The sequence below is a fragment of the Streptomyces sp. NPDC048290 genome (assembly GCF_040652095.1).
Lineage (GTDB): Bacteria > Actinomycetota > Actinomycetes > Streptomycetales > Streptomycetaceae > Streptomyces.
Map to the genome: position 1 here is coordinate 1 of NZ_JBEZLM010000030.1, position 57,671 is coordinate 57,671.

Annotated in this window: 43 protein-coding genes and 1 pseudogene (1 of these 44 running past the window's edge); 14 read left to right on the plus strand and 30 right to left on the minus strand. The window is 73.6% G+C overall.

Annotation, left to right across the window (positions count from 1 at the left end):
* Positions 1–91 precede the first annotated feature (91 nt).
* The 3 genes from AB0D49_RS35780 to AB0D49_RS35790 all read right to left on the minus strand — a co-directional run bounded on the left by AB0D49_RS35780 (position 92) and on the right by AB0D49_RS35790 (position 2,802).
* Complete coding sequence (locus tag AB0D49_RS35780; protein WP_362766295.1) at positions 92–1,669, minus strand: RICIN domain-containing protein; 1,578 nt, start codon at positions 1,667–1,669, stop codon at positions 92–94.
* A 500-nt stretch (positions 1,670–2,169) separates the two neighbouring features.
* Positions 2,170–2,553 carry a toxin Doc gene (locus AB0D49_RS35785; protein WP_362766298.1) on the minus strand — a complete coding sequence of 128 codons (384 nt, stop codon included), beginning with the start codon at positions 2,551–2,553 and terminating at the stop codon, positions 2,170–2,172.
* Positions 2,554–2,556: 3 nt separating this feature from the next.
* Complete coding sequence (locus AB0D49_RS35790; RefSeq protein WP_362766301.1) at positions 2,557–2,802, minus strand: hypothetical protein; 246 nt, start codon at positions 2,800–2,802, stop codon at positions 2,557–2,559.
* A gap of 488 nt (positions 2,803–3,290) precedes the next feature.
* Here AB0D49_RS35790 and AB0D49_RS35795 point away from each other — a divergent pair, with 488 nt between their 5' ends.
* Positions 3,291–5,660 carry a SpoIIE family protein phosphatase gene (locus AB0D49_RS35795; RefSeq protein WP_362766304.1) on the plus strand — a complete coding sequence of 790 codons (2,370 nt, stop codon included), beginning with the start codon at positions 3,291–3,293 and terminating at the stop codon, positions 5,658–5,660.
* A gap of 245 nt (positions 5,661–5,905) precedes the next feature.
* Here the strand turns inward: AB0D49_RS35795 and AB0D49_RS35800 are convergent, their stop codons facing one another.
* Both AB0D49_RS35800 and AB0D49_RS35805 read right to left on the minus strand, forming a co-directional pair.
* Positions 5,906–7,789: an RICIN domain-containing protein gene (locus tag AB0D49_RS35800; protein ID WP_362766307.1), complete on the minus strand. Its 1,884-nt coding sequence runs from the start codon at positions 7,787–7,789 to the stop codon at positions 5,906–5,908.
* 299 nt (positions 7,790–8,088) lie between these two features.
* A complete protein-coding gene (locus AB0D49_RS35805) occupies positions 8,089–9,009 on the minus strand; it encodes a helix-turn-helix domain-containing protein (RefSeq protein ID WP_362766309.1) in 921 nt (306 codons plus the stop codon).
* Positions 9,010–9,079: 70 nt separating this feature from the next.
* On the opposite strand from AB0D49_RS35805, the gene AB0D49_RS35810 reads away from it, so the two are divergent.
* Entirely contained in the window at positions 9,080–9,901 is an 822-nt protein-coding gene (locus AB0D49_RS35810; RefSeq protein ID WP_362766311.1) for a phytanoyl-CoA dioxygenase family protein, read from the plus strand.
* 20 nt (positions 9,902–9,921) lie between these two features.
* On the opposite strand, the gene AB0D49_RS35815 is transcribed toward AB0D49_RS35810, so the two are convergent.
* From AB0D49_RS35815 to AB0D49_RS35830, 4 genes and pseudogenes are all read right to left on the minus strand, one after another.
* On the minus strand, positions 9,922–10,890 hold the full coding sequence (locus tag AB0D49_RS35815; RefSeq protein WP_362766313.1) for an aldo/keto reductase: 969 nt from the start codon (positions 10,888–10,890) through the stop codon (positions 9,922–9,924).
* Positions 10,891–10,967: 77 nt separating this feature from the next.
* Positions 10,968–11,192 (minus strand): annotated as a pseudogene (locus AB0D49_RS35820) (flavoprotein); the annotation flags it as partial.
* A 170-nt stretch (positions 11,193–11,362) separates the two neighbouring features.
* Entirely contained in the window at positions 11,363–12,670 is a 1,308-nt protein-coding gene (locus AB0D49_RS35825; RefSeq protein ID WP_362766315.1) for a hypothetical protein, read from the minus strand.
* A complete protein-coding gene (locus tag AB0D49_RS35830; RefSeq protein ID WP_362766318.1) occupies positions 12,667–14,163 on the minus strand; it encodes an acyl-CoA synthetase in 1,497 nt (498 codons plus the stop codon). The genes AB0D49_RS35825 and AB0D49_RS35830 overlap by 4 nt, the downstream gene beginning before the upstream one ends.
* Before the next feature lie 110 nt (positions 14,164–14,273).
* On the opposite strand from AB0D49_RS35830, the gene AB0D49_RS35835 reads away from it, so the two are divergent.
* Positions 14,274–16,697, plus strand: coding sequence for a penicillin acylase family protein (locus tag AB0D49_RS35835; RefSeq protein WP_362766321.1), 2,424 nt, complete (start codon positions 14,274–14,276; stop codon positions 16,695–16,697).
* A 196-nt stretch (positions 16,698–16,893) separates the two neighbouring features.
* Here the strand turns inward: AB0D49_RS35835 and AB0D49_RS35840 are convergent, their stop codons facing one another.
* Both AB0D49_RS35840 and AB0D49_RS35845 read right to left on the minus strand, forming a co-directional pair.
* Positions 16,894–18,453 (minus strand): acyl-CoA synthetase, encoded by a 1,560-nt coding sequence (locus tag AB0D49_RS35840; protein WP_362766324.1) that lies wholly within the window; start codon positions 18,451–18,453, stop codon positions 16,894–16,896.
* Positions 18,450–19,562 carry a nitronate monooxygenase family protein gene (locus AB0D49_RS35845; protein ID WP_362766326.1) on the minus strand — a complete coding sequence of 371 codons (1,113 nt, stop codon included), beginning with the start codon at positions 19,560–19,562 and terminating at the stop codon, positions 18,450–18,452. Before AB0D49_RS35845 ends, AB0D49_RS35840 begins: the two co-directional genes overlap by 4 nt.
* A gap of 201 nt (positions 19,563–19,763) precedes the next feature.
* Between AB0D49_RS35845 and AB0D49_RS35850 the strand changes: the two genes are divergently transcribed.
* Positions 19,764–21,524, plus strand: coding sequence for a serine hydrolase (locus AB0D49_RS35850; protein WP_362766327.1), 1,761 nt, complete (start codon positions 19,764–19,766; stop codon positions 21,522–21,524).
* A gap of 230 nt (positions 21,525–21,754) precedes the next feature.
* Positions 21,755–23,143 carry a DUF1214 domain-containing protein gene (locus tag AB0D49_RS35855; protein ID WP_362766331.1) on the plus strand — a complete coding sequence of 463 codons (1,389 nt, stop codon included), beginning with the start codon at positions 21,755–21,757 and terminating at the stop codon, positions 23,141–23,143.
* Between the two features lie 16 nt (positions 23,144–23,159).
* Here AB0D49_RS35855 and AB0D49_RS35860 read toward each other — a convergent pair whose 3' ends face one another.
* The 4 genes from AB0D49_RS35860 to AB0D49_RS35875 all read right to left on the minus strand — a co-directional run bounded on the left by AB0D49_RS35860 (position 23,160) and on the right by AB0D49_RS35875 (position 30,197).
* On the minus strand, positions 23,160–24,737 hold the full coding sequence (locus tag AB0D49_RS35860) for an NAD(P)/FAD-dependent oxidoreductase (RefSeq protein ID WP_362766334.1): 1,578 nt from the start codon (positions 24,735–24,737) through the stop codon (positions 23,160–23,162).
* A gap of 71 nt (positions 24,738–24,808) precedes the next feature.
* On the minus strand, positions 24,809–27,166 hold the full coding sequence (locus AB0D49_RS35865; RefSeq protein WP_362766336.1) for a serine/threonine-protein kinase: 2,358 nt from the start codon (positions 27,164–27,166) through the stop codon (positions 24,809–24,811).
* A 381-nt stretch (positions 27,167–27,547) separates the two neighbouring features.
* Positions 27,548–28,510: a hypothetical protein gene (locus AB0D49_RS35870; RefSeq protein ID WP_362766339.1), complete on the minus strand. Its 963-nt coding sequence runs from the start codon at positions 28,508–28,510 to the stop codon at positions 27,548–27,550.
* Positions 28,511–28,718: 208 nt separating this feature from the next.
* Positions 28,719–30,197 carry an alpha/beta hydrolase gene (locus AB0D49_RS35875; RefSeq protein ID WP_362766342.1) on the minus strand — a complete coding sequence of 493 codons (1,479 nt, stop codon included), beginning with the start codon at positions 30,195–30,197 and terminating at the stop codon, positions 28,719–28,721.
* A gap of 208 nt (positions 30,198–30,405) precedes the next feature.
* Between AB0D49_RS35875 and AB0D49_RS35880 the strand changes: the two genes are divergently transcribed.
* The 3 genes from AB0D49_RS35880 (at position 30,406) to AB0D49_RS35890 (ending at position 32,532) form a co-directional block, all read left to right on the plus strand.
* A complete protein-coding gene (locus AB0D49_RS35880; RefSeq protein WP_362766344.1) occupies positions 30,406–31,590 on the plus strand; it encodes a histidine kinase in 1,185 nt (394 codons plus the stop codon).
* Entirely contained in the window at positions 31,591–32,268 is a 678-nt protein-coding gene (locus AB0D49_RS35885; protein ID WP_362766347.1) for a response regulator transcription factor, read from the plus strand.
* Positions 32,269–32,331: 63 nt separating this feature from the next.
* Positions 32,332–32,532: a hypothetical protein gene (locus AB0D49_RS35890; protein WP_362766350.1), complete on the plus strand. Its 201-nt coding sequence runs from the start codon at positions 32,332–32,334 to the stop codon at positions 32,530–32,532.
* 72 nt (positions 32,533–32,604) lie between these two features.
* Here AB0D49_RS35890 and AB0D49_RS35895 read toward each other — a convergent pair whose 3' ends face one another.
* The gene (locus AB0D49_RS35895; protein WP_362766353.1) at positions 32,605–32,991 is read right to left on the minus strand and encodes a DUF3592 domain-containing protein; all 387 of its coding nucleotides are present in this window, start codon (positions 32,989–32,991) and stop codon (positions 32,605–32,607) included.
* A 187-nt stretch (positions 32,992–33,178) separates the two neighbouring features.
* Between AB0D49_RS35895 and AB0D49_RS35900 the strand changes: the two genes are divergently transcribed.
* Positions 33,179–34,006, plus strand: coding sequence for an alpha/beta hydrolase (locus tag AB0D49_RS35900; RefSeq protein WP_362766356.1), 828 nt, complete (start codon positions 33,179–33,181; stop codon positions 34,004–34,006).
* Between the two features lie 16 nt (positions 34,007–34,022).
* Here the strand turns inward: AB0D49_RS35900 and AB0D49_RS35905 are convergent, their stop codons facing one another.
* Complete coding sequence (locus AB0D49_RS35905) at positions 34,023–35,201, minus strand: acyl-CoA dehydrogenase family protein (RefSeq protein WP_362766358.1); 1,179 nt, start codon at positions 35,199–35,201, stop codon at positions 34,023–34,025.
* A 136-nt stretch (positions 35,202–35,337) separates the two neighbouring features.
* On the opposite strand from AB0D49_RS35905, the gene AB0D49_RS35910 reads away from it, so the two are divergent.
* Both AB0D49_RS35910 and AB0D49_RS35915 read left to right on the plus strand, forming a co-directional pair.
* Positions 35,338–35,718 (plus strand): DUF6479 family protein, encoded by a 381-nt coding sequence (locus AB0D49_RS35910; protein WP_362766360.1) that lies wholly within the window; start codon positions 35,338–35,340, stop codon positions 35,716–35,718.
* 165 nt (positions 35,719–35,883) lie between these two features.
* On the plus strand, positions 35,884–36,249 hold the full coding sequence (locus AB0D49_RS35915) for a DUF6479 family protein (protein ID WP_362766364.1): 366 nt from the start codon (positions 35,884–35,886) through the stop codon (positions 36,247–36,249).
* Between the two features lie 22 nt (positions 36,250–36,271).
* On the opposite strand, the gene AB0D49_RS35920 is transcribed toward AB0D49_RS35915, so the two are convergent.
* The 3 genes from AB0D49_RS35920 to AB0D49_RS35930 all read right to left on the minus strand — a co-directional run bounded on the left by AB0D49_RS35920 (position 36,272) and on the right by AB0D49_RS35930 (position 40,401).
* Positions 36,272–38,806, minus strand: coding sequence for a glycosyl hydrolase family 65 protein (locus AB0D49_RS35920; protein ID WP_362766367.1), 2,535 nt, complete (start codon positions 38,804–38,806; stop codon positions 36,272–36,274).
* Entirely contained in the window at positions 38,803–39,267 is a 465-nt protein-coding gene (locus tag AB0D49_RS35925) for an RpiB/LacA/LacB family sugar-phosphate isomerase (protein ID WP_362766369.1), read from the minus strand. The genes AB0D49_RS35920 and AB0D49_RS35925 overlap by 4 nt, the downstream gene beginning before the upstream one ends.
* Before the next feature lie 186 nt (positions 39,268–39,453).
* Positions 39,454–40,401 carry an alpha-L-glutamate ligase gene (locus AB0D49_RS35930; RefSeq protein WP_362766372.1) on the minus strand — a complete coding sequence of 316 codons (948 nt, stop codon included), beginning with the start codon at positions 40,399–40,401 and terminating at the stop codon, positions 39,454–39,456.
* Positions 40,402–40,926: 525 nt separating this feature from the next.
* Between AB0D49_RS35930 and AB0D49_RS35935 the strand changes: the two genes are divergently transcribed.
* Both AB0D49_RS35935 and AB0D49_RS35940 read left to right on the plus strand, forming a co-directional pair.
* On the plus strand, positions 40,927–44,295 hold the full coding sequence (locus AB0D49_RS35935) for a CARDB domain-containing protein (RefSeq protein WP_362766375.1): 3,369 nt from the start codon (positions 40,927–40,929) through the stop codon (positions 44,293–44,295).
* A gap of 120 nt (positions 44,296–44,415) precedes the next feature.
* Positions 44,416–45,630, plus strand: coding sequence for a cation:proton antiporter (locus AB0D49_RS35940; RefSeq protein ID WP_362766378.1), 1,215 nt, complete (start codon positions 44,416–44,418; stop codon positions 45,628–45,630).
* 50 nt (positions 45,631–45,680) lie between these two features.
* Here AB0D49_RS35940 and AB0D49_RS35945 read toward each other — a convergent pair whose 3' ends face one another.
* The 5 genes from AB0D49_RS35945 to AB0D49_RS35965 form a co-directional block, all read right to left on the minus strand.
* Entirely contained in the window at positions 45,681–48,308 is a 2,628-nt protein-coding gene (locus AB0D49_RS35945; RefSeq protein WP_362766381.1) for an immunoglobulin I-set domain protein, read from the minus strand.
* Positions 48,309–48,393: 85 nt separating this feature from the next.
* The gene (locus AB0D49_RS35950; protein WP_362766384.1) at positions 48,394–48,930 is read right to left on the minus strand and encodes a hypothetical protein; all 537 of its coding nucleotides are present in this window, start codon (positions 48,928–48,930) and stop codon (positions 48,394–48,396) included.
* A gap of 109 nt (positions 48,931–49,039) precedes the next feature.
* The gene (locus AB0D49_RS35955) at positions 49,040–49,576 is read right to left on the minus strand and encodes a hypothetical protein (protein WP_362766387.1); all 537 of its coding nucleotides are present in this window, start codon (positions 49,574–49,576) and stop codon (positions 49,040–49,042) included.
* A 203-nt stretch (positions 49,577–49,779) separates the two neighbouring features.
* Complete coding sequence (locus AB0D49_RS35960; protein ID WP_362766390.1) at positions 49,780–50,712, minus strand: hypothetical protein; 933 nt, start codon at positions 50,710–50,712, stop codon at positions 49,780–49,782.
* 179 nt (positions 50,713–50,891) lie between these two features.
* Positions 50,892–51,713: a hypothetical protein gene (locus tag AB0D49_RS35965; RefSeq protein ID WP_362766393.1), complete on the minus strand. Its 822-nt coding sequence runs from the start codon at positions 51,711–51,713 to the stop codon at positions 50,892–50,894.
* 84 nt (positions 51,714–51,797) lie between these two features.
* Here AB0D49_RS35965 and AB0D49_RS35970 point away from each other — a divergent pair, with 84 nt between their 5' ends.
* Positions 51,798–52,955 carry an ABC transporter substrate-binding protein gene (locus tag AB0D49_RS35970; RefSeq protein ID WP_362766396.1) on the plus strand — a complete coding sequence of 386 codons (1,158 nt, stop codon included), beginning with the start codon at positions 51,798–51,800 and terminating at the stop codon, positions 52,953–52,955.
* Between the two features lie 64 nt (positions 52,956–53,019).
* Here AB0D49_RS35970 and AB0D49_RS35975 read toward each other — a convergent pair whose 3' ends face one another.
* The 5 genes from AB0D49_RS35975 to AB0D49_RS35995 all read right to left on the minus strand — a co-directional run.
* Positions 53,020–53,691 (minus strand): endonuclease, encoded by a 672-nt coding sequence (locus AB0D49_RS35975; protein ID WP_362766399.1) that lies wholly within the window; start codon positions 53,689–53,691, stop codon positions 53,020–53,022.
* Between the two features lie 235 nt (positions 53,692–53,926).
* Positions 53,927–55,438 carry an MFS transporter gene (locus AB0D49_RS35980; RefSeq protein WP_362766402.1) on the minus strand — a complete coding sequence of 504 codons (1,512 nt, stop codon included), beginning with the start codon at positions 55,436–55,438 and terminating at the stop codon, positions 53,927–53,929.
* A gap of 239 nt (positions 55,439–55,677) precedes the next feature.
* Positions 55,678–56,505 carry an SDR family oxidoreductase gene (locus tag AB0D49_RS35985; protein WP_362766405.1) on the minus strand — a complete coding sequence of 276 codons (828 nt, stop codon included), beginning with the start codon at positions 56,503–56,505 and terminating at the stop codon, positions 55,678–55,680.
* A gap of 93 nt (positions 56,506–56,598) precedes the next feature.
* The gene (locus AB0D49_RS35990; protein WP_362766408.1) at positions 56,599–57,441 is read right to left on the minus strand and encodes an amidohydrolase family protein; all 843 of its coding nucleotides are present in this window, start codon (positions 57,439–57,441) and stop codon (positions 56,599–56,601) included.
* A protein-coding gene (locus AB0D49_RS35995) for a mandelate racemase/muconate lactonizing enzyme family protein (RefSeq protein WP_362766411.1) crosses the window boundary here: on the minus strand, positions 57,438–57,671 show its 3' portion. It continues 954 nt past the right edge of the window; the window shows 234 of its 1,188 coding nt (coding positions 955–1,188); the start codon falls outside the window, past its right edge — the gene reads right to left on this strand; its stop codon occupies positions 57,438–57,440. Before AB0D49_RS35995 ends, AB0D49_RS35990 begins: the two co-directional genes overlap by 4 nt.

The following is a 57,671-nucleotide window of genomic DNA, read 5'->3' on the forward strand; positions in this document are numbered from 1 at the left end:
GCCCTCGTAGCGGAGCTACTAGGGCTTTTGTCCGGTGCGGCGAGAGTGCGTGCCGGGCGTCGCGACGCCACGGAGATCCGTCAGACACCCCCTACCGGGTCCGGCGGTCCGCCGCCCCGACGGCGCCCGGTGACGGGCGGGTGCTCTCGATGGACAGGGAGCCGGACGCCGGGCCGTCGGTGCGCCAGCGCTGGAGTCCGGAGCCGTCGCGGACCTTGACGACGAGGTCGGCGGCCGGTTCCCCGGCGGTCGGGGCGAGGGCGAGGCGTTCGTCCCAGCGGGGCAGCAGTTCGCCCTGGACGGTGAGGTCGTAGCGGACGTCGGCGGCCCGTTCGGAGCGGGCGTCCACACAGCTGCCGAGGATGACCACCCCGGCGTCGGCGTGCGAGTCCAGGCACAGATCGGGGGCGACGACACTGCGCAGCAGCCCGTCCGTCTCGTACGACCAGCGCTGGGCGGGGGCGTCGGAGCACTCGGCGAGCTGGGTGGCGGCGCCGGGCCGGGCGGCGCCGCGCACGGCGAGACAGGCGTCGGCGGCGACATTGCGCAGCCGGGTGCTGCGCGCCGCGTCGGGCAGTCCCGCGGTGCCGGGCGGGGCGGAGGCGCCCTGGTTGCCGCCGGGGGCGTCGTCGGAGGCGACCGGGTCGGCGCCGCCGCCGTTGCCGAGGGTGGCGGTGAGGATCACGGCCAGCAGTCCCGCGGAGACCACCGCGGCGCCGGTGGCCAGCGCTCGGGTGGAGCCGGGGGAGCCGGGGCGGCGCAGCGGCAGCGGGAAGCGGGAGACGATCCGGTGGCGGCCCCCGGCGGCGCGGCGGCCCGCGCGCTGGCCTGACTGGGCGCGGCCGGGGCGGGAGTCGCGGTAGCGGCGGGCGCCCCAGCCGAGGACGGCCTCGGTGAGGAGCAGATCGAGGCCGCCGTCGAAATGGCTCAGCTGTTCGGCCGCGTCCCGGCAGTAGCGGCACGCGGCGAGATGCTGCTGCACATCGGGGAGCAGGGTGCCGCCGCGCCGGATGGGCACGTCGAGAAGCCGGTTGTAGTAGCCGCAGTCCTTGGTGGGGGCGAGTTCCCGATGGGCGCGGACGACTCCCTCACGGAATGTGTCGCGGGCCTGTTCGAGTCCGGCCAGCGCGCTCTCGGTGTCCAGGCCGAGCAGGGCGGCGGGCGCGGATATGGGTTCCGCCTCGGCCTCGGTGTGCCAGAGCAGACACTGGGCGGGTCCGGTAAGTCCCTGGAATGCGCGCTCGGCGAGTATCCGGTTTTCCGGTGTCATCGACTTGGCCGTGCGCATACCCCGGCCACCGGCCGGTCTTCGGATGTCCGGATGGACCGCGGCGATCCGGTCGTCCGCCGACCAGAGCCGGACCGTGTCCCGTACCGCGATCAGCAGCCGGGGCCGCAGCGCGACGGCCGGCGCGCCCAGGGTCAGCCGGTCGAAGACCTGGTGGAAGGCGGCGCCGGTGACGATGTCGGCCAGTTCGGACGACGCCGCGAGACAGATCACCGCGTAGTCGTGGACCGGTCGCCAGTGCCGGCCGATCAATACGGCCGTGGAATGGGCGACTTCCTGGTCCGTACTCCCGGATAGCCGGGCGGCGAGGGACTCGTCCGATTCCCCCGGCTCCCCGCCGGGCGGGGGGTAGGACGGTCGAGGGGGGTGGGGGGTGGGCACTGAGCGGATTCCTTCCCACGCGCGCGTGACACTCAGGATTTCAGGTCGCCGAAAAAGAGGTCCGAGATGGTGTGGACCTTTTTGACGAGGTCGCGGGGAGGGCGAATTCGTCCGCGGTCCGCCGGACTTCGTTCACCGGCGGCGCCGATCGGCGCCGCCCATTCCCCCCTGGGATGTAAACCCTCGCACAGTCACTCAGGGCCAACAAGGCACTTGGGCAACATCCATAACGCTGAAGGAAAGTCAGACAACGGAACGGCAGACCGCACGGTACGGTTTTCGCCATTCCCCGCGCCCCGTGTGAATCCTCCGCACGCGCCGCCCCGCCGCGCACGCTGCCCGCTCCCCGCCGGGCGCGGTGCACTGGACGCGGCCCCTTCCCGCGAGGCCCCGCGCAGGACGGCGGCTGTCCCGCGCGGCACGGGCCGCCGGTCCCGGTCGCCCGCGCCCCGGCCGGCGGCCCGAAACCGCCCCCGCGACGGGCCGGTGGGTGCGGCGGCTCAGATCTGCCAGGACCGCAGCCGGTCCGCCGCCCCGTACACATCGGTCTTGCCGTCGATCAGATCGCGGACCAGGTCGACCAGCGCCCCGTAGGGCGGGTCGATCCCGACGCCGCTGACGAACATGTAGGCCACGGCGGTCGCGCAGGCGAACCGGGCGTTGGCCGCGGGCAGCGGCTTGAGCTGGGCGAGGGTGTGCAGCAGGGCGGCGGCCCGCCACGCCGGGTCGGAGTCCACCCCGAGCCGGGGCGGGTCGACCCGGTGCCGGGCGACGGCGGCGACCAGGGCGGAGAAGTCGTTGACCGTGGGCTGGTCCGGCAGCACCTCCTCGTGCCGCTGGAGCAGCCAGGGGACGTCGATATGGATGACGGGAGCGGCGGTCATCGATCAGCCGACCCGTCCGGCGCCCTTGACGGTCGGCTCGTCCTCCGGAAAGGCCGCCGCGAACTCGTCGGCGTGCGCCGCGAAGAACTGACGGAACGCCTCCGCCCCTTCCTGCAACGCCCGGTGGCGCGCGATGTCGGCGGCGGCGGCCTCCCGCACGAGCGCCTTCATCGACGTACCGCGCTCCTTGGCGATCTGCCGGAGATCCTCCAGTTCGCGGTCACTGAACTCGACATTGAGAGCTGGCATGGGCCAACGGTACCCCCGGGGTACTTACCCGTAAATATCGCCTGGTCACGACGAGTGCGGGACGGTACCGGGCGGCGAGGGAGCGCGGCCGGGAGGTCCGTGCCCCGCCGGTGGAGCCGGTGGGGAGTTCCCGGGTGCCGGGGACTCAGGGGGACGGTCCTGTCCGGTGTCACCCCCGCCCGTCACCCCGGCGGGGCACGGGCGGACCCCGGCGCGGTCGGCGGGCGGGTCGGGACATCATCCGGCGGCGACGCCGTCCACAACCGGTCGTGATGCGGCCCGATATGAGGGCACGTCAGTCATGTTCCGGCCGACCGGGGCCGTACGGTCCCGGCCACGGCGGCGGACCGGCCGGTTCCCCTCCTTGACCTGCTCGCCGGAGCCGGGCGGCGAGCTTGGGGCTTGTCGCTCGGGAAGCGTCGGAACGCACTACGCTGGACTCAAGTGACTCACCCTTCACGGTGAGTGTGCGCGTAGGAGTGGCGACGATGAGCCCGGACCATCCGTTCGACGATGCTTCGACGGCCAGGGCGGTCATCGGCGCCCACGGCGATGTGGTGCAGTGGAGCGAGGGCGCGCGCAGACTCCTGGGGTGGACCGCGTCCGAGGTCGTCGGCCGTCCGATCGCCGCTCTGCTGGTCGGCCCGCCCCCGGCCGTGCGCTCCGCCCGCTGGGACGGAACGGTCGCGCTGCGCCACCGGGACGGCCGGACGCTCTCCGTGTGGCTGCTCGCCCACCGCCGCCGCCCCCCGGGCGGCGGCCCCGCCGAGTGGCTGGTGGTCACCCCGCTGGACGACGGCTCCGGGGACGGGACCGACCGGCTGGACACCGCGATGCTCACCCAGTCGCCCTGTGCCGTCGCCATCTGCGACGAGCGGGTGCGGCTGCGCGGTCTCAACCAGGCGATGGCCGAGATCATCGGGCTGCCCGGCGACCGTATCCAGGGCCTGCGGCCCTCCGAGATCGGCGGCAACCCGGAGAGCGAGGAACTGGAGCGCCGGCTGCGGGAGAGCCTCACCACCGGGCGCGCCCTGGCCGTGGAGATGTGGATGCCGACCGGCCCCACCGACCGGGCGCGGGTCTGGCTCACCCGGATGGCCCCGGTGACCGACGCGGCGGGCCGGGTGCGGGGGGTGTGCATGGCCGCCCACGACGTCACCGAGAACCGCTACGCCCGCGAGCGGCTGCACCTGCTCAACGAGGCCAGTATGCGGATCGGCAGCACCCTGGACCTGACCCGTACCGCGCAGGAACTCGCCGATGTGAGTGTCCCCGCGCTGGCCGACTTCGTCAGCGTCGATCTGCTGGACCCCGACGAGCACGGCGGTGAGCCCCCGCTGCGGCTGACCGCCCCGATCGATCTGCGCCGCGCCGCCCACCGGTCCCTCAGCCCCGGCACCCCGGAGGCCACCGTCAAACCCGGGGACGTCGACCGCTATCCGGCCGCCTCCCCGCACGCCGCCTCGCTCACGGCCGGGCGCACGATCGTCGCCTCGGTAGCCGCCGGTGACCTCGACCCCTGGCTGGCCACCGCCGAGGTACGCAGTGAGCGGGCCCGGCAGATGGGGGTGCACACCACGATGTCGGTGCCGATACAAGCCCGGGGCATCACCCTCGGCGTCGTCGTCTACGCCCGGTTTCGACGCCCGGACCCGTTCACCGAGGACGATGTGCTGCTCGCCGAGGAACTGACCGCGCGGGCCGCGGTCTGTCTGGACAACGCGCGCCGCTACTCGCGCGAGCGGCAGACCGCGCTCGCCCTCCAGCGCAGCCTGCTGCCGCGCACCCTGCCGCGCACGGCCGCCGTCGACGCCGCCTCCCGCTATCTCCCGGCCGCCCGCGCCGGGGTGGGCGGCGACTGGTTCGACGTGATCCCGCTGTCCGGGCTGCGGGTCGCCATGGTGGTCGGCGACGTGGTCGGCCAGGGCGTGCAGGCGTCGGCCACGATGGGGCGGCTGCGCACCGCCGTACGCACCCTCGCCGATATCGATCTGGCGCCGGACGAACTCCTCACCCACCTCGACGATCTGGTGCTGCGGCTGTCGGAGGAGTCCGGCGGCGAGGGCAGCCCGGGAGAGGTCGGCGCGACCTGTCTGTACGCGGTGTACGACCCGGTGTCCCGGCGGTGCACGCTGGCCAGCGCCGGCCATCCGGCGCCGCTGCTGCTGCCGCCGGGCGGGGAGCCGAGGGAGGTGGCGGTGCCGGAGGGCCCGGCGCTCGGCATCGACGGGCTGCCGTTCGAGACGGCCGAGCTGTATCTCGCCGAGGGCAGCGTGCTGGCGTTCTACACCGACGGTCTGCTGGAGTCCCAGGGCCGTCCGCACGAGGAGGGGCTGCGGCTGCTCGGCGGGGCGCTCGCCGAGCTGGACGGCTCGCTGGACGAGTCCTGCGACCACATCCTGCACAGTCTGCTGCCGCCGGGCGGTGCCTGTGACGACGTGGCGCTGCTGCTGGCCCGCACCCGGGGGCTGCCCCCGGCCCGGATCGCCACCTGGGACGTCCCCGCCGATCCGGCGCTGGTCGCCCCGATCCGCAAACAGGTGGTGGAGCAGCTGTCCGTCTGGAAGCTGGAGGAGGCGGCGTTCACCACGGAACTGGTGGTGAGCGAGCTGGTCACCAACGCCATCCGCTACGGCGCCCATCCGATCCGGCTCCGGCTGATCCATGACACCGACACTCTGATCTGCGAGGTGTCCGACACCAGCCACACCGCGCCGCATCTGCGCCGCGCCCGCACCTGGGACGAGGGCGGCCGGGGGCTGCTGCTGGTCGCCCAGCTCACCCAGCGCTGGGGCAACCGCCACACCCCGGAGGGCAAGACGATCTGGGCCGAGCTGGGTCTGGTCGAGGACTCCTGAGCCCCCGGCGTCCGGCGCGGACCCGGGGCGTGTCCGCCCCCCGCCCTGCGAGCGCCGACGGGAACGGTCGGACAGGGCCAAGGCCCTCGTACTGGTGGTACGTGGGATTGTGCCCGGTGCGGCGAGTGGGGGCACCGGGGTCGCGCCCGGCACTCCCCCAGCCTGCGACCGGGGGGACCCCCAGAGCACGCGTCTGACGCCGCGCCGCCGCCCGGCGAGCGACGACGGAAGTCTGACGGCAGGGCCTAGCGTCCGCCCCGGCCGCCGCCGTGGCCCCGGCCGTCGCCCCAGCCGCCGTGGCCGCGCCCGTCGCCCCGGTCGTCGTCGCGGTCCCGGTCGCCGTCGTCCCAGCGGTCGTCGCCGTCGCAGGAGTACGGGCGGCAGGGCTGTTCGGTGGACGGGCGTGGGGCCGGGGCGGTGGAGGCCGCCGGGGGCGGGGTGGGTGCCGGGGCGGGCCGACTGGTGGTGGCGGCCGGGGTGGGGGCCGTGGGCGTGGCGCGGGCCGGGGCGTCGATCTCGTCCCGGTCGTGCGCGGCCATCCGCAGATCGGGCTGGGAGGTGTCGAACACCCAGCGCTGGGCCGGGCTGCCGTCGCGCATCTTCACCGTCAGCGCGCCCGTGCCGTCGGTCGCGGCGGGCGTGAGCGCGAGGTCCTGGTCCCAGCGCGGCACCAGGGCGCCCTTCAGGGAGAGGTCGTAGCGGACGTCGGCGGTGTCCTCGCAGGCGGCGAGCCGTACCGAGTGCCCGATGCGGGAGTCGACGCAGAGCCCGGGGTCGGCGGCGCTGCGCAGCAGTCCGTCGGTCTCGTACGACCAGCGCTGGCCGGGGTCGTCGCCGCAGGGGGCGAGTTCCGTCACGGCGTCCTTGGCGACCTCGTCGCCGGCGACGGTGAGGCAGAGCCCGGAGGCGGCGTTGTGGAGCCGGCCGTGGACATCGCGCCCGGGGGCGGACGCGGTGTCGAAGTCGGAGGGGGCGGTGGGGTCGGAGGCGGTACCGGCCGGTTCGCTGTCCGGGGTCCCGGCGGTGACGGGGGCGCCTTCGCCGGAGCCGCCCGCGGCCCACAGCCCGAACGGCAGGGCGACGAGCGCGCTCACGGTGAAGATGGCGGCGGCCCGGTTGCGGCGGCGGGCGGCGGCGCGGCGGGCGGCGACCCGAGGCGCCGGGGGACGCGGGGCGAGGGCGGCGGACGGCACGGCGGCCAGGGACTCGGGCGCGGGTGCCCGCCGGGGCGACGGTACGGCGGACAGGGGGGCGTCCACCGGGCGGGGCGGGATGTCGCGGGCGAGGGCCTCGGGGGTGACGCGGGCCGCGCGGGCGGCGGTGTAGCGGCGGGCGCCCCAGCCGAGCACCGCCTCGGCGAGGACCACTCCGAGGTCCGTGTCGAACCGGCACAGTTGGTCGGCGGTGTGCCAGCAGTGCGGACAGGCGTCGAGGTGGACGCCGAGGTCGGGGTCGATCTCGGCGCCGCGGCGCCGGCAGGTGACGTCGAGCATCCGGCTGAAGTGGCGGCAGCGCTGGGAGGGCGCGAGTTCGTGGTGGACCTGGACGGACTCGGCGCGCAGCCGTTCGCGGGCCCGACGCAGTTCCACGGCCGCGTGCTCCACGTCGGTGCCGAGCAGGGCGGCCGGGACGGACAGCGGGTCGGACTCGACCTGGGAGTGCCAGAGCAGACAGCGGGCGGATTCGGGCAGCCGCTGGAACGCGGCGGCCACCAGCCGTCGTTCGGCCACCGGCACCAGCGTGGCGGACGGCCGCCGGGGGCCGTCGGCGTGGGCGGCGCCGCGGGGTTGGCCGGGGAGGTGGCCGGGGGTGTGGCCGGGGGTGTGGCCGGGGAGTTCGCCGCGCAGTTCGGGGGCGAGGGCGGCGCGTCGGTCGTCGGTGCTCCATTCCGCCGCTATGCGGCGGACGGTGACCAGCAGGCGCTGGCGCCAGATCGGGGACGGTCCGCCGTGCGGCGGCAGTTGGCCGAGGAGCCTGGTGAACGCGGCGGTGGTGAGCGTTCCGGCGGCGCGGGAACCGTCGGTGCACAGACGCGCGTAGGCGAAGGCCGCTTCCCAGTTCCGGTCGAGGAGTTCCCCGACGGGGTGGGGCACGGGGTCCGGGGAATTCGACGAGCCTGCGTCGAGCACGGCTGCATTCCTCTCAAAGGACATGCGGCGAACGCAATGTCTGCACACCAACTGCGCACACCTTCGCACAGGGCAACTGACGGAACAAGAGACATCTTCATTTTCCGGACGGCCCCCGCATTGTGCTGCGGCGGACCGTATTTGACCTGGCGTCAATTCTCCGGAGACCCAAGATCCACCGGGTCGAAAAGATCCAGCGGGGTCAGTCTCGCGGCGCATGGAAAACAGCGCCATGTCGACATGGAAATTCGGCGCCAATCGTTATCTGATCCGGCGGCGGGGCGGGGGCCGGGGCGTACTCAGCGGTGGGCGGCGCGGTAGGCGCCGGGCGGGGCGCCGTAGCGGCGGTGGAAGACCCGGTTGAAATGGAAGGGGCTGGCGAAGCCCGAGGCGGCGGCGACCCGCTCTACCGGCAGGTCGCTGCCCTCCAGCAGTCGGGCCGCGTGCTGGAGCCGGGCCTCGCGCAGCGCCCGCATCGGGGACTCACCGAGCTGCTGGGCGAACAGGTGCGCGAACCGGGACGGGGAGAGGGCGACGGCGGCGGCCAGCGATGCGACGGTGTGCGGGGCGCCGGGGTCGGTGGCGATGACGGCCTGGGCGCGCAGCAGCCGGGCGTCGACGCCGGGCGCGGCGGGGGCGGAGCGGGCCGTACCGGTGGCGAGCAGCACCGCCTCCTCCAGGGCGCCGAGCGCCAGCTCGGTGGTGAGGGTGCCGTGCGCGACGGCGACCGGGTCGCCGGTCGGCGGTGCGGGGGCGCCCACCGGGCCGGGGGTGGCGCCGGGGTCGCCGGACCAGCGGGCGTCGGCGAGCAGCCGCAGGAACGCCGACTCCACCCGGCCGTGCAGCCCGGCCGCGACCGGCGCCACCACATAGACGCCGTCGCCGGTCTCGTACGGGCGCAGCCAGCCGAGCCAGGAGGCGCGGGCGCGGCAGTGCGCCCACCAGAACCGCCAGTGGCGGGCGCGTGGCGCGACGCTGTAGAGCTGGCGGACCCCGGGCGCCAGTGCCACCAGCTCTCCCGGGCCGGCGCTCACCTCGGTGGCGCCCTGACGCAGGTGTCCCCGGCCGCCGGTCGTCCAGGTGAACAGCCAGCTGTCGGCGCCGCCGGGACGGCTGACGGTGTAGCCGGGGCGCTGGTCGTAGTGGCCGGCCACCACCAGGCCGGGCGGCGGGGAGGGGTTGCCGGGCGCGGCAGCGACGGACAGTTCGTCAGCGCTCATGGACATCCTCCGGTGCGATCCGCCGACCTAGCGTGACCTGTGCAGGGACGCCGGACCGAGGGAGCGCAGCATGACAGCCACGGACAACGGCACCGCCGACTCCTCCATCCTGACCCAGACCGGGCCGCCCGGCTCCCAGGACGGGTTCCTGGTGGTACGCGGGCTCTTCGGGGCCGCCGAGATCGAACGCCTGTGCGCGGAGTTCGACGCGTTGCGCGCGGCCGGTCCGGTGCCGGGGCACTTCGAGCCGGGCCGGGGCGCCCCGGGTGACCCGCTGGCCGTCCATCCGCGGGTGATGCAGCCGCACGAGATCAACGCCGTGGCCCGGGACATCCTGCTGGACCCCCGGTTGCGTACGGTGCTGGAGGGCCTGCTCGGCGAGGAGGTGCTCGCGGCGCAGAGCATGTTCTACTTCAAGCCGCCCGGCGCCCGGGGTCAGGCGCTGCACCAGGACAACTTCTATCTGCGGGTCGAGCCGGGCACCTGTGTGGCGGCGTGGGTGGCGTGCGATGTCATCGACCGGGAGAACGGCGGCCTTGAGGTGGTGCCGGGCACCCACCGGATGGACCTGTTCTGCCCGGAGACCGCCGACGAGGAGCTGTCGTTCGCCCGGGAGTACGTCCCGCCGCCGCCGGGTCTGACCCCGGTCCCAGTGGACATGGCGCCGGGTGACGTCCTGTTCTTCAACGGCAGTCTGGTGCACGGCTCCCAGCCCAACCGTTCCACCGACCGCTTCCGGCGCTCCTTCATCGGCCACTATGTGGGCCGCTCCACGCGCCGGATCGGCGGCTACTACCGCACCCTCACCATGCGTGGCGCCCGGGTCCCCCTCCCGGAGAGCGAGGGCGCGGGCCCCTGCGGCACGGAGTTCACACCGCGGGGGCCTCACTAGGCGGGGTCCCGGTACGGGTGTCAGTGACCGGCGATCGGGTGCGGGAGGTAGGGGCGCTCCAGCTCCTCGGTCTCCTTCTCGGAGAGCGTGAGGTCGAGGGCGGCGACCGCGTCCCCCAGATGGCCGGGTTTCGACGCCCCGACGATGGGCGCGGTGACCGTGTCCCGCTGGAGCAGCCACGCCAGGGCGACCTGGGCGCGGGGGACGCCCCGCTCGGCGGCGATCCGGGTGACCGCCTCGACGACGGCCCGGTCGCCCTCCTGGTAGAGGGTGCCGCCGAACACGTCGGAGGCGCTGCGGTCGGTGGTCGTGTCCCAGTCACGGGTCAGCCGTCCCCGGGCCAGCGGACTCCACGGCAGCACGCCCACACCCTGGTCGGCGCAGAGGGGGAGCATCTCGCGCTCCTCCTCGCGGTAGATCAGGTTGTAGTGGTTCTGCATGGACACGAACGGCGTCCAGCCGTGCGCCCGCGCGGTGTACTGCGCCTTGGAGAACTGCCACGCGTACATCGAACTGGCCCCGAGATAGCGCACCTTGCCCGCCCGCACCAGGTCGTGCAGCGCCTCCATCGTCTCCTCGACGGGGGTGTGCGGGTCCCAGCGGTGGATCTGGTACAGGTCGACATAGTCGGTGCCGAGCCGGGTCAGGCTGTGGTCGATCTCCGTCATGATGGCCTTGCGGGACAGCCCGCCGCCGTTGGGACCGGGCCTCATCGGGAGGCACACCTTGGTGGCGAGCACGATCTCGTCCCGGTCGGCGAAGTCGCGCAGCGCCTTGCCGACGATCTCCTCGCTCGTGCCGTCCGAGTAGCGGTTGGCCGTGTCGAAGAAGGTGATGCCCGCGTCCAGGGCCTGCCGGATCAGCGGGCGGGCGGCGTCCTCTTCGAGGGTCCAGGAGTGGTCCCCCCGGTCGGGGACCCCGTAGGTCATCGTGCCCAGGCAGATCCGGGAGACGTCCAGACCGGTCGAACCGAGCTTCACGTACTGCATCGTCACGCTCCTTCGTCGTAGGGCTGCGACCCGCTGGCAGCCTACGACTTCGCGCGGACTCCACCTCGTCCGCCGGTTCAGCGCTCCACGAGGTCCAGGGCGCGGTCCCAGTCGAACGGCGGGGGCCCACCGTGCTCGTCCGGTACACCCGAGTAGGGGTCGCCGAAGCGGACGCCCATCCCCCGCAGCCGGATCAGACTGTCCTGGTAGGCGGGGTGGGCGGCGAGCGCGTCCGAGACACAGGGCAGCGCGGCGACGGGCACGCCGAGGCCGTACGACTCGCACAGGGTGGCCACGGCTAGGGGGTGCCTGATGGATCTCCGTGGGAGAAGGAGCGGCGTTCGGTGCGTGCTCTCGGTGTGCCGGGCGGAAGCCCTCGTAGCGGAGCTACTAGGGCTTTTGTCCGGTGCGGCGAGAGTGCGTGCCGGGCGTCGCGACGCCACGGAGATCCATCAGACACCCCCTAGGGGGATCAGCGTCGGGAGGGGCGTCCGCGCAGGGAGGCCAGGACCAGACGGCCGTAGCGGGTGGTGAGGGCCGCTCCCGTCGCCGCGAGGGCGGCGGTCAGGGCGATCAGGAGGTGCCAGGGGTTCTGGTCGCCGAGGACCTGGAGGACGGCGAGGGCGGTGCCGACGGGCAGGCCGAGGATGGTGAGGACGCCGAGCGCGCCCGCGATCTGGCGGCTCTCCCGGGTCTGGACGATCCGGCTGTAGTCGGCCGCCTCGGTGAGGATGGCGTCGAACAGGGCGGGCAGGTCGTGCTGGGCGCGGAAGGTGCGCAGCAGCCCGGCGGCGGGGCCGTGCACGCTCTGGTGGGGCCGCCAGTAGGCGCTGCGGAACGCGGCGATGTCGTCCTCCAGGGCGCCGAGGCGCCGGGCGAGTCCGCGTCCGGTGCCGAAGACCGAGGAGAGCTGGTCGGCCAGGGCGTTGAGGTGGTCGCGCTGGACCATGCCGAGCAGCAGGGCGTCCAGGTGGACGGAGCGGATGTGGCCCTGGGCGAAGGCGTAGAAGTCGCCGTCGCCGGTGTCGGGGCGGTGGCCGAGGAACGCGGTGCCGTGGTGGCCGACCATCGCGCTCCAGTCGGCGGACAGCCGGATCGCCTCCTGGGCGGCCCGTTCCTGGCGCTGCGGGGTCGACGGGTTGTCGCGTTCCGCCCAGCGACCGGCCAGAGCGCGCAGCCAGTCGTCCGCCGCCGGGGGCGGTCCCCCGTCGGTGCGCAGGGCGGCGGTGTGGGTGGGGTCCGGGGTGAGGAACGCGACGGTGTAGGGCCGGGCTATCGCGAAGGGTTCGGCGGGCGGGTCGGTGTCGGCGGCGGTCCCGAACAGGGCGGCCGGGGCGAGGGGGCCGGTGAGCGGGTCGGGGAGGGCGCCGGGGCGGGCGCCGATGGCGCGGAGCACGGCGAGCAGGGCGGGGCCGGTGACGTCGAAGTGCAGCACGCCGAGGGCGCGGTGCGGGTCGTCGGGCCGGGCGGCGCCGAGCAGTTCGAGGCCGACGAGGGTGAGCGGTCCCGCGGTGATCGCGGCCGTGCGGTGCCAGCGGCGTCCGTACAGGGCGCGGGCCACCGAGGGGGCGAAGTAGCGGCGGCGCCACTCGGCGTCCCGCGCCCGCTCCCCGGCGGGGAAGGGCAACGGGCCGCGCGGCCAGTCGGGGGCGCCGGTCAGCCGGACCGGCAGGACGACGGACACGCTCTGCCGTACACCGGTGACGGCCTCCAAGGGCTCCAAAGGCGCCGAGGGCGTAAAGGGCGCCAAAGGCTCCGGGGGCTCCCGGTCGGGGGTCATCCCGCGAACCGTTCGCGCAGCTCGCGCTTGAGGATCTTGCCGCTGGCGTTGCGGGGCAGCGCGTCCACGAAGAGCACCCGCTTGGGCGCCTTGAAGTGCGGCAGCCGGTCGCGGGCGTGGGCGACGAGGTCGGCCTCGGACACCTCGCCGCGGGGCACGACCACCGCGGTGACCGCCTCGATCCAGTGGTCGTCGGGGAGCCCGATCACGGCGGCCTCGGCGACCGCCTCATGGGTGTAGAGGACGTCCTCGACCTGGCGGGAGGCGACCAGGACCCCACCGGAGTTGATGACGTCCTTGACCCGGTCGACGATCGTGAGATAGCCGTCGGCGTCCCGTACGGCCAGGTCACCGGAGTGGAACCAGCCGTCCCGGAACGCCTCCGCGGTCTCCTCGGGCTTGTCCCAGTAGCCCTCGCAGAGCTGGGGCGAGCGGTAGACGATCTCGCCGGGGGTGCCGTCGGGGACGTCCGCGCCGTGCTCGTCCACCACCCGGGCGTCCACGAACAGCACGGGACGGCCGCAGGAGTCCATCCGGCCCCGGTGCTCGGCGGGGCCGAGGACGGTGGCGAGGGGGCCGATCTCGCTCTGTCCGAAGCAGTTGTAGAACGCCAGGCCCGGCAGCCGGGCGCGGAGCCGCTCCAGCACCGGTACCGGCATGATCGACGCCCCGTAGTACGCCTTGCGCAGTCCGCCGAGGTCCCGGGTGGCGAAGTCGGGGCGGCCGGACAGGGCGATCCATACCGTCGGCGGGGCGAACAGGCTGTCCGCGCGGCCCTGTTCCACCAGCTCGAGGATCCGGTCGCCGTCGGGCCCGTCGAGGATCGTGTTGGTGGCGCCGACCGCGAGGTAGGGCAGCAGGAAGACATGCGTCTGGGCCGAGTGGTAGAGCGGCAGCGCGTGCACGGGCAGGTCACCGGCGCTCAGATCCAGCGCGGTGATGGCGCTCAAGTACGCGTGGACCAGGGCGCGGTGGGTCATCATCGCGCCCTTGGGGCGGGCGGTGGTGCCGGACGTGTACAGCAGTTGCACCAGGTCCTCGGCGCGCGGCTCGGGCCCGTCGTACGGCTCGGCGGCGGGGAGCCGGTCGAGGAGGGAGCCGGGGGCGTCCCGCAGGGGCAGGGTGCGTACCCCTTCGGGCAGTCGTCCGGCGAGATCCGGATCGGTGAGGACCAGGGACGCGCCGGACTGGGCCAGCGGGTAGGCGAGGTCGTCCCCGGTGAGGTTCTGGTTGACCGGGACATGGACCAGGCCCGCGCGGGCGCAGGCGAGGAAGGCCACGAGGTAGGCGTCGGAGTTGTGGCCGTAGGCGGCGACCCGGTCGCCGGGCTCCGGTCCCTGGGCGCGCAGCACGCTCGCGGCCCGTGAGACGGCGTCGTCCAGCTCCGCGTACGTCCAGGTGCGGTCGCGGTACACGACGGCCACGCGGGCGGGCGTGCGGCGGGCGCTGCGGCGCAGCACCCCGTCAACCGTGCTGTGGTGTCCGGGCGTCATGACAGCTGATCCTCTGCCGGTGGCCGGATGAGGTCAAGCGACCCGCCCCAGCCGGCATACCGACTGGTACGCTCAACCACTTTTTCCCCCTACGACACACGGGAGGCTCCATGCGCATCCGCCCAAGACGGCTCGCCGTCCTGGCCGCCGCCCTCCTCACCGCCACGACCGCGCTGCCCGCCGCCGTCGCGGCACCGCGGTCCGGTCCCGCCGAACACCGCCCGTCCGGCGGCGGGTTGTCCGCCGTCGTCCGCTACACCGAGTACGGCATCCCCCACATCGTCGCCCGTGACCACGCCTCGCTCGGCTTCGGCACCGGCTGGGCGCAGGCCGCCGACCAGATATGCACCCTGGCCGACGGTTTCGTGACCGTGCGCGGAGAGCGGTCGCGGTACTTCGGCGCCGACGCGCCCTCCGACCCGGCGCTGTCCTCGGCCGGCCGCAACCTCGCCGGTGACCTCTACTTCCGGGGAGTGCGGGAGACCCGGACGGTGGAGCGGCTGCTCGCCACTCCGCCGCCCGCCGGTCCGAGCCGGGAGGCGAAGGAGCTGATGCGGGGCTACGCGGCCGGGTACAACGCCTGGCTGCGGCAGAACCGGATCTCCGACCCGGCGTGCCGGGGCGCCGCCTGGGTCCGGCCGATCACCGCGCTGGACGTGGCGGCCCGCGGCTACGCGCTCGCGGTGCTCGGCGGACAGGGCCGCGCGGTGGACGGCATCACGGCCGCGCAGCCGCCCGGCGCGGCACCGGCGGCGGCACCGGGCGCCCGGGTCTCCGGCGCGGCCGTCGCGGACGCGGCCCGGGAGCTGTTCGCCACCGACGACCAGGCCATGGGCTCCAACGCGGTCGCGTTCAGCGGCGCGACCACCGCCGGAGGGCGCGGGCTGCTGCTGGGCAATCCGCACTACCCGTGGGAGGGCGGGCGCCGCTTCTGGCAGATGCAGCAGACCATCCCGGGGCGGCTCGATGTGGCGGGCGGCGCGCTGCTCGGCACCCCGACGGTCGGGATCGGGCACACCGCGCGGGTGGCGTGGAGCCACACCGTCGCCACCGGTGTCCCGGTCAACGTCCATCAGCTGACCCTCGATCCGGCCGACCCGACGGTCTATCTGGTGGACGGCAGGCGCGAGCGGATGACGCAGCGCCAGGTCACCGTGGCGGTCAAGGGCGGCGCCCCCGTCACCCGCAGCCAGTGGTGGACCCGCTACGGCCCCGTGCTGTCCTCGCTCGGCCCCGGCGTACCGCTGCCGTGGACCACGACGACGGCGTACGCGGTCAACGACCCCAACGCGGTGAATCTGCGGCTGGCCGACACCTCGCTCGGGTTCGCCCGCGCCCGGAGCGCCGCCGGTGTCCTCGACGCGCTGCACCGCTACCAGGGGATGCCCTGGCTCAACACCATCGCCGCCGACTCCCGGGGCGGCACGCTGTTCACCCAGGCGCAGGTCGTCCCCCGGATCACCGACGAGCTGGCCGCGCGCTGCTCGACGCCGCTCGGCCGGTTCACCTACCCGGCGGCCGGACTGGCCGTCCTGGACGGCTCGCGGGGCGACTGCGCGCTCGGCCGGGACGCCGACGCCGTACAGCCGGGCGTGTTCGGTCCGGCGAAACTGCCCACTCTGCGCGACGCGCCCTACTCGGAGAACTCCAACAACAGCGCCTGGCTGGCCAACGCCGACCGGCCGCTGACCGGGTACGAGCGGGTCTTCGGGGACATCGGCACGCCCCGCAGCCTGCGCACCCGCGGGGCGATCGAGGACGTGGCCGCGATGGCCGACCGGGGCCGGCTGACTGTACGGGACCTCCAGGCGCAGCAGTTCGCCAACCGGGCGCCCGCCGGGGACCTCGCGGCGGCGGACGCGGCACGGGCGTGCGCGGCGCTGCCCGGCGGGACGGCGACCGGGACCGACGGCCGGGCGGTGGACGTGCGGCAGGCGTGCCGGGTGCTGGCGGACTGGGACCGCACGCTGGACACCACCAGCAGGGGCGCGCTGTTCTTCGACCGGTTCTGGCGGCGGCTGACGGCGGCCGTTCCGGCGGACCGGCTGTGGAAGGTGCCGTTCGACCCGGCCGACCCGGTGCGCACCCCGCGCGCGCTGGACACCGCGGCGCCGGGCTTCACGACCGCGCTGGCGGACACGGTGAGCGAGCTGCGCACGGCGGGCATCGCGCTGGACTCCCGGCTCGGCGCCCATCAGGTCGTGGTCCGTGGCGGTGCGCGGATCGCGGTGCCGGGCGGCACCGAGGGGCTGGGCGTGTGGAACAAGATCGAGCCGGAGTGGGACCCGGCGGGCGGCTCCACGGAGGTCTCCAGCGGGTCCAGCTATCTCCAGGCGGTGGGCTGGGACGGCGGGTCCTGCCCGGTGGCCCGCACCCTGCTGACGTACTCCCAGTCCTCGAACCCGAAGTCGCCGCACTACGCCGACCAGACCCGGCTGTTCGGCGCGGAGCGGTGGGTGACGTCCCGGTTCTGCGAGAAGGACATCCTGAAGTCGCCGCGGCTGCGGGTGGTCGTGGTGCGCGAGCGCCGGTGACCGACCGCGGATGACCGACCGGCGGGCCGCCGTACCGCCCCGGTGGGGGGGTACGGCGGTCCGCGCGGGGCGGCGCGGTCACGGGTCCGCCGCCGACCTTCTCGATCACGGGTACGGCGGCCCGCGCGGGGCGGCGCGGTCACGGGACCGCCGCCGACCTCCTCGATCACCGGTACGGCGGTCCGTGCCCCGGGGGTCACATCGGGCGTTCGTGGCCCTCCCAGTGGGGCGCGCGCAGCCGGCGTTTGTAGAGCTTGCCGTTGGGGTCGCGGGGCATCTCGGCGATGAAGTCGACGCTGCGGGGCCGCTTGTACCCGGCGAGCCGTTCGGCGCAGTGGGCGAGCAGCGCGGCGGCGAGGGCGGGGCCCGGCTCGATGCCCGGGGCCGGTTCCACGACCGCCTTGACCTGCTCGCCCCAGTCGTCGTGCGGGACGCCGAACGCGGCGGCGTCGGCGACGGCGGGGTGCGCGAGGAGCACCGACTCGATCTCGGCGGGGTAGATGTTCACCCCGCCGGAGATGATCAGGTCGATCTTGCGGTCGCGCAGGAAGAGATAGCCGTCGGCGTCGAGGACCCCGAGGTCGCCGACGGTGAAGAAGTCGCCGATGCGGTTCTCGCGGGTCTTGTCGGCGTCCTTGTGGTAGGCGAAGCCGCCGGTGCTCATCTTCATGTAGACGGTGCCGAGTTCACCGGGCGGCAGCCGGGTGCCGTCGTCGGCGAAGACCGCGAGTTCGCTGATCGGCCATGCCTTGCCGACCGTGCCGGGCTTCTTCAGCCAGTCCTCGGCGGTCGCGAACGCCCCGCCGCCCTCGCTGGCCGCGTAGTACTCCTCCACACAGGTCCCCCACCAGTCGATCATCGCCCGTTTGACGTGGTCGGGGCAGGGCGCTGCGCCATGGATGGCGTGCCGCATGGAGGAGACGTCGTACGCCCGCCGGGTGTCCTCGGGGAGGGCGAGGAGGCGGTGGAACTGGGTGGGGACCATGTGGGTGTGGGTGCAGCGCTCGTGGTCGATGAGGCGGAGCATCTCCTCGGGGGTCCACTTGTCCATCAGCACCAGCCGGTGGCCGAGGTGCAGGGAGGCGCCCGCGAACTGGAGGACGGCGGTGTGGTAGAGCGGTGAGCAGACGAGATGGACGTTGCCGTCGAAGGGCTTGATGCCGAAGATGCCGAGGAAGCCGCCGAGGTAGGACTCCTCGGGGCGCTTGCCGGGCAGCGGGCGGCGGATGCCGCGCGGGCGGCCGGTCGTCCCGGAGGTGTAGTTCATGACCCAGCCGAGGGTGCGGTCGGCGGGCGGGGCGGCGGGATGGCCGTCGAGGAGTTCGGGGTAGGGGCGGAAGCCCGGGGCGGTGCCGACGGCGTAGCGCCGGTCGGGCGGCAGGGCGGCCTCGTCGGCGGCGGCGCGGGCGGTGTCGGCGAAGCGGGCGTGGGTGATGAGGACCTTGGCGCCGCAGTCGGCGACGATCCAGGCGATCTCGGGCGCCACGAAGTGGTGGTTGACCGGCACGAGGTAGAACCCGGCCTGGGAGGCGGCGAGATACGCGGTGACGAACTCGGGTCCGTTGGGCAGCACGACGGCGAAGGCGTCCCCGCGCTCCAGGCCCGCGGCGCGCAGCCCGTGCACCAGTTGGTTGGCGGCGGTGTGCAGCCGCCCCGCGCTCCACACCTCACCGTCGGGGGCGACGAGGACGGGACGGTCGGGGTCGGCGGTGGCCTGGGCCCAGAACCCGGTGGGGTGGTGCGCGACGGAGGTCATGACGGGCCGCTCCTTCCGGCGATGCGGTTGACACGGTCGACGGCCCGCTCGAAGTCGCGGGTGAGATCGTCGAAGACCGCCTGGACACTGCGTTCACTGGTCATCCGGCCGACGATCTGCCCGACGGGCGTGCCGAGCAGCGGGGCGACCTCGTACTTCTGGATGCGGGAGACGGCTTCGGCGACCAGCAGGCCCTGCAACGGCATGGGCAGCGGGCCGGGTCCGTCCGGGTCGTCCCAGGCGTCGGTCCACCCGGTGCGCAGTTGGCGGGCGGGTTTGCCGGTCAGGGCGCGGGAGCGGACGGTGTCGCCGGAACCGGCGGCGAGGAGTTTGCGGGTGAGGGCCGGGGAGTGCAGGTCCGCCTCGGTGGTGGTGAGCCAGAGCGAGCCGAGCCAGACGCCCTGGGCGCCCAGCGCGAGGGCGGCGGCGATCTGCCGTCCGCTGCCGATGCCTCCGGCGGCCAGCACCGGCAGCGGGTCGACGGCGTCCACGACTTCCGGGGTGAGCACCATGGTGGCGATCTCCCCGGTGTGGCCGCCCGCCTCGTAGCCCTGGGCGACCACGATGTCGATCCCTGCCTCCTGGTGCTTCTTGGCGTGCCGGGCGCTGCCCGCGAGCGCGGCGACCGGTACGTCCCGCTCATGGGCGCGGGCGACGACATCGGGGGGCGGGGAGCCCAGCGCGTTGGCGAGCAGCCGGATGGGGTAGTCGAAGGCCACGTCGAGCTGGCCGCGGGCGACCTGTTCCATCCAGCCGGTGATCCGCCAGCCGGACGCCTCACCGTCGGCGAGTTCGGGGACGCCGTGGCGGGCGAGGGTGTCCTGGACGAACCGGCGGTGCCGTGCGGGGATCATCGCCTCCACATCGGCCTCGGTGACGCCCTCGACCTTCTGGGCGGGCATCACGACATCGAGGCCGTAGGGCCGGTCGCCGACCTGGGAGTCGATCCAGTCCAGGTCGCGTCTCAGCTCGTCGGGGGCGGTGTAGCGGACCGCGCCGAGCACCCCGAAGCCACCGGCCCGGCTGAGCGCCGCGGCGACCGCGGGGAAGGGGGTGAACCCGAAGACGGCGTGCTCGATGCCCAGACGCTTGCTCAGGTCGGTCTGCATGGGCGCAGAATGCCGCAGTCGGCCGGACGGGGGAAGGGGTTTTCTGACGTCCCGTCAGATTGTCTCGTAAGCGGGTGCGGCGCCCCATGGACCGCCGGGGGGCACGCGGGTCCCATTGACACACCCTCGCCTCTGCAAGAAAGTTTCAATCCGCACGGCAGTTCGGGAAACTTTCTTTCCCTCGTACTCCGGGAGGCACCCTTGGCCGAGCAGTCGCCGTTCGGACTCACCCGCCGTCACCTCGGCCGTGGCGCGCTCGCGCTGGGCGGTGCCCTGGCGCTCGCGCCGCTGCCCGCCGCCGCAGCGCCGCCGACCGGTGGCGGACGGCGACCCGCCACGCTGCGGTACGGCAGCCCCGCCCGCGCGGGCCTGCTGGACGCCCCGCTGCGCGACCTGGTCGCCGACGCGCGCACGTTCCTCGGCCCCTCCCCCACCCACCCCTGGTACGCGGGCGCCGTCCTGCTCGCCGGGCGCGGCGGGACCGTCGCGTTGCACGAGCCGATCGGCATGGCGGTGCGCTACCGGGCCTACGACGAGCGGAGCGGCACCGCGGTGGAGTTCCCGCCCGGCGAACAGCTCCCCATGGCCCGGGACACGGTGTTCGACCTGGCGTCGGTCTCCAAGCTGTTCACCTCGATCCTCGCGGTGCGGCAGATCGAGCGGGGCGCCCTGGAGCTGGAGCGGACGGTCGCCTCGTATCTGCCGGAGTTCGGCGCGGCGGGCAAGCAGGACATCACCGTCCGCCAGCTCCTCACCCACACCTCGGGCTTCCGCTCCTGGATCCCGCTCTACGGCGTACCGACCCACGCCGAGCGGCTCCGGCTGATCTGGGACGAGCGCCCGCTGAACCCGCCCGGCACCGCCTATCTGTACTCCGACCTCAATCTGATCTCGCTCCAGCTGGTCCTGGAGTCGGTGACCGGCCGCGCCCTGGACGCGCTGCTGCGCACCGACATCACCGGCCCCCTCGGGATGCGTTCCACCCGCTTCAACCCGCCCGCCTCCTGGAAGCCGCGGATCGCCGCCACCGAGGACGCCCGCAGACCCTGGTCGGGGCTCGACCGGGGGCTGGTGTGGGGCGAGGTGCACGACGAGAACGCGTACGCGTTCGGCGGGGTCGCGGGCCACGCCGGGGTCTTCTCCACCGCCTGGGACCTCGCGGTCCTCGGCCGCGCCCTGCTCAACGGCGGCTCCTACGGACGGGCGCGGATCCTGCGCCCCGAGTCCGTGGAGCTGATGTTCACCGACTTCAACACGGACTTCCCCGGCGACGAGCACGGCCTCGGCTTCGAGCTGTACCAGCACTGGTACATGGGCGCGCTGGCCACGCCCCGCACGGCCGGGCACACCGGCTTCACCGGCACCTCGCTGGTCCTGGACCCGTCGACCGACTCGTTCCTGGTGGTGCTCGGCAACTCGGTGCACCCGGTGCGGAGCTGGCGTTCGGGCTCGGCGCCCCGGGTGGCGGCCGGGAACCATCTGGCGCGCGCGGTCCCGGTACGCCCCGCGCACGGCCGTACGGCCTGGTTCTCCGGCATGGCGAGCGGCACGACCGCCACGCTGACCCTGCCGCCGCTCGACACCACCGCCGGGGACGCGGCGCTGCGCTGCGCGCTGTGGTGGGACACCGAGCCGCGCGCCGACACGCTGGTCCTGGAGGCCACGGCGGACGGGACGGGCTGGCGGCCGGTGCCGTTCACCACGGACGGCGGCGACACGCATCCGGCGGGCTCGGTGACGGGCTGGTCCGGCCGCGTCTGGCACCGCGTGACCGCGCCCCTGCCGGGGGCTCCGGCGCTGACCCTGCGCTGGCGGTACACCACGGACCGGCTGTACGTCGGGCGCGGGGCGTACGTGGACGGGCTGCGGGTCGCCACCGGGTCGGGCACGGCGTTCGACGAGACCCGGCCCGGGGACGCGGCACGGGTGGTGCCGGTGGGGTGGGAGGTCTCGACGGACTGAGCCCCGGCCGCCGGGGTCGGACGACGGCCCCGTACGCGACCACCGGCGAGGTCGAACAGGCGTCCCAGCCGCCGGGGCCGGGCCACGGCCTCGTACGCGACCACCGGCGAGGTCGGGCAGGCGCACCGGTCGTCGGGGCCGGGTCACCCGGACGGCGGGCCGGGCGTGCCGTCCGGGTGTCGCTGCGGGGAGGGTGGCGGTGACGGTCGGGACGGAAGGCGGTGGCGGGGATGGATCAGGAGCCGGTGGAGTTCCGGGACGGGTACCCGGTGGCGGAGAGCGCCGTGCGGGTGTTCGACCATGTGGAGGTGCGGCGGGCGGTGGAGGCGTACCGGTTCTTCTATCCGGTGGTCTCGATGGAGGCCATCCTGCGCGGCACCCGCGCCACCGGGGCGGTGGACAACGAGTCGGCGCCCGTGCTGCTGGCCCGTCCGCACCATGTGGGCTTCACCCTCAACTCCGACACCCCGTACCTCGCCGCGGGCCTCGACCTGGGGCGCAGCGGGCCACTGGTGATCGAGGTGCCGCCGGGGCCGGTCGTCGGGCTGGTCGACGACCACTACCACCGCTGGCTGGTGGACATCGGGCTGCCCGGACTCGGCGCCGGGCACGGCGACCGGGTGCTGCTGCTGCCGCCCGGCCACCAGGAGCCCCGGGACACGGCGGGGTACCAGGTGGTGCGCAGCGACACCTGGCAGGTGCTGTGCGCGCTGCGGGCGCTGCCGCTGGGCGGGGACGTGGCCGCGGCGAACGCGCTGCTGGCCGCCGTACGGGTGTATCCGCTGGCCCGGCGGGAGAGTCCGCCGCGGTTCCTGGCGGTGAACCGGGACGACACCGCGATGGACACCACACCGCTGGCCTGGGAGGACAACCTGGAGTTCTGGCGGGTGCTGCACCAGGTGGTCGAGGCGGAGCCGCCCGTCGAGGAACTGCGGCCGATGCTGGGGGTGCTGGCGGAGCTGGGCATCGAGGCGGGGCGGCCGTTCGCGCCGGAGGCGAGCAGGGAGCGGATGCTGTCCGACGCGGCCCGGCGGGGCCGGGACGAACTGCTGGTGTCGGCGTTCGCGTCGCGCCGCCCGGACCGGTTGGTGTGGCCGGACCGGGCGTGGGAGTGGGCGTGTCTGCGCCCGGAGAACGGGGCGTTCGAGCGGCCGGGTTCGCTGGACGTGGAGGCACGGGACCGCTGGTTCGCGCAGGCGATCGTGGCGTCCCCGGCGATGTTCCGGCGTGAGCGGGGCGCCGGGTCGCTGTACTGGCTGGGGGTGCGGGACGGCACGGGCACGTATCTCGACGGCGGGCGGACCTACCGGCTGCGGGTGCCGCTGCCGGTGCCGCAGACCATGTTCTGGTCGGTGACGGTGTATGACGCCGCGACCCGTTCCGAGGTGGCCGCCGAGCAGGGACAGGCGGCCCTGCGCTCGCTCTTCGACGACCTGGAGCCTTCGGGCGCGGACCATGTGGACCTCTACATGGGTCCGGCCGAGCCCGCCGCGGCCGAGGGCCGCTGGGTCCAGACGGTCCCGGGGCGCGGCTGGTTCACGTACTTCCGGATCTACGGCCCACAGGGTCCGGCGTTCGACGGGGAATGGCGGCCCGGCGACTTCGAGCCGCTGGACTGAGCCGGGCGCCGGGGTCCTATCCGGTGCCCGCCTCCAGGACCGCCATCGCCGCGTTGTGGCCCGGGACGCCGCTGACGCCGCCGCCGCGTACCGCGCCCGCCCCGCACAGCAGGACGTTGGCGTCGGCGGTCTCGACGCCCCAGCGGCCGGTGCCGGGCGCCGCGTGGGGCCAGGACAGGTCGCGGTGGAAGATGTTGCCGCCGGGCAGACCGAGGTCGCGTTCCAGGTCGAGCGGGGTCTTCGCCTCGATGCAGGGCCGTCCGTCGGCGTCGGTGGCGAGGCAGTCGGCGAGCGGCTCGGCGAGCTGGGCGTCGAGCTGGGCGAGGGTGGCGGTCAGCAGGGTGTCGCGGACGGTGTGGTCGGCGTGGGTGAACAGCCGGGCCGGGGTGTGCAGTCCAAACAGGGTGAGGGTCTGGTAGCCACGCTCCACCAGCTCGGGGGCGAGGATCGTGGGGTCGGTCAGGGAGTGGCAGTAGATCTCCGACGGCGGGGCGGTGGGCGGCCGTCCGGCGGCGGCCTCGGCGTAGGCGGTGGCGAGCTGGTCGTAGCCCTCGGCGATGTGGAAGGTCCCGGCGAACGCCTCGCGCGGGTCGACGTCGGGGTCGCGCAGCCGGGGCAGCCGGGTGAGCAGCATGTTCACCTTGAGCTGGGCGCCCTCGGCCGGGTCGGGCGGAGCGGCTCCGGTGAGCGCGGCGAGCTGCTGCGGGGAGGCGCCCACCAGGACGTGCCGGGCGGCGGCGACGCCCTCGCCGTCCCGGGTGCGGTAGACGACCTCGGCGTGCCGTCCGTCGGTGTCGATCCGGACGGCCTCGTGGCCGGTGGCGAGAACGGCGCCCGCGCGGCGGGCCGCGTCGGCGAGGGCGTCGGTGAGCGCGCCCATGCCGCCGACCGGGACGTCCCAGTCGCCGGTGCCGCCGCCGATGACGTGGTAGAGGAAGCAGCGGTTCTGTCGCAGGGCCGGGTCGTGGGCGTCGGCGAAGGTGCCGATGAGGGCGTCGGTGAGAACGACCCCGCGCACCAGGTCGTCCGCGAACTCCCGCTCCACGGCGATCCCGAGGGGCTCCTCGAACAGGGTGCGCCAGGCGTGGTCGTCGGCCACCCGGCGGCGCAGTTCGTCCCGGGTGGGCAGCGGCTCGGTGAGGGTGGGGAAGACCGCGCGGGCGACCTCGCCGGTCATGCCGTAGAACCGCTGCCAGGCGGTGTGTTCGCGCTCGCTCCCGGTGAGCCGGGCGAAGGCGGCCCGGGTGCGCTCCTCCCCACCACCGACAAGCAGCCCGGTGGGCCGCCCGCCCCGCTCGACGGGGGTGTACGAGGAGATGGTGCGGGTGCGGACCCGGAAGTCCAGGCCGAGATCCCGGACGATCTTCTGCGGCAACAGGCTGACCAGATAGGAGTAGCGGGACAGCCGGGCGTCGACGCCGGGGAACGGGCGGGTGGAGACGGCCGCGCCACCCGTGTGGCCGAGCCGCTCCAGCAGCAGCACGGAGCGCCCGGCGCGGGCCAGATAGGCGGCGGCGACCAGCCCGTTGTGGCCGCCGCCGACGATCACGGCGTCATAGCGGGCGGTGGCGCCGGTTCCCTCGTCAGCAGGCATGGTTCTTGGTAACACGAGGTGATCGCGATCGGCCAGGGGAGGACACGGACCCGTCGGAGCCATGACCCGCTCTAGCGCTGTCCGGCCTCGGTGGCGCGCTCCAGCTGGGCCCGGCAGTGGGCCTCGTCCTGGCGGCTGGCGAGGCTGTCGGGGTGGTCGGCGCCCAGCAGGCGTTCGCGGGCCTCGGCGACCCGGCGGTACTCGGTGAGCGCCTCCTGCCAGCGGCCCAGCCAGCCCAGGCCGACGGCGACCTCACGGCGGGAGACCAGGGTGTCGGCGTGGTCGGGCCCGAGGGCGCGTTCACGGATCGCGCGGACCTCCCGGGACTCGACGAGCGCCTCCTCCCAGCGCCCCAGACGGCCCAGGTTGACGCCGAGGCCGTGGCGGGCGCGCAGGGTCTCGGGATGGGCGGGCCCCTGGACGCGGGTGCGGTCCGCGATCAGCTCCCGGTACAGGGTGAGGGCCTCGGCGCTGCGGCCGAGCCTGCCCAGGCCGATGCCGATCTCGTAGCGGACGGCGAGGGTGTCGGGGTGGTCGGGGCCCAGCGCCCGCGCCCGTGCCCCGGCGACCTCGCGGTAGGTCGCCAGCGCCTCCGTCCACCGTCCGAGCTGGCCGAGCGCGTAGCCCACCTCGTAGCGGGTGACCAGCGTGTCGGGGTGCAGCGGGCCGAGCACCCGGGCGCGCGCCGCGGCCACCTCGACGGCCGTCCGGTACGACTCGTCCAGGCGGCCGAGCCGGGACAGGTTGAAGGCGAGGTTGTGGCGGCAGCGCAGGGTGTCGGGGTGGTCGGGGCCCTGGGTGCGCCGCCGGGCGGCGAGGACCTCGGTGTAGACCTCGTGGGCTTCCTCGGCCCGCCCGGACTGGCCCAGGACGTAGGCGGCCTCCTGGCGGGCGGCGAGGGTGTCGGGATGGTCGGCGCCGAGGACCTGTTCCCGGTCTGCGGCGACCCGGGTGTACGCGGCGAGCGCTTCGGCGGTGCGGCCGGTGCGGCTGAGGGTGAAGGCGATCTCGTAGCGGCTGGCGAGGGTGTCGGGGTGGTCGGCGCCGAGCATCTGCTCGCGGTCGGCGGCGACCGCGCGGTGCACCTGTTCTGCCTCGCTCCAGCGGCCGAGCCTGCCGAGTCCGAGGGCCGCGTTGTGGCGGGCGGCGAGTTCGGCGCGCACCTCGGGGGGCGGAGCGGGCGGCGCCTCCGGCGCGGGGGCGGCCGGGCGGCCGGTGTCCGGGCGGGGTGTCCACGCGGCGGTCAGCGCGGCCCAGGTGGCGGAGGCGGCGGGGGCGTCGGGGCGGGGGACGGCGCCGGTGGCGCGGCGGCCGGTGGTCATACCGCGGGTCCAGGCCGGCAGGGGGCCGGGCCGCGGTGACGCCTCGGCGGACCCGGGTCCCGGTCCCGGTCCGGGATCGGGCGCGGGCGCGGGCTCGGACTCTGTCTCGGGCTCGGGCTCGGGCCAGACGACGGGGCCGGCGTACGGCTCGGTCGGGGGCAGCGTCCCCGGGCCGTCCGGGGGGCTGCCCGGCAGGGCGCTGCGGGGCTCGGACGGGGGGCGGGTGGCGGCGGCCAGGGTCGGTACGTAGGCGGGTGTGGCGCGGGCGGCGGCGATCCGGCGGCCCAGTTCATGGGCGTCGCGCGGGCGGGCGTCGGGCTCCTTGGCGAGCAGGTCGAGGATGATCTCGTCCAGGTAGGCGGGGAGTTCGGCGCGGTGGGCGCGGGGCGGGGTGGGCTCGGTGTCGCGGTGGCCGACCAGGATCGCCCAGGGGTCGGGCAGGTCGAACGGGGGCGCCCCGGTGGCGATCTCGTACAGCACACAGCCCAGCGAGTAGAGGTCGCTGCGCTGGTCGACCGCGCTGCCGCCTATTTGCTCCGGGGACATGTAGAGGGGGGTGCCCATGGCGACGCCGGTGCTGGTGAGCTGGGAGGTGAGGCCGATGCCGTCGGCGAGCCGGGCGATGCCGAAGTCGCAGATCTTCACGGTGCCGTCGTGCAGGCGGACGATGTTCGCGGGCTTCAGGTCCCGGTGCACGATGCCCTGCTGATGGGTGTAGGCGAGGGCGGCGGCGACCTGCTCGGCTATCTCCACCACGTCCTCGACGGCCAGCGGGTGCCGCTGGTTGTCGAGCAGCAGCCGGCTGAGGTCATGGCCCTCCAGCAGCTCCATCACCAGGAACAGCACGCCCTCGGACTCGCCGAAGTCATGGACCACGGTGATGCCGCGGTGCTGGAGCGCGGCGGCCACCCGCGCCTCACGGCGGAACCGTTCCCGCAGCACCCGGGTGAAGTCGGCGTCGTGCTGCGGCCCCATCGGCTTCAGGCACTTCACGGCGACCAGCCGCCCCAGCGACTCATCCCGCGCCCGCCACACCTCGCCCATGCCGCCGCGCCCGATCACATCGAGCAGCCGGTACCGGCCCTGGATCAGCCTGGTCTCCGCCATCGCCCGCAGTCGCCCCCGTCACCGTCTCCGCGCCCTCCCCGGCCCGTCCAGTATGGCCAGAAAGCGCCCGGCCCCGAACACCGCCGCCACACTCCCCCGGACCCCACCCCCGGTGATCGGGAGGCGGGGCCAGCGTAGCCGTGGAGGCACGGTGGGCGGCAAGCGGCGGGGGCGTCCGGATCGGGGCGATCTCCGTACCGTGGTGGGGCGTTCGGAATGTTTGTGGTGCGCGGGGTGCGCGGGGCGTAGCGGCCTTCGTGGTTCTGGCGTTCGCAGGAGACGCGCCACGCCATCCCCGTCGCGGACGCTGAGCGGTACGCCGCATTGCGGCGGTGATCGGCACCGGCCACCCGGCCGGACCCGACGCACGGCTCCCTGGCGCTAACCCCGCAACCGCGCTCCGTGCCGCTGCCGCAGCCGGTGGATCTCCCACCACGCCAATGCCGTCACCGACACCGGGCCCCCGAGGAACACGCAGACCGCGAGCACCACCGGGCCGGGCGGCAGCCCGCCCGACGACAGGCCGAGGAAGGCGAGCACCCAGACCAGGACGGCGGTGACCAGCGCGGGCAGCGCCGCGTGCACGGCGGACAGGTTGAAGGCGTTGCCCAGCGCCGGACCGGTGGCGAAGCAGAGGAAGAAGACCACCCACCAGAACGGCGTCCAGCACACGAACATCACGGACGCCCAGAGCAGCAGATTGGTACCACCCTCCAGCAGCTTCATCCCCTCGGCCGCCGCCATGAACAGCAGCGGCACCAGCGTCCAGGCGCCGAAGTACCACAGGACCGATCTGCCGGTCGGCCACAGCCGCGTCCGCATGGACCGCCGCGTCTCGGGCCTGGCCACCGCGAAGAGCAGGGCCACCACCACAGCGGCACTCACCAGGGTCAGCCAGGGCGCGAACAGCAGGTGCTCAAGGAACTGCCCCGGCAGGTCCTGCCAGCCTCCGAACGCGGACAGCAGCCCCACCGAGACGACCAGAGCCGTCCAGGCCCGTACCCGTCGCACCCGGGACATGTCGGGATCGTCCTCGACCTGCCCCGCCGGACGTGAGGGGAAGACGCGGCGCGCCATGCGGCGGGCCGTACGCGCCAGTTGGTAGCCGACCAGCAGCGGCACGGTCAGCCACCACAGGCACGGAAGGACCAGCACCAGCACGACCCTGGGCGACACCTGCGCCCGCCGGCCCCTCAGCACCTCACCCGGCGAGGGCCATTCGTCCTCCCGCAGCCGTCGCCACAGCGGCGTGTACGGCGGCGGCGGGTCACCTGCGGGGCGTGGGTCGCCGCGCGCGGGCGGCGGGCCGGACGGGCGAGGCGGGCGAGGCGGGTCGGTGGTCATGGGCATCCCTTTCCCGGTCCGGGAGACAGACGCGACCCGGGCCGGTCACGGTTCCTGATGCCCCGTGGTGCCGCCGGGCAGTCGGCTGGATCAGCCCGCCGTGGTTCTGCCCGTGCCTGACGTCGACGGCGTGGACCGTCTCCCGGCCGTCGTCGTCCGTCGGCCGCAGAGGGAACAGCGCGCGGAAAGGCAACCGCGTCCGCTCCCGTCACTCGTCCGGCTCCGCGGCGCAGGCGAGGTCCTCGGCCGGGCGCTCTCCGTCGACCAGGAACGCCGTCACCGTGCTGCTCGCGCACAGGGTGCGGCCGAACGGGTAGACACCGTGACCGCCCTGGTCGGCTGTCACCATCGTGGCCCGGTCGCCGAAGGCCCGCCGCAGCTTCATGGCACCGGCCAGGGGTGTTCCCGGGTCCCGTTCGTTCTGCACCATCAGTACGTTCGACGGGCCGCGGTCACCGATCCGCACCGGCGGCTCGACCCGGCTGTCCGGCCAGTACGCGCAGGGCTTGATGTTTCCGGTGCTCCCGCCCAGCATCGGGTACGTCAGTCGGTCGATCGCCGTACCGCGCTGGTAGTCCCGGATCTTGCCGGGCCAACGCGAGTCACCGCAGATCACGTAGAGATGACTGGCCAAGAGGTTCTCCGGGACCGGCGGCGGAGCCGGCAGCGGCTCGCCCTTGTCCAGCGCCCGCCATTCCTCGGCCAGTCGGGGCAGGAGGCCATCGGCGTAGAGGCGCTCGAACGTCACCCCGCGGAACAGTGTCCCGTCGATGGCGCCGACCGGTTCGGCGTCGAGCCGCTCGGCGAGTTCGAAGAACGTGGCCCTCACCTCCTGCGGTGTGGTGCCCAGTCCGTACTCGGGGTGCGCCGCCGCGTACGCCGCGAAGTCCGGGAACCGGTCCTCCATGCCGCGGCCGAGCAGGCGGAAGCCCGTCGGGCTGTAGCCGTCGGGGCCCATGTTGCTGTCGAGCACGATCCGGTCGCTGCGCGCGGGGAACAGCGTCGTGTACACCGCGCCGAGGTAGCTGCCGTAGGAGGCTCCGAGGTAGGAGATCTTCGGTTCGCCCAGTGCCGCCCGGATGCGGTCCATGTCGCGTGCGGTGTTCGCGGTGGTGGTGTGCGGCAGCATCCACGCCGTCCGCGACGTGGCGCACTGTTCGGCGACGGCCCGCGCGTACGGCGCCTCCTGGGCGACGTCGGCCGCGGTGTGCGCGTACGGCGGGAAGTTGCCGCGCGCCTGCTGCCGCGGTGTCAGGTCGCAGGTGACCGGCGTGCTGCGGCCGACCCCACGCGGGTCGAAGCCGATCACGTCGTAGGAGTCGAGGACGTCCTTCGGCAGACCGGCGCCCGCGAGCAGGGCCGGGTAGTCGAGCCCGGAGCCGCCGGGGCCGCCCGGGTTGGTCAGCAGCACACCGCGGCGCTTCGAAGGGTCCTTGCTCGCCAGCCGGGAGACGGCGATCTCGATCTGTCGGCCGCCGGGATCGCGGTAGTCCAGCGGGACGCCGAGCGTCGCGCACTCAAGGCGGGGCGCGTCAGCGTCCCGCGATCCGGCCTGCTGCGGACACGGGCCCCACCGAAGGGGGTCCGGCGTGGCCGCCGCCGTGTCCGGAGTCGCCGCCGACACGCCCGGCATCGCGGCTGCCGCGACCGCGGTGGCCGCGAGGGCGAGGGCGAGGAACTTGCGCATCTGGTGTCCTTCTGAGGTGACGCACGAGGTCGCGCGCCGGAACGGTCGGGTGACGGACCCAAGTCTGGTCATCCGGCGGCACCGGCACATCGGCCCGGCGGCTCCCGTCACCTTCGACCAGAGTCGAAGCGGTACTCCGCCCCAGGGCGGAGGCGGGAGTTTCCCCAGGTCCGCTGCACCGGCCACACGGTTTCGCGACAATGACCGGGTGGACAACGACGTCACGCCACGGCTCGGAGGGTGGCAGCAGACAGGGCGGCTGGTGGCGGCGGCGGCACTGGGCATCCCCTTCTGGCTCTCCACCGCTGCGGGGCTGCAGCCGGGGTGCGCGGCCGACACCTGTTCCTGGTTCGTCACCGGCGATCCGCTGGTGGCGCTCGGCTGTCTGACGGCGCTCCTGTGGCGGCGGCGGTTCCCGCTCGCCGTCGCCCTCGCGGTCGCCGTCGCGTCGGGCGCGTCGACACTCGCCATCGGTGCCGCGCTGCTGGCCCTGTGCTCGATCTCCGCTCTTCGCCGTCCGGTGCGGATCGCAGTCGTCGCACTCGTCTACGTGGCCGCGGCGCAGCTCACCCTGGTGATCTACCCGGTCGAGAGCCCGCCCGGCGCGCTCTGGCTCCAACTCGCCCTGACGACCCTGAGCGCGGGCACCGCGGTGGCCATAGGCGTGGCCATCGGCGCACGACGTGTCGAGGTGCGGTCCTTGCGAGAGCGGGCAGAGAGCGCGGAACGGGAACAGACCGCGCGGGCGGCACACGTACGGGCCCTGGAACGCAACCGCATCGCCCGGGAAATGCATGACGTGCTCGCGCACCGGATCTCCCTGGTCGCGATGCAGGCCGGGGTGCTGGACCACCGCCGCGACCTCACCGCCGAGGAGAACCACACCTTGGTCCGTGGCATCGCCGAAGGCTCCCACCAGGCGCTGGAGGAACTACGAGACGTCCTCGGTGTGCTCCGCGCCGACCCGGGCCACCCGGAGCCGCCGCAGCCCTCCTTCGACCGGGTCCCGGACCTGGTGGTCGACGCCCGCACGTCCGGACTGGACGTCACGCTCACCACGGCGGTGACGGGAGAACCGCACGACGTCATCGGACGTACCTGCTATCGGGTCGTCCAGGAAGGACTGACCAACGCCGCCAAACACGCCCCCGACGCCCGTGTACGCGTCACCGTCGAAGGAGCAGCCGGCAACGAACTGAACGTGAGGGTCAGCAACTCCCCGGCCACCACGACGACCGCTCGACCCCCGGCGTCAGGCTTCGGCCTGCTCGGTCTCGCCGAACGCATCACCCTCGCCGGGGGAGAACTCAGTCACCATCCGACACCCGGGGGCGGATACGTCCTCACCGCGCGGCTGCCCTGGCCGCGCCACGACCACGAAGGGAGAAGCTGAGTGGACGGCGAACCGGAGCCGGTCCGTATCGTCATCGTCGACGACGAACAACTGGTGCGCCTGGCGCTGCGACTCGTCATCGACGCCGAACCGGACCTGACCGTCGTCGCGGAGGCGGCCGACGGGGACGCCGCGCTCACCGCGGTGGAGGAGCAGCGGCCGGACGTGGTCCTGATGGACATCCGGATGCCCGGCCGCGACGGTCTCAGCGCGACACGGGAACTCCTCACCCGGCCGGTGCCGCCCCGCGTGCTCATGCTGACCACCTTCGACTCCGACGACCTGGTGCTGGGCGCGCTGCGCGCCGGAGCCCTCGGGTTCGTCCTGAAGGACACTCCGCCGACACGCATCCTCGACGCGGTGCGAACGGTCGCGGGCGGGAACCCCGTGCTGTCCCCGGCGGCCACGGCACGAGTGATCGCGGCGGCCACCGGGCCGCGGTCCTCCGAGGCTCGCCGCTCGTCCCGCGAAGCCGCGCGGAGACAGTTGTCCGCCCTGACCGAACGGGAACGCGACACCGCCCTGGCCATCGCGGACGGGTTGGGCAACTCGGAGATCGCCGAGCGGCTGCACATCAGCGTCGCGACCGTCAAGGCGCACACGGGCAACCTGTTCACCAAGCTGGCGGTCCAGAACCGGGTGCAGATCGCGCTCCTGGTCCGCGACGCGGAGACCTGACCGCCCCCACCGAACGGCGAGGCCGTCCCGGACACCACACCGCCGACGGCCACCGCACCGCTCTTGACCACGCCGCGACGGCATGACCCCGCGGTCACCTACCTCTACGACCACTCCACGGGCGAAAGCCGCTTCCTTTTCCGCGCCTACCCGGACCGCGACCGGGTCGCGGTCTTCGAGGGCCACGGCTTCGTCAACCCGGAGAACAGCATCGACCTCCACCACGCGGTCGAACGCTTCCTTGCCCGCCACCTGGGCGCGTGAGGGCCACGCCTGGGCCCGATGCCGGTGACGGCACCCGGCCCGGTGGTGAACCAGCCGCTCCCGCCGTCCCGCTCAGCGGCTGACCATGTCCCACAGCGAGAGCCCCGTGAACAGACAGCCGAGTCCGACGACCAGCACGAGCCGCCACAGACTTCTCCCGCCGTCGTCGATCCGCGCGGTCCGTGGCGCACCGGGAAGGTAGACCACCGGGGCCTGGCCTCCGATGCGCAGAGTCATGCGCTCCGGTTCCCGGTTCCGCGCCTCGTGCACCTGGCCCTGTTCGTCGACGAACTGGACCACCAAGCGCAGGGACGGACCACCGCCGGAACTGGATTCGTGGCGGGCCACTATGCCCATGACACGGATTCCGTGGCGCCGCAAGCGGTAGTGGAGCTGGGCTTCGTAGAGGCCGTACGCCAGGACGGCCAGCCCGATCAGCAGGAACACCGTCACACCCATCAGCGCCTCACTCAGCGTTCGACTCCTTGCGGAGGAGACGCTCCGCCCGCCCCGCCGGTTCCTGGTGGTCGGCGTGGTATCCAGTCGTGCTGTATCGCGCGGTGGACGGGGAGCACACCGGGATCACCGAACTCGACGCCGCGATCCGCGGTATGACGGTCTCAGCGATTCACCAGTGGAGGCAGCGATGCGCACAGTGGTTCTCGTGCACGGTTTCTGGCACGGAAGTTGGTGCTGGAGCCGGGTGACCGAACAGCTCGCCGCGCGCGGCGTCGCCTCCGTCGCCGTCGACCTGGCGGGCCACGGCCTCAACAGTCGGCCGCCCGAGACACGCTGGGGCCGCCCCTTCGATCCGGCCGCGTTCGCCACCGAGCCGTCCGGGGTGCGCGATGTCACCGCGAGCACCGCCGCGGCGGCCCTCGTCGAGCAGATCAGGACGATCGGCGGCGGCGAACCGTGCGTCGTCGTCGCCCACAGCCAGGGCGGCACGGTGGTGACCGCAGCCGCCGAACAGGCCCCGGAGCTGTTCGCCCACCTCATGTACGTCGCCGCCTTCGCGCCCGTCGCCGGGCGGCCGGTCGCCGCGTACGGCGAAACCCCGGAGAACAAGGGCGAGTTGTCGCTCCGCCTGCTCCGCGCCGACCCGGCCGCCGTCGGCGCGGTGCGCATCGACCCCGGCGACCCCGGGAACCACGCCGCGATCCGGGAGACGTTCTACGCCGACGTCGACGAGGCCACGGCGATCGCGGCGATCAGCCTCCTCAGCACCGACAGCCCGCTCGGCATCCCCCTGGACCCCTTCACCGTGACGCCGGACCACTACGGCACGGTGCCGCACTCCTACGTGGTCTGCACGCGGGACAACGCGCTGCCGGTCGCCCTCCAGCGCCGCTTCGTCCGCGAGATCGACGCGATCTCCACGACCCCGACCAAGGTCGTCGAACTCGACAGCTCGCACTCCCCGTTCCTGTCCCGCCCGGCGGACCTCGCGACGGCGATCGCCGACGTGTGCTAGCGCCTCCGTCGTGCGCCTACCGGCGGACCCTCGGCATTCCCAGCCCGATCCAGGAGATGATCTCCCGTTGGATCTCGTTGTTGCCGCCGCCGAAGGTGAAGATGACGGCCGAGCGGTAGCCGCGTTCCAGTTCGCCGTGCAGGACCGCGCCGGTGGAGCCGTCGCGCAGGGCGCCGGGCACGGCGGTGATCTCCATCAGCCAGGCGTAGGCGTCGCGGCGGGCCTCGGAGCCGTAGACCTTGACGGCGGAGGCGTCCTGGGGGGTGAGGGTGCCGTTCTGGAGGGCGTTGACCATCTGCCAGTTGAGGAGTTTGAGGGCGTCGAGCTTGGTGTGGGTCTGGGCGAGGCGGCGGCGTACCCAGGGCAGGTCGACGACCCGGCGGCCGTCGGTCAGCTTGGTCTCCATGGCCCAGCGCTGGACGTCGTGCAGGGCGCGGATGGCCATGGTGCCGTGGGCGGCGAGGGTGACGCGCTCATGGTTGAGCTGGTTGGTGATCAGCCGCCAGCCCTGGTTCTCGGCGCCGACGCGGTGGGTGACGGGGACCCGGATGTCCTCGTAGTAGCTGGCCGTGGTGTCGTGCGAGGCGAGGGTGTTGATGAGGGTGCAGGAGTAGCCGGGGTCGGAGGTCGGGACCAGGAGCATGGTGATGCCCCGGTGCGGCGGGGCGTCCGGGTCGGTGCGGGTCGCCAGCCACACCCAGTCCGCGGTGTCGCCGTTGGTGGTCCAGATCTTGTGGCCGTTCACGACGTACTCGTCGCCCTCGCGGACCGCCCGGGTCTTCAGGGCCGCGAGGTCGGTGCCCGCGCCGGGTTCGCTGTAGCCGATGGCGAAGTCGATCTCGCCGGAGAGGATGCGGGGCAGGAAGTACGCCTTCTGCTCGTCGGTGCCGTACCGCATGATGGTCGGGCCGACCGTGTTCAGGGCCATCAGCGGGAGGGGGACGCCCGCCTGGGCGGCCTCGTCGAAGAACACGAACTGTTCGGTGGGGGTCAGGCCGCGTCCGCCGTACTCCTCGGGCCAGCCGACGCCGAGCCAGCCGTCGGCGCCGAGGCGGCGGATGGTCTCACGGTAGAACCGCTTCTGCTCGGCGGGCTCGGTGTGGCGGGCGGCGGCGCCGTCGGGGACCAGTGCGGTGAAGTAGTCGCGCAGTTCGGCGCGCAGGCGCAGTTGCTCGGGGGTGTGGTCGAGATGCACGGTGCCTCCTGGCTGCCCGGGGACGACCCCTGACCGGACCTGACGGCGCACACGGTAGAACGCGTTCCAGAAATAGGGAAGGCACCGGCCGCGAACCCGGCCGGTTCGGCGCGGCGGTGGCGGGTACCCGGCGGCCATGACTCTCACAGACAGCCTCACGGGGCCCGCCGCGGCCCCGGATCTGGCCGCGCCCAGCGGACTGCTCGCGCTCGGGCCGCTCGTCGTCGGTGTCGTGGTCGTGGCCGTGCTGATCGGCGCGTTCCTGATGGGGATCCGGGTCCGCCGCGGCGAGCCGCCGCCCCCGCGCCCCGAGGAGCAGCCGCGGGTGCCGCCGGGCGGGCCGGTGCGCGAGACACGGGAGAACCGGGTGCCCGACGAGGTGCCCCGGGGCGGGCGCCCGCTCACCCCGTACGAGCTGACCAATATGCGGACCCGGCCGGGGAGCGGCACGGACCGGCCGCGCTGGAGCAAGGGCGGCAGCGGCTCCTTCGGCGGCGGCGGCCTCGGCGCCCACTGAGCCAGTGGCCGGGACTGAGCCAGCGGCCCGGACTGAGCCAGCGGCCGGGACTGAGTCAGCGGGCAGGACTGGGCGGTCGGCGGCCCTGACCGGGCGACCGGTCAAACTGGTAAGAATCCGTCCGTTCCGGTCGTCATGGTGCGCGTTTGGGGGTATCCATGAGGTATGAGCAGCGCAGCGATGTATCTGGCGGCGCCCAGCGGACTGCTCAGCCTCGTCCTCTTCGTGGTCGCGGTGGCGGTCCTCGGGGTGCTGGCGGGCAGTTTCTGGCTGGGCAATCGGATCAAGGACCGTGAGCCTCCGACGCCACGGCCCGAGGAGCACCCGCGACCACCGGAGACCGGACCGGTCCACGAGGTGCTGGAGAACCGGGAGCCCGACGAGGTGCCCAAGGTTCCCAAGGGCGGTCGCGCCATGACCCCCTACGAGCTGGGCAATATGCAGACCAAGCCGGGCACCGACAAGGACCGGCCGCGCTGGAGCAAGGGCAGCAGCGGCTCCTTCGGCGGCGGCGGCCTCGGCGCCCACTGAGCGCCCGGCCAGCCCCCTGGGGTCAGTCCTCCGGCGGCAGCATCAGCCGGGCGCTCTCCCCGGGCCCCAGCGAGAACGCCCGGTCCGGCAGGCGTACGTCGATGGGGGCCGCGTCGGTGTGGTTCGGCACGGTGATCTCCAGCTGTCCCTGGCGGAGCCGGAACCGCACGCCCCAGTGCGCCTGGTAGCGCATGGAGAAGCCGTACGACGACAGCTCCGGCAGCGGGACCGGGTCGAGCCACAGGGCGCCGTCGCGGGTCTCCAGACCGGTCAGTCCGCGCTGGACCAGATCCAGGGTCCCGGCCATGGCGCCCAGGTGGATGCCCTCGCCGGTGGTGCCGCCCTGGACGTCGGCGATGTCGCCGCGCAGCGCCTCCTGGACGAACTCCCAGGCTTCGGCGCGGCGGCAGCGGGCCAGTACCCAGCCGTGCACCAGGCCGCTGAGCGTGGAGCCGTGGCTGGTGCGGTGCAGGTAGTAGTCGACCGTGTGGCGCCAGATCTCCTCGTCCAGGGGCAGGTCGAGGCGCTGGAAGAGGGCGTTCAGCTCGGCCGGTGAGAAGAGGTAGCCGAGCATCAGGACGTCGGCCTGCTTGGACGCCTGGTAGCGGTTGACGGTGTCGCCCTCGGCCTCCAGGATGCGGTCGAGGCGGCGGATGTCGCCGTAGCGCTCGCGGTAGTGCCGCCAGTCGAGTTCGGCCAGCTCGCCATAGCCGTCGAACTGGCTGATGACCCCCTGGTGGTAGGGCACGTGCAGCCTGCGTGAGACGTCCTCCCAGCGGTGCAGCTCACCGTCGTCCAGGCCGGTGCGCTCGGCGAGTTCACGGCGCCGGGGCAGCGGCAGGGCGGCCAGCAGGTCCAGGGTGCGGGCCAGCACCCAGGCGGCGGTGACATTGGTGTACGCGTTGTCGGTGAGGCCGGGTTCCGGGGCGTCCGGGTAGCCGTCGTGGTACTCGTCGGGGCCCACCACGCCCCTGATGCGGTAGCGCCCCAGGTCCGGGTCCAGTTCCGCCATGCCCGCCCAGAAGCGGGCGATCTGGAGCAGGGTCTCGGCGCCCTTGGTCTGGAGGAACTCGGTGTCGCCGCTGGCCTCGCAGTACTGCCAGACGTTGTAGGCGATGGCGGAGCCCACATGGTGCTGGAGCCGGGAGTGGTCGGGCAGCCAGCGGCCGGAGTTGGGGTTGAGATGCAGTTGCTGGGTCTCCTCGCGGCCGTCGCTGCCGCTCTGCCAGGGGTACATCGCGCCCTCGCGGCCCGCGTCCCGGGCGGCGATCCGGGCCTCTTCCAGGCGCCGGTGGCGGTAGAGCAGCAGGGCGCGGGAGACCTCGGGGAAGTGCAGATTGAGGTAGGGCAGGACGAAGAGTTCGTCCCAGAAGACATGCCCGCGGTACGCCTCGCCGTGCAGTCCGCGGGCCGGGACCCCGACATCGATGTCCGCGGTGTGCGGGGACAGGGTCTGAAGGACGTGGAAGAGGTGCAGCCGCAGGATGCGGCCCGCCTCGCCGGGCACATCGAGGTCGGCGCGGCGCCACAGCTGTTCCCAGGCGGTGCGGTGCGCGGCCAGCAGGTCGTCGAAGCCGGGGGCGCGGTCGATCCGGGCGAGCGCCGCGGAGAGCGGGTCGCTGGTCGCGGGGTCGCGGGAGGTGTGCAGGGCGACGGTCTTGTCGACGGTGGCGGGGACGCCGGGCGCGAGCCGGAGGGTGAGCCGCTGGACCGCGCGGGGCGGGGCGTGCGGTCCGCCGAGGGCGGGGGCGGTGGTGTCGGGGGGCTCGGCGTTGTCGGCGGGGGCGGCAGTGGCGGCGTTCTCGGAGGTGACGGCGGGCTCGGCGGTGTCGGCGGTGTCGGCGGTGTCGGCGGTGTCGGCAGCGACAGCGGTGTCGGCGGCGGCAGCGGGCTCGGCGGCGGGCTCGGTGGTGATGCGGCTCGCCATGCCGATCCGGATCTCCGAGGTGCGGGTGCGGCAGCTCAGCCAGACGGTGTCCGGGGCGTGGCTGCCGGTCCGCGCGTCGGTGAGGTGGTGGCCGTCGAGGTCGCGGTAGCGGGCGACACCGGAGTTGCGCACCCCGGCGTCCAGGGCGGCCTCGACCTCCAGCTCCACGGGGCCGCCGTCGGCGGTGAACTCGGTGCGCAGGGCGGCGAGATGGGGGTCGGCCAGATGGACCAGGCGTACCTGGCGGACGGTCAGTTCGGCGCCGCCGGGCAGGGCGTAGCGGGTGCGGCGCTCCAGGGTTCCGGCGTCCAGGTGGAGGGCCTGGTGGTGGTCGAGGACGGGGGCGGTGTCCGGGGTGAGCCAGTGGTGGCCCGTCGGGCGGAAGCGCAGCGGGAGCCAGTTGGGGACATTGACCATGTCCTCGTTGTCGACCTCGCGTCCGGCGACTTCGGAGGTGAGCCGGTTGTAGCAGCCGGCCACATAGGTGCCGGGGTAGTGGACGGCGTCGGCGGTGCACTCGGGCAGGGCGCCCCGGGTGGCGAAGCGGCCGTTGCCGAGGGTGCACAGGGACTCGCGCAGCCGCTGTTCGGCAGGGTCGTAGCCGTCGTACTCCCAGGTCCAGCGGGTCACTCGGGGCTCCCGGGAGCACCGGCGGTGTCGGCGCGGCGGACGTGGGCGATGTTGTCCAGGTCTTCGGCGTCGGTGCTCACCTCGCCCGCGAACCAGGCGTCCAGGATCTCCGTGAGCAGGGGGCCGGAGGTGAGGCGCAGGCTGAGGGCGAGGACGTTGGCGTCGTTCCAGCGGCGGGCGCCGTCGGCGGTGGCGGCGTCCGCGCACAGGGCGGCCCGGACGCCGGGGACCTTGTTGGCGGCGATGGAGGCGCCCGTGCCGGTCCAGCAGCAGACGACGGCCTGGTCGGCGGCGCCGCGGGCGACGTCCCGGGCCGCCGCCTCGGAGCACACCGCCCACGCGGGGTCGGCCCCGGGGCTCAGCGCCCCGTGGGTCAGTACCTCGTGCCCGCGCTCGCGCAGTTCCACGACGAGCCGTCGCGCGACCGGTTCGTCCATGTCCGAGGAGACGGAGATCCGCATGTCTCGGAGCGTACATCGACCGGCGGCGGCGGGCCGGTCGAGCGGGGGCCGGTCCGGTCAGGGGCGTGGTTGCGGTGCGCCGGCGGGGCGTCCGGCCGGGGCGGGTCCTGGGGCCTGTCGTGTGGATCACCCTGGCCATGGGTCACGGTGCCTTGGTGAAGGCCGGGATGATCCGAACGACAGGCCCTAGGCTCGGCGGGCGTCGAGGGCGCTCAGGTGGGCCTCGATATACGGGACGGCGGCCTTGGGGAGTTCGCCCGGGATGAACGCGGGCTGGACGTTCACCTCGAACACCACACCGCCGTGCTCGATGGCGAGGTCGACCCCGGCGAACGGGAGGCCGATCGAGGTGGTGGCGGCGACCGCCAGATCGGTGAGCCGGGGATCGAGGTCGGCGGGTTCGATGAACACGGCGGTGGCGCCCTGACTGGTGTTGCAGGGCTGGTCGGGCTCCGGCTGGAGGTGTTCACGGGCGTGCACGACCTCGCCGTGCAGCACGAAGACCCGGAACTGGTGGCGCATACCGTCGGCGGTGATGTTCCCGGCGTCCCGGGACAGCATCCAGTCGGTGCCGCGCTCGGCGTAGAAGCCGCTGACGTACTCCAGCCGATCCAGGTCGGTGACATGGAAGGTGTCGTAGCCGCCGGTGCCGATCACCGGGCGGGCCCAGACGTCCCCGCCGAGTTTGCCGAAGGCGGCGGCTGCCTCCTGGGAGCTGGGGCGGGACAGGACGGAGGTCTCCATATGGGCGATGCCGTCCCGCTGGAAGCGTTCGACGGTGAGGTTCTTCTCGGTGGCCGTGCGCCAGGCGGTGGTGCCGGTGCCCAGGGTGACCACGTCATGGCGGTGCAGGGCGCGCTGGAAGGCGGCGAGGGTGTGACGGCGGTGGGGCGGTATCTCGTACAGCACCACCACGTCCGGCTCCACGTCGATCCGGTGCCCGGGGACGACCAGCCGCAGCCGCTCGCCGTCGCCGGAGCGTATGCCGCGGCCGGTGCCGCCGGTGGCGAAGTGCCGGGAGTCGATCCGGACCGGCGGGCGGCCGGTGAGCTGCTGCACGGCTTCGGCGAGGACGTCACCGCAGCCTTCGGGCGAGGTGGGGTCGGTGACGAGGGCGACGCACGGTCGGGACACAACGGCCTCCAACGGCTCGGGACGCGCCGGTGCCATCGGGCAGCTCCGCCTGCGCGGCGGCCGGGCGCTCTCTCGGGTGGTGCCTGACACGCGCGGTCACCGGCGCCCGCCGCTCCGCGGCCCGGCCGGTGACCGGCCGGGGCCCGGTCGGGCCGCCGGTGACCGTACAGGTGGGGCGAGGGCCGTGCGGATGCCCTGCCGGGCGGGCCGCAGGGCTGGGCGACACACTGTAGGCGCCCGGCGCCGGGGCGTGACAGGGCGCATCCCGGCCACCTGCCCGCGCCCGTTTCTGCGCCGCCCGCCCCGGATGTGCGCCCTGGGCGGAGCGCGCACCAGCCCCGGCTCTCCCGTGTACCTCTTCGTGTTCACGCCATTGACAAAAGACGGCCCGGCCAGAAATCTGTCAGCCAAGCCACGCAAACTTGTGATGGAATCACGCAAAATCACAACTCACCTCCGGTAGTTCCGGACAAGAGGTCCAGCGCATCCCTCCCCCGTCGTCCCCCGCCATGGAACGAGGACGCCATGAGACGGAAAAGACACGGTCTGCGGACGATCACCGGCCTGATCCTGGCCGCGCTGGTCGCCTTCGGCCTGCACCCCGGCACCGCCGCCGCCGCGGCTGCCGCCGGACCGAACATCGCCCTGGGCAAGAGCGCCACCGCGAGCGGCGCGAACGGCGGCTACCCGGCCGCGAACGTCACCGACGGCAGCCAGGGGACCTACTGGGAGGGCCCGGCCGGGTCGTTCCCCAGCTGGGTCCGGGTCGACCTGGGCGGCGCGGTCGAGGTGAACCAGGCGGTCCTGAAGCTGCCCTCGTCCTGGGAGGCCAGGACGCAGACACTGGCCGTCGAGGGCAGCACGGACGGCGCCACCTTCACCCCGCTGTCCGCGTCCGCCGCCCGCCGCTTCGACCCGGCCGCCGCCAACACGGTGACCGTCGACTTCACCGCCCGCAGCGTGCGCTACGTCCGGGTCCTGGTGAGCGCCAACACCGGCTGGAACGCGGCCCAGCTGTCCGCCCTGGAGGTGTACGGCACCGACCCGGGCACCGGTGAGCCGCCGGTGAACGGCACCAACCTGGCGCGCGGCAAGCCCATCACCGCGACCTCCACCATCCACTCCTTCGTCGCGGCCAACGCCAACGACGGCCAGGTCGGCACGTACTGGGAGTCAGGCGGCCAGCCCGCCTCGCTCACCGTGGAACTCGGCGCCGACGCCGAGCTGTCCGGTGTGGTGGTCAAGCTCAACCCGGACGCGGCCTGGGGCGCCCGCACCCAGAGCGTCGAGGTGCTGGCCCGCCCGCAGGGCTCGACGGCGTTCACCTCGATCAAGGCCCGCGCCGACTACACCTTCAACCCCGCCTCCAACGCCAACACCGTCACCATCCCGGTCACCGGCCGCTACGCCGACGTCCGGCTGACGTTCTTTGCCAACAGCAGCGGCTACGGCGCCCAGGCCGCCGAGTTCGAGGTGATCGGCACGGCCGCGCCCAACCCGGACCTGGTGGTCAACGAGCTGACCTGGAGCCCGGCGGCGCCGACCGAGTCGGACACCGTCACCGCCCAGGTGACCGTGCGCAACGCGGGCACCGCCGCCTCCCCCGCCTCCACGGTGAACGTCAGCCTGGACGGCACGGTGGCGGGCAGCGCCCCGGTGGCCGCCCTCGCGGCGGGCGCCTCGGCCACCGTGCCGGTGACCCTGGGCAGGCGGCCCATGGGCAGCTACACGGTCTCGGCGGTGGTGGACCCCACGGACACCGTGCCGGAACTCGACAACACCAACAACAGCCGTACGGCGGCGAGCAGACTGACCGTCGGCCAGAGCCCCGGCCCGGATCTGGAGGTCCGCGCCATCGCCACCAACCCGTCCAGCCCGGCGGCCGGTGCCGCGGTGTCCTTCACCGTGTCCGTGCACAACCGGGGCACCAGCGCCGTCCCGGCCGGTACGGTCACCCGGGTCACGGCCGGTTCGACCACGCTGAGCGGCACCGCCCCGGCCATCGCCGCCGGTGCCACCGCCGAGGTCCCCCTCTCCGGCACCTGGACCGCGACCAGCGGCGCCGCCGTGCTCACCGCGACCGCCGACGCCACCAACACCGTCGCCGAGACCAATGAGAACAACAACGTCTTCTCCCGCTCGATCGTGGTCGGCCGGGGCGCGGCGGTCCCGTACATCGAGTACGAGGCGGAGAACGCCGCCCACAACGGGACCCTGCTCACCGCCGATCAGGAGCGGACGTTCGGGCACACCAACTTCGCCACCGAGTCCTCCGGCCGCAAGTCGGTACGGCTCAACTCCACCGGCCAGTATGTGGAGTTCACTTCCACCAGCGCCGCCAACTCGATCGTCGTACGCAACTCCATCCCGGACGCGGCGGGTGGCGGCGGTACCGAGGCGACGCTGAGCCTGTACGCCAACGGCACGTTCGTGCGCAAGCTGAACCTTTCGTCCAAGCACAGCTGGCTGTACGGCACGACGGACGATCCGGAGGGGCTGAGCAACACCCCGCAGACGGACGCCCGGCGGTTGTTCGACGAGTCCAACGCCCTGCTGGCGCAGAGCTACCCGGCGGGCACCAAGTTCCGGCTCCAGCGGGACGCCGGGGACACCGCGTCCTTCTACATCGTCGACCTGATCGACCTGGAGCAGGTCGCGCCGCCCGCGCCGCAGCCGTCCGGCTGTGTCTCGATCACCCAGTACGGGGCCGTGCCCAATGACGGTCTGGACGACACGGACGCCATCCAGCGGGCCGTGACCGCCGACCAGAACGGGCAGATCGGCTGTGTCTGGATCCCGGCCGGGCAGTGGCGTCAGGAGCAGAAGATCCTGACCGACGACCCGCAGAACCGGGGCCAGTACAACCAGGTCGGCATCAGCGATGTCACCATCCGGGGCGCCGGGATGTGGCACTCACAGCTGTACACCCTCACCCCGCCGCACCAGGCGGGCGGCATCAACCATCCGCACGAGGGCAACTTCGGCTTCGACATCGACGACAACACCCAGATCTCCGACATCGCGATCTTCGGCTCGGGCACCATCCGGGGCGGCGACGGCGGCGCCGAGGGCGGCGTCGGGCTCAACGGCCGGTTCGGGGAGAACACCAGGATCAGCAATGTCTGGATCGAGCACGCCAATGTCGGGGTGTGGGTCGGCCGCGACTACTCCAACATCCCCGAGCTGTGGGGTCCCGGCGACGGCCTCCAGTTCTCCGGGATGCGCGTGCGCAACACCTACGCGGACGGCATCAACTTCACCAACGGCACCCGCAACTCCACGGTGGAGAACTCGTCCTTCCGCAACACCGGCGACGACGCCCTCGCGGTCTGGGCGAACAAGTACGTCAAGGACCAGTCCGTGGACATCGGCCACGACAACACCTTCCGCAACAACACCGTCCAGTTGCCCTGGCGGGCCAACGGCATCGCGGTCTACGGAGGCTATGGCAACACCATCGAGAACAATCTGATCTACGACACCATGAACTACCCGGGCATCATGCTGGCCACCGACCACGACCCGCTGCCGTTCTCCGGTCAGACCCTGATCGCCAACAACGGGCTGTACCGCACGGGCGGGGCGTTCTGGAACGAGGACCAGGAGTTCGGGGCGATCACCCTGTTCGCCCAGGGCCTGCCCATCCCGGGGGTCGTGATCAGGGACACCGAGATCCATGACTCGACCTACGACGGCATCCAGTTCAAGACCGGTGGGGGCACGGTGACCGCGCAGATCTCCGATGTCGTCATCGACAGGTCCACCAACGGGGCCGGGATCCTCGCGATGAGCGGGGCCCGGGGCAGCGCCACCCTGTCGGACGTGACGATCACCAACTCGGCGGACGGCCACATCGTGGTCCAGCCGGGGTCGCAGTTCGTGATCAACCAGTAGGCGGACACCGTCCGCAGATCGCATGGGCCCGCACTCCGTCTCCGGGGTGCGGGCCCTGTGCGTCGGACACGGGCCGTCAAGACCACGGTTCCAGGCGACCCCTGGTCCAGAATGCCCCGTATGTCACATGCGGGGACGCTGTTGCTCATCATGGCCGTGGCGGTACTGGCGCCACTGCTCGCCTACGGACTGGGCCGCTGGGTCCGGATTCCGCTGGTCATCTTCGAGATCGGGCTCGGCATCGTGATCGGCCCCGACCTGCTGGGCTGGGCGCACAGCGGCCAGGTCATCGACGTCCTGTCCGACCTCGGGCTGTCGATGCTCATCTTCCTCGCGGGCTACGAGATCGAGTTCGCCGCCGTACGCGGCGACACCCTGCGCCGGTCGGTATGGGCCTGGCTGCTGTCGCTGGTCGCCGGACTCGGCGTCGCCCTCGCCCTGACCGGCGGGGACACCGCCAAGAGCTTCGTCCTCGGCACCGCGCTCACCAGCACCGCGCTCGGCACCATCCTGCCGATCCTGCGCGACAGCGGTGACCTCCAGGGACGGTTCGGCACGGTCGTGATGGCGTTCGGCGCGATCGGTGAGTTCGGGCCGATCGTCGCCGTCGCCGTACTGCTCAGCGGGCGGGGCGCCGCCGAGTCCACCGTGCTGCTGCTGGCGTTCGCCGCCGTCACCGCCGCCGCCGTGTACTGGGCGCTGCGCCCCCGCCCGCCCTGGTTCTCCCAGGTGATCGCCCGCACCCTGCACTCCAGCGGCCAGTTCGCGGTGCGGTTCGTGATGCTGATCCTGGCCGCGATGCTGGCCCTGGCGTACGCGTTCGGCCTGGACACCCTGCTCGGCGCGTTCGCCGCCGGACTGCTCACCCGGCTGGTGCTGACCGGCGCCGCCCCGCAGAGCAGCGCCGAGGTGCTGGGCAAGGTGGAGGCGATGGGGTTCGGTTTCCTGGTGCCGGTGTTCTTCGTCGTCACCGGCATCGAGTTCGACCTCCACGCACTGCTCGCCGGGGGCCGCTCCCTGCTGCTGCTCCCGGTGTTCCTGGCGCTGTTCCTGGTGGTGCGGGGCCTTCCGGTGTACGCGCTGGCCCCGCGCGACCTCGGCCGCACCGACCGCACCGCGCTCACCCTGTACTCCGCGACCTGTCTGCCGCTGGTCGCCGCGATCACCGCGATCGGGCTGGACGAGCGGGTGGTGACGGCGGGTGAGGCGGCGGCGCTGGTGGGCGCGGCCATGATCTCGGTGCTGGTGTTCCCGCTGCTCGCGCTGCGGCTGCGGACGGCCGAGGGCGCGGCGCGTCCGGTGCCGGGGACGGCGGTCAGCGACGAGGCGTGGTGAGCGCGGCGAGCTGCGGCACGCGGAGAGCCGGTGGGCGCGGGGCGCCCGGACTATTCGGCCGTCGCGTTCCGGCCGCGTGCCCTGCGGTGCACGAACCAGCCGGTGGCCGTGAGCAGCGCGGCCAGGGCGGCGGCGGTGCCGAGGGTGGCGCCGGTGGAGGCGAGGCTGCCGCCGCCGGTCGTGGTGGTCCCGCCGGAGGTACCACCGGACGTGCCCCCGGTGGAGCCCCCGCCCGTCGAGTCCCCGCCCGTCGAGCCGCCTCCGGTGGAGCCGCCGGTACCGCCCGTGTCACCACCGCCCGTGTCACCACCGCCCGTGTCGCCGCCGCCCGTGTCACCGTCCGGGTCGGTGTCCACCGGGTCCTGGCCGGTGAACGCCACCGGCACCTTGACATCCTGCGTCCGGTCGCCGGACAGGGTGTGGTCGGCGCGGGTGGCGAGGACACAGGTCACCTTGAAGCAGTCGGTGAACTCGTCCTTCGCGGCCACGGTCAGTTCCACCTCGAACGTGCCGCCGTCGCCGTACGGGATCGCCAGGTCCTCGCCGTAGTCCGGCGGGTGGGAGGAGATCCAGGCGGAGGAGTGCGAGGTGCCGGTCATGTCGACACCGCCGACGCAGGGGCTGGGCAGCTCGCCGGGGCCGTTGTCGACGCACAGGGCGGCATAGATCCCCTTGTCGGTGTCGTAGCCGGAGCCGGTGACGGTCAGTTTCTGGTCCTCCAGGGCCAGGTGGTTGACCGGGGTGACGGTGAGCTTCTGGCCCTCGGGTCCGGTGCCGGTGCGGGTGCCCGAGGGCTTCTCCTCGCCGCCGTCGCCGCCGCCCGTGTCGCCCCCGTCGTCGGGCGCCTCGACGGTGAGGGTGACCGGCGTGGTGCGGGTGGTGCCCGCCGGGTTGGTGAACTCGGCGCGGTAGCGGTAGCCGTTCTGGGCGAGCCGCGCGGTGAAGCGGTACGTGTGCGCGGTGGCGCCCTCGATCGTGGTCCAGGTCTGGCCGCCGTCGGCGCTGACCTGCCAGCGCACGGTGGGCGCGGGGATGCCCTCGGCGGCGGCGACCAGGGTCACCTCGGCGTCCGGGGCGACGGTCCGGTCGGTGGGCGCCTGGGTCACCTTCGGGGACATCCGGCGCTCCAGCCGCAGCACCTGGCTCTCGGCCTGGTGGGTCACGAAGACGGTGCCCGCGCCCGGCACGACGGCGATCCCGGCGTAGGCCCCGGCGCGGCTGCCGGGCAGGGCGAGGGACGCGGCGGCCTTGGCGAAGGTGGCCGAGGAGTGGATGTCGAGGGAGCCCACGTTGTCGGCGCCGTCCTCGGCGCTGCCGTAGTCCTCGCGGAGCACGAACGCCTCGCCCGTGGTGGCGTCGAAGGCGACGGCGGTGGGACGGTCGGTGCCGGTGAGGGTGGTCAGGAGGGTGCCGTCGGGGCCGTACACCAGGACGTCGTGGCCGGTGCCGACCCAGGCGTTGCCGGTCGCGGGGTCGACGGTCACGAACGCCACCAGGTCCGAGGTGAGGTCGGCGGTGGCCGTGACCTCCAGGGTGCGGGTGTCGATCCGGCGCAGCTTCTTCGTCGCGTGGTCGGCGGCCCACAGGGTCTGGCGTGCGCTGTCGGTGGCGAGTTCGCCGACGCCGTCGAGGGTGACGGAGCGGCGGACGGTGCCGGTGGTGTGCTCGATCTCGGAGAGGGTGGTGCCCTGGGAGACCAGGACGGTGGCGGCCTCGGTGCCGGGCGCGATGCCGTTGACGGCGGCTCCGGCCGGCCAGAACCCGGTGGCGGCGCTGTCGCCGTCCTTGGCGGTGCCGATGCCGCGCACCGGGTACTGGAAGACGACGCCGTCCCCGGGCAGCGGTCCGGCGATGCGCTGGACGTTGCGCGGGGCGAGGACCCCCGTGGAGCTGGGCGCCTGGGCGACATGGCTGAGGACCCGGCCGTCGGCGGGGTCGAGCACATACAGCCCGGCCTCGTTGACGTCGGAGGTGTCGGGGATGTTGTTCGAGCCGACGTACAGCTTCCCCGAGCCGGGGTGCAGCAGCAGGTCGTTGGGCTGACCCGCGGTGCCGTACGCGGCGGCCCGTACATAGCTGACGGTCCCGGCGGGGACGTCCACGCCGTCGCCGGGGCCGCCGGGGTCCTGGCCCTGGAAGGTGACCGGGACACGGACGTCCTGGGAGCGGTCACCCGCGGCGCGGTGGTCGACGCGGGTGATCACGGAGCAGGCGACCTGCGTGCAGTCGAGACCGCCGTCCTTCGCCTTGATGTCGAGTCGGACGTCGAAGGTGCCGCCCGCGCCCCAGGTCTCGGTGAGGTCGCCCTCGTTGGGGTCGCCGGGCGGGACGATCCACTTCGAGGAGCCGCTGCCGCCGCTCTGGTCGGCGCCGCCGAGACAGGGCGTGGGGATGCGGTCGTCCCCGTTGTCCTTGCACAGCGCCACATACAGGCCCTTGGTGGAGTCGTAGCCCTCGGCGGTCACGCGGAGGGTCTCACCGGCCGGATCGAGGTTCGCGGAGGCGGAGACGGTCAGTTTCTGGCCGTTCTTGCCGAGCCCGGTCCTCGGGGTGTCCGCGGCCTGGGCGGTCGGGCCCGCGGTGACGGCGGTGGCGCCCGCGGCGATCAGCGCGGCCGAGCCGAGGAGCGCGGCGGGGCGGCGCATACGGCTCGTTCGGCCGGTGGTGTCGTCAGTCATGGAGGGGTCCTCGTGGAAGGATGCGCGGCCCGGAAAGACCGGTGCCGGGCGCTCCGCGCGGTGCGGGGCGCCCGGCCGGGCGGGGCTACGAGAAGCTGATCGGGACGTGCACGTCGTACTTGCGGTCGCCGGTGTCGGTGTGGTCGGCGCGGGTGATGACCGCGCAGGTGACGTCCTCGCCGCAGACACTGCCGTCGTCCAGGGTGGCCTTGACGAAGATGTTCACGGAGAAGGTGCCGCCGGTGGAGAAGCGGGAGCTGTTGGCGACCGTGCCGCCGCCGAGGTTGGACACCCAGTGGGAGGAGCCGGTGGTGCCGGTCTGGTCGGCGCCGCCCAGGCACGGGGTCGGCTGACTCTGCCCCGGCGCACCGCTGACCGCGCACAGCGCGACATAGACGCCCTGAGTGGTGTTGTAGCCGGACCCGGAGACGGTGATGACCTGGCCCGCCGCCGACGCCGAGTTGGGCGCGGTGAGCGACAGGTTGTAGGTGGTGCCGCCGTCGGTGATCGTGCGGGTGGAGGTCGCGGCGGACGCCGAGCCCGCGAGACCGAGGGTGAGGGCGGCGGAGGCGGCGACGGCGAGACCGGCACGGGCGGCGGTACGGGGGGTGGCTACGCGCATGGGGGGCCTTTCCGAGTGGGAGTGGGGTGGGTGCGGGCCGGTGGGACGTACCGGCCCGCACCCGGGCGGTGCGGACCGGGAGCTGGCCCACACCACGTACGGCCGTCGGCTACGAGAAGCTGATCGGGACGTGTACGTCGTACTTGCGGTCGTTGGTGTCGAAGTGGTCCGCGCGGGTCACCACGGCGCAGGTCACGTCCTCACCGCAGACACTGCCGTCCTCCAGCTGGGCCTTCACGAAGATGTTGACGCTGAAGGTGCCGCCCGCGGAGAACTTGGAGCTGTTGGCGAAGAGTCCGCCGAAGGTCTGGTTGACCCAGTGCGAGGCGCCGGTCGAGCCGGACTGGTCCTGGCCGCCCAGGCAGGGCGACGGCTTGTTGGCGCCCGCGGCGCCGTTGACCACGCACAGCCCGACATAGACGCCCTGTCCGGAGTTGTAGCCGGACCCGGAGACCGTGATGACCTGGCCCGCCGCCGACGCCGAGTTGGGCGCGGTGAGCGACAGGTTGTACGTCGTGCCGCCGTCGGTGATCGTGCGGGTCGAGGTCGCGGCGGACGCCGAGCCCGCGAGGCCCAGGGTGAGGGCGGCGGAGGCGGCGACGGCCAGACCGGCACGGGCGGCGGTACGGACGGAAACGGGTCTCATTCGGAAATCCCTCTCATGGATGCGGCCCCAGTTAGGTAAGGCAAACCTAATTGAGATTCGGGGAGGGTTGTCAACGGTTCGCGGAGAAGTCCTCGTTCTTCTTCGCGGATCCCAACTGCCCGTGATCTCCCGTGAGTTGGGGTCCATGTCCGGACATGCCGAGGAGCGGACTCACCGAGCCCGCTCCTTCTCCCACCCATGGGTCAGTCGGGCGCGCGCACCTCGAACCGGACCACGGCTCCGCCGTCCGCCCCGGTCACCGGCGTCAGTGCGACGGTGTGCTCTCCCGGCAGCGCGTTGGCGTACACGGGGAACGCCCGCTCCAGCCGCCCCCGTTCATCGGCCACCGCCTGATAGCGGGTGTCCCCGTCGACGGCGACCAGCACCACCGCGCCGGGCGCGAACCCGGCGCCGGTGACCCGCTGCTCGGCCCCGGCGGTCAGCACCGCACCGGCCACGGTCGCCGTCGGCGGTCCGCCGGAGTCCCCTGATACGTCGACCGGGCGCGGGTCCGGCGTCGCCGGTACCGGGCTCGGGGCGGCCGGGGTCTCCTCGCCCGGCGCGGGCGGCGGTGCGGGCGGGCCGTCACCGGTGCCCACGGTCACGTCCAGCAGCCCGATCGGGTCCCCGGCCGTGAACTCCCGCCCGCTCCACTCGGCGAGCAGCGCGGCCCCCTCCTCGGTCAGCGCCGTGCGCAGTCCCGTCCAGGTGGCCCCGGAGTCCCGTACGACGGGACCCGCCTCGCCCTGCCGTACCTCCGCGAGGGCGAACTCGGGGCCCCCGTCGGACCGGCGGGCGTGCAGGGCGCCCGCCCCGTCGTCCAAGGTGAGCCGCAGCCCGGCCAGCAGCAGCGCGGGGCTCCGGTCGGTGCCGAGCGCGGCGGTCCCGGTGAGGTCCACCCGCGCGTCCGTCCCGTCCACCGTGCCGCCCCCGGCGGGGAACCAGACGCGCCCGGCGGACCCGGTGACGCCCGTCAAGGTCAGTCCGGAACCGGCCAGTTCGGCCGTGGACCAGCTCACATACCCGCCGGAGACCTCCGCGCCGCCGCGCGCGCTCGCCGCGCCCGGTGTGAGCAGCGCGAGCACGGCTGCGCCCGCCACCACCAGCGCGGCGGCGGATCTCTTCGTCGCCTTCACTTCCACCCTCCTCGAACCGCCCCGATGAACCCGGGGTATCTGGAGAACCTGGGGCACCTTGAGAACCCACAGAACCCACAGAACCCACAGAACCGGCAGCCCCCGGAGACCCGGCAGACCGCCAGCCCGCAGGCCCGCAGACCCGCAGGCCCGCAGACCCCGGAAAACCTGACCGTGCGTCACCGCGTGCCGGACGCGCGGACCACCGACCGGCGCCTGCGGGCCACCGCCCACGTGGCGCCCCCGGCGACGACCAGCCCCGCCGCCGCGATCCCGAGCGGCAGCGCCAGCCCCGCACCCGTGCTGGCCAGCGGGCCGCCGCCGCTGGACCCGGAGTCCGAGCCGCCACCACCGGTGGTGCCGCCCGTCGCCGTGCCCGTCGTGCCCGTCGTGTCCGTACCGGCCGTGGCGGTCGGGTCGGCCGACTGGTCGCCGCCGGTGGCCGACCCGCCGTCCGTGGCACCGCCGAACGTCACCGGGACCCGGACCGTCTGGGTCTGGTCGCCGCCGCGCGTGTGGTCGTTGCGGGTGATGACCGCGCAGGTCACCCCGGACGCGGTGCAGTCGGTGTTGGCGTCCTTGGCGCGGACCTTGAGCCGCGCCGAGAACGAGCCGTCGTGACCGCTGCCCTCGTAGGGCTGAGCGAGCCCCTCGCCGTACGACGGCGGGTCGGACGAGATCCACACGGAGGCGCCGGACTCACCGGACATGTCGACCCCGCCGACACACGGGGTCGGTGTCTTGCCGGGACCGTTGTCGACGCACAGGGCGATATAGATGCCCTTCTCGGTGTTGTAGCCGCTGCCGGTGACGGTGACCGTCTCCCCCGCCTCGACCAGGCCGGAGGTCTTGGACACGGTCAGTCGCTGCCCCTCAGGGCCGGTCGCCGAACCCCCGGCGGCCAGGGCGGGCGGCACCGCCGCCAGGGTGAGCGCCGCAGCGACCGCGACCGCGCCGATCCCGCCAACTCGTCTGCTGCGCGGGCCACTTGCCGATGACATGGAACACCCCCACCTCGGGAAACTTAGGCCAGCCTAACCTAAACTAACGCCCAAGTGAGTGCCGTCGAAAGGAAAAGGCGAGCTATGAGGGCCAGGGGTAGCGGGCGTGGGACCACGCTCGGGGAGCGCGCGGGCGGGGACGGTCGCAGGGGTCTCGACGGCAGCCGCCGGGGCCGTACGGCGGACGGGGCACGGTCGGCGCGGTCGTACCGGCGTCGAGGGTCCGCCGCGCTGGTGCTGGCGCTCGCGCTGCTGACCGGGGCGTGCTCGGGCGGAGCCGGGACCGGGGGTTCCAGCGCGGCCACGGCACCGTCGTCCGCGTCGGCGGGCGAGCGGGCCGACGCGGCGCGCGCCCGGCTCGACGCCAACACCCTCGTCCCGCTGGAGGGCGGGCCGCCCGCCCCCGAACTCCCGGTCACCGTGGACTCCTCCGACGGACGGCGGGTGACCGTCGAGGACGCCTCGCGCATCCTGCCGCTCAACGGCGGCGTCGCCGAGATCGTGTTCACCCTCGGGCTCGGCGATCGGGTGGTGGGCCGGGACATCACGGCCACGTTCGAGGAGGCGGCGGATCTGCCGCTGGTGACCAAGGCGCACGACGTCAGCGCGGAGAGCGTGCTGTCGCTGCGGCCGACGGTGGTCCTCGCCGACACCGACACCGGCCCGGCGGAGGCGCTGGACCAGATCCGGGACGCGGGCGTGCCGGTCGTCGTCCTCGACCCGGCGACCGAGCTGTCCGATGTCACCACCCGCACCACCCGGATCGCCGGGGCGCTCGGCGTTCCGGCGGCGGGCGAGGCCCTCAACGCCCGGATCGAGGGGGAGTTGGCGGCGGCGCGGGACGCGGTCCCGGAAGGCAGCACGCCCAAGGTGGCGTTCCTCTATATGCGGGGCAGCGCGGCCGTCTACCTCATGGGAGGCAAGGGGTCCGGCGCGGACTCGCTGATCGCGGCGGCGGGCGCGGTCGACGCGGGTGTGGACGCCGGACTCGACAAGCCCTTCACCCCGCTCACCAGCGAGGCGCTGGTCTCCGCCCGGCCCGATGTGCTGCTCATGATGACCAAGGGGCTGGAGTCGGTCGGCGGGGTGGACGGGCTGGTGGAGATCCCGGGCATCCAGGAGACGCCCGCCGGGATGGACCGCCGGGTCGTCACCCTGGAGGACGGTGTGCTGCTGGGCTTCGGTCCGCGCACCCCACTGGTCATCGACATCCTGGTGGACGGGCTGCACGCGGCGGGGTAGCGGCGCCGGGTACTCAGGCGGCGCGGGCGGCGCTCAGGACGTCGTCCGCGCGGAGGCCGTGCGCTCAGGCGGCGCGGGCGGCGCTCAGGACGTCGTCCGCGAGCCGTCGGTCGAGGGCCGCGTGCACCAAGGCGTCGGCCAGCAGCGGCAGTTCCCGGTCGGGCACGAGTCCGCTCAGCCGCCGCGGCGACGGGGGCAGCCGCAGCCGTCGGGCGCCTTCCAGCGCCTTGCGGTCGACATAGGGCGCGAACTCCGGCCAGACGCCCTGGACATCGCGGAGGAAGATGTCGGCGCCGGTGGGTCCGATGCCGGGCAGCTCCATCAGGGCGAGGCGCGGGTCGGGTGCCTCGCGCAGCCGGCGCAGATCGCCGCCGTAGCGGTCCAGGAGGAGTGCGGCGCCCCGCCCGAGCTGGGTGGCGGTGCGTTCGTCGTAGCGCCGGTAGCCGCCGCGGCCGAGCGCGTCGACCCGCCGCTGCCAGTCGGCGTCCGCCATGGAGCGGGCGTCCCGCATCCCGGCGGCGAACAGCTCCCGCGCCGCCGACACCGCGGTGCCCGCTCTGATCCGGGCGCTGAGCAGCAGGGCGAGCACGAGGGTCTGGTACAGCGGCATGGGCGTGTTCCGCAGCCGGATGCCCGCCGCCTCGGGGTAGGTGCGGGGCTGGCGGTCGAGGAGGGCGCGGACGACGGCCCGGTCGGCGGGCCGGGAGGGCGTTCTGGGGGCGGGTTTCGTGGTCATGGCGGGGGTCACCACCGATCCCGTCGTGCGGTTCACCGGTCAGGTCCTCCGGGTACCCGCGTACGCCGTACTGCCACGCCCTGTCCGGGGGACCCGGCGGGCATGGCCGAGCACGGCGCACCGCCTCCTGCCGGAACGGCCGGGGCCCCGGTCGACCGTTCGTCGACCGGGGCCCCGGTGTGAGTCCGTCCGCGCCCGCCCCGTCCCAAGGCGGGCGCGGCTCACCACATGCCGCTCACATGTGGACCGTGGGGGCGGTGTCACCGTCGGTGGACGGGACTCCGCGCCGGTAGAGCAGCAGGGCGAGCAGGGCGCCGACCGCGAAGAAGCCGGCCGACCACCAGTAGGCGGTGGCGTAGGAGTCCAGCGCGGCCTGTGCCTGGACCGCCGGGTCGGTGGCGTCCCGCCCGGTCAGATAGGCGGTGGCGGCGCTGGCGGCCAGGGTGTTGAGCAGCGCCGTGCCGATGGAGCCGCCGATCTGCTGCATGGTGTTGACGGAGGCGGAGGCCACTCCGGCGTCGTCGGCGCCGACCCCGCTGGTGGCGAGGCTCATCGCCGGGGCCATGACCAGGCCGATACCGAGTCCGGCGACCACCAGGGCGGGCAGCACATCACCGGCGTAGGTGCTGGTCAGGTCGAGGCGGGTGAGCCAGGCCATGCCGACCGCGCCGAGTCCCATGCCGAGCCCGACCACGGTCCGCGGGCCGATCCGCGGCAGCAGCAGGCTGGTGGCGAGGGTCGCGGCGGTCATCAGGGACAGCACCATCGGCAGGAAGGCGAGCCCGGTGCGTACCGCGGAGAAGCCCAGGCTGAGCTGGAGGTAGTAGGTGAGGAAGAGGAAGACCCCGAACATTCCGGCGCTGATGATCAGCATGACGGCGAAGGACGCCCCGCGGTTGCGGTCGAGCAGCACGCGCAGCGGGAGCAGCGGATGCGAGGAGCGGGTCTGCCACCAGGCGAAGACGGCCAGCAGTACGGCACCGGCGGCGAGGAAGCCCCAGGACAGTCCGCTGCCCCAGCCGTGCGACTCGGCGTTGGAGAAGCCGTAGACGACGGCGAACAGTCCGCCGGTGACCAGGAGGGTGCCGGGGATGTCGAGCTTGGCGCCGGACTCGCGGGTGCCGCGCTTGAGCAGCAGCCAGCCGCCGGTCAGGGCGAGCGCCGCGAAGAGCACATTGACGTAGAGGGTCCAGCGCCAGTCCAGGTACTCGGTGAGGACACCGCCGAGCAGCAGTCCGACGGCGGCACCGGAACCGGCGACCGCGCCGTAGATGCCGAACGCCTTGGCGCGCTCCTTGGCGTCGGTGAAGGTCGTGGTGAGCAGGGAGAGCGCGGCCGGGGCGAGCAGGGCGCCGAAGACGCCCTGGAGGGCGCGGCCGAAGACCAGCATCTCGAAGCTGGTGGCGGCTCCGGCGAGCGCGGAGGCCGCGGCGAAGCCGCCGACGCCGGTGAGGAAGGCGAGCTTGCGGCCGAAGAGGTCGGCGATCCGGCCGCCGAGCAGCAGCAGACTGCCGAAGGCGAGGGAGTAGGCGGTGACGATCCAGGTGCGGTCGCCGTCGGAGAAGCCGAGGTCGGCCTGGGCGGACGGCAGGGCGATGTTCACGATGGTCGCGTCCAGGGTGACCATCAGCTGGGCGACGGCGACGACGGCCAGAATCCACCAGCGGTGCGGCGACGCGGCGGTCCCGGCCGGGGCGGAGCGCTTGTTCAGCGACGGCGCGTCCACGGCCAAGTCTGTTGGCGCCATGGAGACACACTCCTGTCAGGGACGGCGCTCCGGAGCGAGGCCCCTGGAGCGTGAGAGGACGGCAGAGCCGAGCGGATGCGAAACGACACCGTTTCGTACAGGAACGAGAGTAGACCGCCCGCTCCGCGAAACGCAAACGTTTCGATACCAACGTGAAGAGCGTCACGCTCCCGCTGTGTGACGGCTGTGACCGGCGCCGACGGTCCCACCCCGACGCCTTGCCCTCCCGCTCTCCGGCCTCACCCGTCGGCCGACGGCAAGCTGCTCCGGTACGGCGGCATGAACCGGGTCCGTGGCATCTGGTCGGCGAGCACTCCGCCGTCCACGACGATCCGGGTGCCCGTGATGTAGCTCCCGGCGTCGGAGGCGAGCAGCAGCAGGGCCCCGGCGCATTCGTCGGGCCGGGCGTAGCGGCCGAGCGGGATGCGCTCGCGGTAGGCGGCCTCGAACGCCTCGCGGTCGAAGGGGAACTCGCCGTCGATGGGGGTCTCCACCATGCCCGGCGCGATCGCGTTCACGGTGATGCCGTGCGGGGCGAGTTCGACGGCGAGGCTCTGGGTGAGCGACTCGGCGGCGGCCTTCGACGCGTTGTAGTGCGCGAGCCCGGCCTCGGCGACCAGGCCGTTCTTGGAGGTGACGGTGATGATCCGGCCCGCCACACCGTCCCTGACCATGTGTTCGGCGACCCGCTGACTGAGGAAGAACACCGCGTCGAGGTTGACCCGCATGATCCGCGCCCAGCTCGCCGCGGTGATCTCGTTGAACCGCTCCAGGGCGGCGACTCCGGCGTTGTTGACCAGGATGTGCAGCGGACCGACCGCCTCCCGCACCCGGTCGGCGAAGTCCGCGAGGTCCTCGGTGCGGGCCAGGTCCTGCGGGTGGAGGTGGGCGGTACGGCCGGTGGCGCGGACCAGCTCGGCGGTCCCGGTGAGTCCGGGGGCGCCGGGCAGGTCCACCAGGACCAGGTCGGCGCCCGCCTCGGCGAGCGCGAGGGCGAGGGCCCGGCCCAGTCCGCGGGCGGCGCCGGTCACCAGGGCGGTACGGCCGGTGAGGTCGAAGCGGTGCATGGGGGTCGCTCCCGGTGGTGGTCGGTCGGGGTCGGGTGAGGGTCGGGGACGGGCGAGGGTCGGCCAGGTCCGGCCACCGCCGCCCGGCGGGGATCAGGCCAGACCCAGCAGCTCCAGCGCCGGGCGGTGGATCAGCGCTTCGACCGCGTCCTGGTCGAGCGGGTCGAGGCCCGGGATGCCGGGGACGCGGGCGATGCGCCGCAGGCCCGCCACGGAGTCGTCCACCGTGGTGAACGGGTAGTCGCTGCCGAACAGCAGCTTGCCCCAGACGCCGTAGTCCTGGACCAGGCGCAGGCTGTGCCAGAGCTGGAAGGGGCGGTAGTGCAGGGCGCTGATGTCGGCGTAGACATGGCGGTGCTTGCGGATGACGGCGATGCACTCGCCCTCGAACGGGTGGCCCAGATGGGCGAGGACCATCCGCAGCTCGGGGTGGCGCATGGCGACCGGGTCGAGGTGCCGGGGCATCGCGTATTCCAGCGGGGCCTGGGAGACGAAGGTGGTGCCGGTGTGCACCAGCATCGGCAGACCGTGGCGTTCGGCGTACCCGAAGAGGTCGTCGTAGACCGGGTCGGCCGGGTTGAATCCGGCGTACATCGGCATGATCTTGATGCCGCGCAGGCCGAGTTCCTGGTGGCCGTGGCGGAGTTCGTCCTGCCAGCCGGGCTGGGTGGGGTCGACGGAGAGATAGCCGATGAGCCGGTCCGGGTGGGCGGCCACATAGGCGGCCACGGCGGTGTCGTCGACCCAGAGTCCGCTGCGGCGGGCCTTGCCGCCGACGACGACCGTGCGGGTGCCGTCGGGGGCGGTGGCCGCGTAGTCCGCCCAGCGGACCGTGAGGTCCACCTCCCCGGCGTGGGCGCGGGCGGACTCGGCGCGGAAGGTGGCGTCGAAGTCATGGCTGTGCCGGAAGAGATGGGAGTGCACATCCACGATCATGTGCGGTTCCTCTTCTCCCAGCCCTCGGCGAACATGTTCCAGAACCGGTGGCTCGGCGGGTGCTCGGCGAACACCTCGTCGACCAGTTCGACCCCGAGACCGGGCGCGGTGGGCAGCTCCACATGTCCGTCGACCACGGGCAGGACGCCCTTGACCGCCTCGAAGACATACGGCTCCAGCAGCCCGTCGAAGGTCTCCAGGATCTGGAAGTTGGGAATGCCGAGGGCCGC

Coding starts and splice junctions, on each gene's coding strand:
- AB0D49_RS35810 (WP_362766311.1), top strand. CDS start 9,080: ATGACAGCCACGGACAACGGCACCGCCGACTCCTCCATCCTGACCCAG.
- AB0D49_RS35870 (WP_362766339.1), bottom strand. CDS start 28,510: ATGACCACCGACCCGCCTCGCCCGCCTCGCCCGTCCGGCCCGCCGCCC.
- AB0D49_RS35950 (WP_362766384.1), bottom strand. CDS start 48,930: ATGCGCGTAGCCACCCCCCGTACCGCCGCCCGTGCCGGTCTCGCCGTC.
- AB0D49_RS35945 (WP_362766381.1), bottom strand. CDS start 48,308: ATGACTGACGACACCACCGGCCGAACGAGCCGTATGCGCCGCCCCGCC.
- AB0D49_RS35955 (WP_362766387.1), bottom strand. CDS start 49,576: ATGAGACCCGTTTCCGTCCGTACCGCCGCCCGTGCCGGTCTGGCCGTC.
- AB0D49_RS35825 (WP_362766315.1), bottom strand. CDS start 12,670: ATGACCCCCGACCGGGAGCCCCCGGAGCCTTTGGCGCCCTTTACGCCC.
- AB0D49_RS35855 (WP_362766331.1), top strand. CDS start 21,755: ATGGATCAGGAGCCGGTGGAGTTCCGGGACGGGTACCCGGTGGCGGAG.
- AB0D49_RS35965 (WP_362766393.1), bottom strand. CDS start 51,713: ATGTCATCGGCAAGTGGCCCGCGCAGCAGACGAGTTGGCGGGATCGGC.
- AB0D49_RS35830 (WP_362766318.1), bottom strand. CDS start 14,163: ATGACGCCCGGACACCACAGCACGGTTGACGGGGTGCTGCGCCGCAGC.
- AB0D49_RS35940 (WP_362766378.1), top strand. CDS start 44,416: ATGTCACATGCGGGGACGCTGTTGCTCATCATGGCCGTGGCGGTACTG.
- AB0D49_RS35910 (WP_362766360.1), top strand. CDS start 35,338: ATGACTCTCACAGACAGCCTCACGGGGCCCGCCGCGGCCCCGGATCTG.
- AB0D49_RS35925 (WP_362766369.1), bottom strand. CDS start 39,267: ATGCGGATCTCCGTCTCCTCGGACATGGACGAACCGGTCGCGCGACGG.
- AB0D49_RS35790 (WP_362766301.1), bottom strand. CDS start 2,802: ATGCCAGCTCTCAATGTCGAGTTCAGTGACCGCGAACTGGAGGATCTC.
- AB0D49_RS35935 (WP_362766375.1), top strand. CDS start 40,927: ATGAGACGGAAAAGACACGGTCTGCGGACGATCACCGGCCTGATCCTG.
- AB0D49_RS35785 (WP_362766298.1), bottom strand. CDS start 2,553: ATGACCGCCGCTCCCGTCATCCATATCGACGTCCCCTGGCTGCTCCAG.
- AB0D49_RS35970 (WP_362766396.1), top strand. CDS start 51,798: ATGAGGGCCAGGGGTAGCGGGCGTGGGACCACGCTCGGGGAGCGCGCG.
- AB0D49_RS35900 (WP_362766356.1), top strand. CDS start 33,179: ATGCGCACAGTGGTTCTCGTGCACGGTTTCTGGCACGGAAGTTGGTGC.
- AB0D49_RS35840 (WP_362766324.1), bottom strand. CDS start 18,453: ATGACCTCCGTCGCGCACCACCCCACCGGGTTCTGGGCCCAGGCCACC.
- AB0D49_RS35795 (WP_362766304.1), top strand. CDS start 3,291: ATGAGCCCGGACCATCCGTTCGACGATGCTTCGACGGCCAGGGCGGTC.
- AB0D49_RS35835 (WP_362766321.1), top strand. CDS start 14,274: ATGCGCATCCGCCCAAGACGGCTCGCCGTCCTGGCCGCCGCCCTCCTC.
- AB0D49_RS35845 (WP_362766326.1), bottom strand. CDS start 19,562: ATGCAGACCGACCTGAGCAAGCGTCTGGGCATCGAGCACGCCGTCTTC.
- AB0D49_RS35980 (WP_362766402.1), bottom strand. CDS start 55,438: ATGGCGCCAACAGACTTGGCCGTGGACGCGCCGTCGCTGAACAAGCGC.
- AB0D49_RS35990 (WP_362766408.1), bottom strand. CDS start 57,441: ATGATCGTGGATGTGCACTCCCATCTCTTCCGGCACAGCCATGACTTC.
- AB0D49_RS35895 (WP_362766353.1), bottom strand. CDS start 32,991: ATGGGTGTGACGGTGTTCCTGCTGATCGGGCTGGCCGTCCTGGCGTAC.
- AB0D49_RS35860 (WP_362766334.1), bottom strand. CDS start 24,737: ATGCCTGCTGACGAGGGAACCGGCGCCACCGCCCGCTATGACGCCGTG.
- AB0D49_RS35805 (WP_362766309.1), bottom strand. CDS start 9,009: ATGAGCGCTGACGAACTGTCCGTCGCTGCCGCGCCCGGCAACCCCTCC.
- AB0D49_RS35875 (WP_362766342.1), bottom strand. CDS start 30,197: ATGCGCAAGTTCCTCGCCCTCGCCCTCGCGGCCACCGCGGTCGCGGCA.
- AB0D49_RS35865 (WP_362766336.1), bottom strand. CDS start 27,166: ATGGCGGAGACCAGGCTGATCCAGGGCCGGTACCGGCTGCTCGATGTG.
- AB0D49_RS35815 (WP_362766313.1), bottom strand. CDS start 10,890: ATGCAGTACGTGAAGCTCGGTTCGACCGGTCTGGACGTCTCCCGGATC.
- AB0D49_RS35985 (WP_362766405.1), bottom strand. CDS start 56,505: ATGCACCGCTTCGACCTCACCGGCCGTACCGCCCTGGTGACCGGCGCC.
- AB0D49_RS35975 (WP_362766399.1), bottom strand. CDS start 53,691: ATGACCACGAAACCCGCCCCCAGAACGCCCTCCCGGCCCGCCGACCGG.
- AB0D49_RS35915 (WP_362766364.1), top strand. CDS start 35,884: ATGAGCAGCGCAGCGATGTATCTGGCGGCGCCCAGCGGACTGCTCAGC.